This window comes from Burkholderia sp. LK4 (assembly GCF_001043615.1).
Taxonomy (GTDB): domain Bacteria; phylum Pseudomonadota; class Gammaproteobacteria; order Burkholderiales; family Burkholderiaceae; genus Burkholderia; species Burkholderia cepacia.
On record NZ_LDUL01000060.1, the window covers coordinates 1 to 57,671 of the forward strand.

The following is a 57,671-nucleotide window of genomic DNA, read 5'->3' on the forward strand; positions in this document are numbered from 1 at the left end:
ATTCTCGTGTGTGATACACACAACCTAAATTACTGCTTCTTCCAAGATTGGTTGTGCTGCGAAGCCAGCGCAACAACCCTCTTTGCCTGATGACCATAGCGAGTCGGTCCCACCCCTTCCCATCCCGAACAGGACCGTGAAACGACTCTACGCCGATGATAGTGCGGATTCCCGTGTGAAAGTAGGTAATCGTCAGGCTCCCTAAGCCAAGAACCCCCGCCCGAAAGGCGGGGGTTTTTGCATTTCCGGCGATGGAAATGCGTGCGGAGTACTCGGCATGGATGCTTGTCGCGCTGCATGCACTGATGCTTGCGATGCCGTCGAATGCGAGCGAGCAGAGCGCAACTTTTCGTCTGTTGTGACGGTTGTTGAAGTTACTTGCAGCGCCGCCGCGGACCATTTGCATCAAGGCGTGTGCCGAGATACTTCACGCCGAGCCATTACCAGACAACGGAGCGACGCAAAGGGGCCAGCGCTGCGTATTCCAGCTCCTTGTCCTCTTCTTGGGCAGCTGCACCATAGGGCTGCTCTCGCCAGTTCAGCGCGTTGTAGTCGGGCGTGATGATGACCCTTCGGGAATCAAAGTTGAACCGAAGATAGACGCGATCACCCGGCTTGAATCCGAACATCTCGAAGTGCGCGTCGATGGCGCGCATCCATGGCATGTACGGTTGGCCTTCCTGGGGAAGGTCAGGCTTGTTGCCGAGGGTCAGCTCAACCTTTGGATACTGTTTGAGCTTCTTGGGACGTGACTTACTATAGGCGTTAGCCATCTTCCGACTCCTTGTGCGAGTTGGTGGTGGTCAGCGGGTCGTATGGGTGGCAGCCCATGCGACCCGCGCTTTTACTGCTTTGCTCTCTCTTCAGCCTTCCTTCGAATTCGTGATAGCGACGCGGTCTTCTTTGTCGCGCGCTACAAGCAGTCTAGTTCGTGGCGCATCTCATAAGTCGGTGCATTCGTTAGATAGCCGATCGATAGATGCATGGGGTGGCCTTCTTGACGTGTGATCGGACAGCGCTGGTGCTTGCACCAGCAATCACTCGTGCTTATTACCCCATATGGCGGAACCCTTCATCCTCCGCCGATTTTTTGAGAGCCATCAGCTTTCGCCAGTCTTTTTCGTGTTTAATCGCCAGGAACCCTTGAGGTGTGCTCGCCTTTAGGACGAGACCCATATCCATTTGGGACAGGTGGTTTGTTTTTCGCGACCACGCATGAAGTGCGCTCCAGTAACCTGCAACGGTAAGGTCGAGCAGCTTTTTTTGAAGCTCGATACCATCGTCGACCTGCCCTTGTTTCTTGGCTTCGGCTTTTCTTTCTTGGAATGCTCCTTTTGCAATTGCGATCTTTCGGACGCTTTCGTCCCAAGGAAAATGTAATGCAGTAACGCTTTCCCAACAGGCTTCCTTCTTGCACCATTCTCCGACGTTCTTCACGCCAGGGGGGGGGAGAAGAAGTGACGCTTGAATGCTCGGCGCCAGTTGCTCAAGGCGGTTGGCAATTTCAGGACCAGCATCCTGATTGCTCCATATGCGTTCAAGATCGATTTCGCCACCGATCCTCCTTACGTCACGAAACAACTTGGCAATTGTGTAGGTGACGATGTTTGCACGGTAACCGCCCTCGTACCAATTTCCCCGGCCCGAATCGACGATGTCCTCCATCTTTTTCCAGATCAGGGCTACTGCAACCATCGATTTGAAATAGTTATCCCCGTAGTCTGGACTGATTCGCTCCCAATTTTCTGCTTCGCTCACGTCAGGACTCTTGGCCGAGAATCTGCCAGCAAACTTCGAGAAATTCTTCTGTGCGCCAAGACTTACCCAATATGGCTTTTCATCCCAAGTGTTGGCATATTTAGCAAGATCAGTTTTGCTAATTAGTTGATTTGGTGGGTATTCGTTCCCAAAAGCTGATTTTTCAGATTTGCTAAGGTATAGTCGCTCATTCTGGTATTGGCCGCGCGAGCGCTCGTAAAACCATTTGCTTTGAATTCGCTGGCCGACCTTTGCGCGCGTAAGCAGTCGTCGGGAAATTTCTTCCATTTTCCGATGGAAAGGATGATTCGCAAAGAAGTCAGCTGCTGCCACCTTGTTTTGAGTATTCGCAAATTCCGCTATAGAGGGTATCAGCTGTTGAGCTTTCGTCGGCCGTACTCGCGTGAGCTTCATTTGTACGGAAACTCCGTCCAAGCTGAGCTTGTCCTTCTTGCGCGCATTTAAAATGCTGGCAGTCGTTTGCCCTCCATTGACAATTTGAAGATCTGTGAGTCGAGTGATCATTGACTGTCCATGCATTGGCTCCACCCGTACGTCAGACGCTGTTGCCGAAATTCCGTTGTTGTATGCGAAAAAAAGATCTGGCTCGTCTTGAATAGTCGAACGAATTCCCTTATTAACACCGCCCTTCATGCCAAGAAAAGAGCGAACGTTACCTTCGAGAAGACGACTTCCATAGCGGTCGAAGAGATCTGCTAGCTGATCGCCCTTGATTATGCAAAGATACGAGTTTAAATCGTCCGTATGTGCCGCCTCAAGACAAGGGATTCCCGTTCCTCCGAGCTCTTCGAGATCGATCTCAACTGCTTCCCGTTCGCGGCTGGACTGATAGATAGCAGAAAGTCGCTGAAGATCCCAGATGTGACGTTCAAGCGGAATCCCGGCGACTTCACCTTGAAGCTCCTCTTTAAACCGACTGCTGAGCACCAGATTCGTAAAGATGTGAAGACGGATTCGGTTAATCCTGCGGGCGTCGTTGTTCAGTTGCAGAGCAAATTCATAGGCTGGATTGGCTTCTGCGATGCGCCTGTAGAGATCATTTTCGATTGCCTCGCGCACGAAATTCTCCATCCATCCGGATAGCTGCTCTACCGTGCTCTTGGACAGAGTGGATGGGGTAAATGTGTCTTCCCACTTGCCAATAACGATGCCGATGCTGCCGTCAGACTCATCGAAGTGAGTGAACCCATGAAGCTTCAGTGTTTTATTTTTGGGGCCGCTACCCTGGTAATCAGTCTGCTCGAATTCGCCGAATGCTGGATCCTCTTCGAGCCGTTCAGCCACCTCATTGACGAAGGCCAACGTATCGACAAGGTGATTTGCCTTACTTCGGCGCGCCACCAACTGACTCAACTCGTTGAGAAAATATTCAGGCTGCATCGCGTGTCTCCGGAATCTGAAACTGCGCAATTGAGGAAAGCAATATCGAATAGGTCAGGTCGACAATCGCGTCAGGCACGTCTGATCTAATGAGGCGGGGAAAGTCATCGCGAACCGCGTAGCGACTGCTTGCCATCAGAGTAAATGACACGCCTAGGTAATGATCGTGCTCGACGTATCCGGCCTCGATCAGCTTGGATCGAAAGGTGTTTAGCGCGTCCGACTGTTCCGCGAGTCGCTGTTCGATGCGGTTGGCTAGAACGGGTAGGCTGATTGCCCCGACCTCGGTCGGCGAACTCTCACGAAGCACATACACATGAAGCTCTAGAGGAACTTCCGCATACAACTGCTCTGTCGACGTGATGCACACCTTGTCCGCGGTAGGTGAAACAGCCTTAATTTCCACCGCACGATTGGCAAACAGGAAATCTTGGTCTGTGCCCGACGGGCCCACCCAAGACATCAAGGGCATGGCTGGGTCTTCAGGATGGTGGATCATGAACGTTTCGAGCGCCAAGAGCTCCGCAATCAGGCCCTTAACCTGGAAGTTTTGGAGGAGACCGGATGTGCCGTCCCGAAGAAGTCGCTTCCACAGTAGCAGGCGTTCCCTGAAGAGCGAGACAAGAGCCGTTTCGGTGGCCACATGCGTCGCGGCATCAATCAAGTCTTGGCAAAGTCGACCGAATACCTGCTCCAGTTCCGATGCTGATAGGCGCAATGCCATCACCCAGCTGCCACCGGCACGGAGGACGCGAATGTAGTTGAGCGCACCTGTGTCGGCATCGATGGCCGGCGGCCGCATGCTTACGCCCACAGCGAGCATCACCGATCCAGTTGCATCAACGCCAGCATAGATTTCAAAGGGATGGTGCGGATCAATTCGAACTAGCCTGAATTCTCCTTCGGAGATTCGGTTTCCGGTTTCTTCCTGCCTGATCGCGCGCCAGAGCGCTTCAATCCGTGTCAAGATCATCCTCCTCTTCATCACCAAAGAGATCACGCAGCGCAACCTGGTTCAGCCGATATACGACTTTCTCGCCTTTGGACATCGGGTCGAAGTCTGGAAAGCTGAGGCTAATTGCGACCATTGGGGCGGAGCCCACTTCGTCGACGGTCAGCATCTTGTCCGAATTTTTTCCGCTTGGTGCCTCGCACTGAATGAAGTGAACCGTGAGCAATGGCGTGGCGCGATAGCGCCGGTACATGTACCCAGGCGTACTCTCACCCTTCTTCGAGTCCTTGGTACGCTCCTCTTGCCAAGCGCGGTCGGCATCTTCGCGCTGCGAATCCTCCATTTCCACACGCTCATCGCTTGTATCACCGACCCGCTGCTTGTTGAGCCTCAGGTAGGGGACGCCCTTCGCTGTTCGTTCGAACTGGCGCTTCCGGCATCGCACGCCACCTGTGGGCCCGCCGGAAATTGGCACTTCGATGCCTGGGACGACATCCCCCCGCCCTTGAGGTATGCAGACGTCCCAGTGATCCAGCTGGTCGTAGCTGTTCTTCTCAATGAAACGAAATAGCGGTCGGTCCCCTTTGTCGACATCAGGCAGGAAGGGCATGTTCATGTTGCTGATATTGAGCTCGGAAAGGAGAGCGGCGACTCGCTTCTTCGGAACGTTCTTCCATATGTACCGATTGCCCTTCAGATCGGCCTCGCCTTCGTCGCGAACAAACACTGCAACCCGGTTTATGTTCTGCTCATTGAGGAGAGAGGCCTTCGGAATGAAGGGCGTTTCCGCGCCGAATGCGCTGAAAGATATCGAGTGCGCGACATCGCGGGCGCTCCGCATCTTGTTCTGGGCCGTCACGATCAGCGTATCCGGATGGGACTTGACGCGAATGCCGAATTGCGAGGGCGGGAGCCGGTTGGCGCTCATACGCTTGAAGTCTGTACGAAGCTCAGCTACTGCTCCTGCAATGTGTGCGTACCAATCTTGCGCCTCAGGATCCATCCAGATCCGGAAGAGGTCTTCGTATCCCTGTCGGTAGCCGAACCATCGACCCATCTGAAGAAGGGTGTCGTAGGCCTTAGAATTTCGATAGAAGTAGCTTACGCAAAGCCCCTCAAGTGTTAGTCCTCGCGATAGCGTCAGCCCGCCAACGGCAATTACACGTCGGCCCTTTTCGGTACTCTTAAATTTGGAATAGTCGAGTTTTTCATCCTGTGCGGATTTCTGATTGATCGTGACGACCTTGATCGATGCAACGGCCTCGTACAATTTTTTCCGGACGTCGTCCCAAGTCACTCCGGCATCGGAGAACTCGCTCTGCCAAAGGCATTCCAGCTGTACTAGATCGGGATGCTTGCGCCATGACATGCTGAGTACGAACTGGCGTATCTCTTCTTGGAGGCTCCAGAGATAGTTGCGCACAATCGTCGCCACTCGAGCCTGTACATCGGTAAAACGGCTGACGTTGATTAACATGGAGCGGTGGCGTAGCTCCTCTTCTCGAATGTCACGAATTGCACAGCTCAGCAGGAAGACTCGTACGGCATTCTTGAGACTGTCCGGAAGTTCGTTGACCGGATAATCCTTCCGGTGGATATAGGGGAAGCTGGCTTCGGCATCATCGATGTCACGTAGCTGATGATAGTGCTTACCATCTTCGAGAAAGATGCTGCTGGCACCGATGTAGTGCGACGGCGTGTTCAGGCTGTAAATGAAATTAGAGGGAAAGAGGTCCGTTTCATTGTCTGGATTGATAAAGACGTTCGCAAACGGCGTCGCCGTATATGCGACATACGAAGAACAGGAAAACTTGCCGATAATGCACCGGATGAGGGCATTGATTGTGGCAGGTTCCTCTCCTTCCTTGCGTACATTCACAGACGCGTTATCTGCTTCGTCGTCGATGACCAGCAGTGGCAGCGGATGCTTTGAGTGACCCGACAGTCTCAGTTGCGCTTCGAGCCACCCTGCAAGATTTTCAAGGGGGGACTTGTTCTTCTTCATTACGAACAGAATCGGTTCACTGATATTGGAAAGCGGTATCCCCCCAAGGATCCTGGCGTTGTTTGTCAGAAAATCGAAATCCACTGATGTAAGAACATTCGCCGATTTACTTCGATAGATGCCAGCGCCAATAGCCTGCATATCTCGGCTGTTTCCAAAGATGTCGCGGCTGTCCCGACCCACAAACCCGGAGTCCAGTCTTTCCTGCGTCTGGCGGCGTAGATCCTCAATCATGCCTGTCAACAGGACGATTACGCGATACCCTGCATCGGCAGCCTTCGCTATCAGGCCGCTGTAGCTTGCTGTCTTTCCCGACTGGACATCGCCCATGACAAGCCCGCGGATGTCCCAAGATCCGGACCACGCGGGATTTCCGCATTCGGTCAGAATGTTGTCTGTGTCCTCATCAAGAACTTGGACTACGTTCGGACTCCACCCTTGCGAAGCAAGCAACCGCTTGTAGCTGTCCCAATAGTGCCATTCGATCGTACCTTTTGCGTCGGAAACCCATGGCGCATGGGCGCTTTGTCGGATGACCTCGCCGACGGCCATTCGAATGCCAATCGTCGACTCCAGCTTGTTGCGTACGCGCTTGAGTCCCTCTTGGCCAAGGTTGGCGTCCACCTTGGATAGCATGCTCAAGACCTCCTCAAGCAGTACGTCGGTCAACGGACGTCCGTTGATGATGCTCATCGCCATGCCAACATGGTCAATCGAATAGTCATTCATCAGCCAAGTTCCTTGCGAAGGATGTCGTGGTATTGCGGGAACCTTCCAATGGGATCGAGTGCCATCACTGTCTCGATATTCAACTTCGTTACTTCCATTATCCTGCTCGCCAACGTAAGAATTTCGGCCTGCTGGTCGGCCGTGTCGGTGGACCGCTTGTCCGAGCACATATCCGAATAGATGGATTCGAACGGCAGCGCAACGGCAATCAACTCGAAAATCTGCTGCAATGCCTTCTGCGAGGCCATATCTAGGTTATCGGACAGCTTCCTGATAACTGGATGGTCGGAATTTAGCTGGTAGCGGAAGGTGCCGTGTGACGGTTCCACTCTTTCCCAAAGGGGATGAAAGCCGCTCTGCAGCTTTTGTTTTCTCCCTGGGTATGTGATGGTCGTTCGGCTCGTGTTGGCGAAGTGGGGGATTAGGTCGCGTAGCCGGTTCCGGATGATGTCAGGTGGGTACGCGGCCGACTTCTTGATGTCGAGCGACCAGAGGTGGTCGAGGGAATTCGGAATATCTACTTGCACTCGAGTTAGTTTGAAGAACTCCTCCTTCGGTGCCAGCCTGAACCAAGTACCCCAGATTACTAATCGTCTATTCCGGTAGACGTAAAAGCCTTGGTTGCTGCGAAGCCCTTCTCGCCCTCCTGCAACGTTGATCTGATCAGCGGTCAAATGGCTCATGTGCGGGAGAACATATGGCTGCACTGTGATCAGTTCGCGCTCGATCCGAATTTCTTGTCCCTCCAGCGGTTGCGTGAAGCTATTGTCCTTAAGAAAGGGGTCCAAGGACTTCAGTTTCAGACCGTTTACGGTAATGTCGATGGCTTGGGATGGCCCTTCCTTTCGTGTGAACCGATGGAATACAAATGAGAGATGATTATAGAGATCCGACATGCGGCTTTTCATCTCTTCTGCAGGATTGGTCGACCCTGACATGAGCCTGTCGAGAGATTGCCAGACCACGAGCGTTCCACTCTTCGAGGATATAAGGTGCTCGTACATCGGGAGCCGCTCCTGTTCGTTTCTCGAAGGAACGACCACTACCCACCGGTTCTCAGCTTGCACGAAATCGAGATCCCAGCATCGAGCATGTATATTGTCGCCCTGCTTGCTGACGACAGTCAGCTTGCGACACTGTGCCAGCGACGCAGTTTTTAGACCTAGTCCAAATCGACCAAGGTCCTGCGAGGATCTGATCTCCGCAGGATTGCGGCTTCCATGTCGCATGGCATTTGTCAGCTCTGTCGCATCCATGCCATGACCATCGTCAAGAATGGCGACGAACGGCTCTTGCGATGCGTCGTATTCGATACGAACCGTCGACGCGTTGGCAGAAATGCTGTTGTCGACAAGATCCGCAACGGCAGTTTCCGCTGTATATCCGATCGCACGCATTGATTCGATGAGACTGGCTGGATCCGGGAGTACCTCTAGTGTTTCAGTCAAGATTGGTAACCTCGAGTAAACAAATACGAACAGCAACCGGAATAGCGAGGGCTCGCTACTTCACACCCCCAATAAATTGGGGCATGCGGAGCCGCACCAGGCCATGAGCGATACTGACAACTCACATGGACAGATCGGATCATCGAGACAGCGTACCGACTAAGGAGCACGGAAACCGAGTCGAATCTGACGGCCGGCGAGCAAGCGAGGTTTCATCGTAGACGCCCAGAGGCATTCCGGTGGCGCTGGCCGTGACAGGTGCCAAGCGGCATGAACTAGTGGCGTTCTAGCGGACGATTTATGCAATCGCGGCTGTGGCGAGTTGGAATAACGACGATATGATTTCGACCATAGCGCATGAGCGCACGCATCGCTCGACGAGGCGCTAAAAGCAGGGGAAGATTGTACGATTCCCGATGAGTGACCGAACGTGTCTATGCACAGCTTGCCTGCTTGGGCAAATTGCGTGCTTGTTTCAAACGTTGGTCCGATATTCATTTTTCTGGGCATTCGCTCGGGGCTGCCATCGACTGCCCTCGCTTCCTCGACGAATTGTTTTAGCGACGCTAATTCAGGAGCTGGTCAAACTCCTGCTTGCAGCGAGATTTGGTGGCCCACTAGCCAGACACAATCGGCAATATATACCGAGTAGATATGTCCGTGAAATTTTTTCGAACGAAAGAGCGAAAATTTTCAGAGATATTGACGCATCTTTACACAAAAGTAAGGCGTTGCTGTACGTGCAACAGCACGCAGCTCGGCTACGCCATCCGAATGAACTGGGCGACTAGAGACGCAACCTTGCTTGCCAGCAGCGGAGGAACAGCGTTGCCGACTTGGTGATACTGCTGAGTACGGTTGCCCTCGAAAAAGTAATTGTCGGGAAACGTTTGCAGCCTCGCGGCCTCGCGCACAGTCAAGCTACGGCACTGCAGAGCGTCATAATGGATGAAGTAGTGGCCATCCTTAGATATGTGGCTGGTGATGGTGGTCGAAGGCCGCCCGGCCATTTGAACGCGAAATCGGTCAGCAAAACTGCCGGTCTCCCAGTTTTTGTGCTCGGGCCGCAGCATGTCAAGATCGAAGTCGGCATGCCCCTTGGGAGACGTCCCCAGCACCTCGGCAAACGCTGCGGCATACAGATAACGCCCGAGGTCGCTACGCATGTGCCCCCGTGCTTCATGATTGAGCCATAAGCCGGCCAGCCGCTCGTCCCGCAACCATTCATCCAAGGCTCGCACACCGGTACGTCCATCGTATCCGACAGCATCGTCGACATATCGTAACCCCCCGGTGTGTTCGGACCGCAGGTCGGAATTGGCAATCCCGTTCAGGATTGGCTGGAGTGTACTACGCGCCTGCCTAGCCAGATTGGCGGCATACCAATGAACAGCCGCTTGCCAGTTTTTCGGGCTGTCCGCTTCCTTACTAAGCCGGCTGCGCAGTGGTGGCAGGGTACCTATCACTTGGCCAACGCTCACCTCTTCGGCCACCGGTGTCAGGGTCGGATGCGGTACATCGCGATGAAAGTCCTCGCGAATGCCCAGCAGGATGACGCGGTGGCGCGCCTGCGGGATACCAAACTGTTCGGCGCGGATAATGTAGTCAGCCGGGTTGATGGCCGCAAGATCATCGCCGGAGTGAAACTCGGTATCACAGACCAGCGAGCAGATGCGATAGCGCAAATCATGCTCGTCCAAGCCGAGTGCCTCACCGGGAGCGGACAGATCGCGCAGGATCGAATGAAAAATTTGCTCGTTGCCGACCTTGGCGGACAGGATGCCCTTCACGTTCTCCATCACGAACACCGCCGGCTGGTAGCGCCCAATAATATTCAAGTATTCACGATACAAGAAGTGGCGATGATCATTCTCAGGACGGTATTCCTGAATACCTTTGTTGCGTGCGCGCCCAACTAACGAGTAGGCTTGGCAGGGCGGCCCGCCGATCAGCACCCACGGCTGCGCCGGGCCCAACCGCTTCCCATCCAGTATTTTGTAAAGCTGGCTGTTGCCAGCGCTGCTGCCCAACTCGATGATTTGAGCCTCGGCGTTGGCGTAATCCCACGCATGTTTGCTATCCTCGCTTACGGGCGAGTTACTTTGCCCGCGACAATAGGCAAAGTAGTCGTGCAGTTGTTCTGGCTGATTGCGCCTTAGGTAACGGTAAAAAGCGCGTAGACGAAGCGTCTCTCGAGCTACCGGGTCCTTTTCGGCAGATACAACGATGTCGAAATCATCATCGTGACTGGCAAAGCCCTCGCCCAAGCCTCCGGGGCCCGCAAACAGATCTACAACAAGGGTCATTGGATTACGGTAAAGTTTTCGAGATCGCCAGGATACCAGGATCGACAGCGCAATGACAGACGTGGTCGACGAGCAAACCCGCTCTCGTATGATGGGTAACATCCGGGGCACAAATACACGACCGGAAATAGCGGTGCGGCGTGTGCTTCATACAGCCGGACTGCGCTACCGGCTGCATGTTCCCAACCTTCCGGGCAAGCCGGACATTGTGTTGCGGCGGCACAACCTGTGCATCTTCGTTCACGGATGCTACTGGCATCGCCATGCGGGCTGCAAATTCACCACGACACCTGCCACGCGCGCAGAGTTTTGGCAGGAAAAATTCAAGCAGAATGTCTTGAGAGATCAGGCTGCTATAGAGTCGCTGCAACAACAGGGATGGCGTGTGTTCATCCTGTGGGAGTGTGGCATCAGAAAACAGTCGCTTGACTGGCTACCAGCCGCAGTCATCAGTGGAGTTGAGTGGCTTGAATGGCCGCCTCTCATCAAGCTTGAGGTAGCAGGGGAAGCACAGTCTAACTGTTGACTGCCCGCAGGAAATCGTCTCCACAACGACGGATATGCGATCCATAGTTGGAGCTCGACTTCGAGAATCAGAGCGCGAGTGCGACGGGACACGCACCGAACACCTTGGGTAAGTTCCCTTGTCGTGATGTTCGGCGCTAGGCCAGTCGCACCTACCCTAGCGCCCGACGGACGTGCAGGGAGACGGAATTAGTTAGACTGCGCCCCCTTGAGAATCAAGCACTTGCTAACGAATTCGGTCCGTCTCTTTGACCGCCCGAACCGAAATAGTTGAACTGGCCGGGTTTGTGACACGAATTCGTTAGACTGGGATGCTCGTCCCAACATGACGACCTTTCCGGGGATGTCCGGCAACTTTGTGCTGGTGGACGCACGACCGGCCACAACGCCCTTCAAGCCATGCTCCGGGTTGTTCCGAATGAGGAGCACGCCACGGGCACTGCCCACTGCTGTTTAGCATGTGGCACTATTTTATACCCCGCGTTTACACATTTCGAAGCAACGCTATTGCTCCGCTCCAACATGCAGGCGGGAGCGTCGGCGCCGTTGGCAGCGTCGGCATATGTGCGGCGGCCCGACTATCGAGAAAACGACGCGCGCGTGCAGGCGACGTGGCGTGCACGGCATCCGGACTATTGGCGTCAGTATCACGCAACGCACCCGGCCTATCGGAAGCGAAATTGCACCCTGCAGCGAACCTCGTCGACCTGTTGCACGCGGAAGTGGTGTCGACGTTACCTGCCTCGCTCGAGCAGCAGCAATTCAGCGTTGCAACGTAAGCGCCGCATTTTGCCGCGTCCCAGACAGTTGTGCCGAATACCTCCGTGAGGAAGACTCGCTGCCTGAGATAAAGCTCCTAATTTTTCTGGAAAACGTGCCGATAAATGAAGTGTGGTCGGTGCGGCGCATTAGGCTGTTGGCTATACTGATGACGTAAATGCGGATACCTCTTCAAAACAAGGGGCAATACTTGAATAATGACTTGATCTTATTGCTTCGCCGTACGGCGGAACACAAAAAACCAGAGCATACATGGGCTGCTAAGAGATTTGTTAATCTGGTATTTGTCGGTGCAGCGGTTTATATATGGCTAACTACGGCAATTCTGTATATAACCGCTATAGTGGCGGCACTCGGATCTTCCGCTGCTAACCCAAAAATGCCAATGGAAATTGAGGACTTCGCTGTTGTTGGCGTAAGTGCGGGGATGTTCATCATGACGTCCGCTGTATGGCACAGGGTTCCAGAAATGCTAGCCGATTTCGGTCACCATCTTGAAGATTTTGTGGGGAGGCCGGTTGTTATTGTTCAGGCAATTTGCTATGCCTTAGTTTCGGATCGCTTCTGGTACATCCGAAAAGCTGTTGGTTGGCTGGCGGTCTTTGGCGTATTTTTGCTAATCCTATGGGGCGTTAGAATAACGGCACAATTTTCCCCGGCGATCCCCCACCGATTCAACGCCGGAACTGCGCTGTCGCATTTCATGACACCTGAAATGCTTGTTTTTACATTTGGCGTGCTCGTAAATGCAACAATTTCCGTGCTCGCGATTCGATTTGGATTTTCTAGAAAGTGGAGAGTAATTTTCGCCAAGCCAAAGTACGATGACGCTAAAGAGATAAAGCTTGCTAGTAATGCGACCGTGCCCGCCTACCGACTGGTTCATGCATCGGACCTACATATAACAGCATGTGAGCGCACCGGCATGATTGAAACCGGAGAGTCGATTTCAGATGAGTCGCTGCGTGCAGTGTTCGGAGCCATCGAAAACGATGCTATGGATTGCGAAGCCGTATTGCTTACGGGTGATATTACCGATGATGGTGCGGCGGAATCGTGGCATCGCTTTCTACGATTCTTACCTGAAAGTCTGCGCAATAAGGTAATCCTGTTGCCAGGAAACCACGATCTCAATCTTCAGCAAGGTGGTGCGAAGAAAGGCAACTATGTTGAGCGATGCCTAAACTGGTTGAAGCTTGTGGTATTTCTAAAGGCGGAGCGACTCGATAGCTTCGGACGTCGAATGCGCCAAATTCGCGCAATGTGCGTGATGACAGAGCTGATGGGAGAGCGCGCGTATCTTATCGATAAACGAACAAAAAAATTAACAAAGCTTAAGGATTATTTTGAGAGTCATTCTGCAGCGATCCATGCTCACATTGGCAGCAGCGTGGGGCCGCGAACCGCGATGAATCAGATTTGGGACGATATGTTTCCAATGGTGGTGCAATCCGGTAATCCAAAAGTTGGTTTGATTCTTCTCGATAGTATTAAGGCGGCCTCGGTTAATATGACCAACGCGATCGGAGCAATGCCGTCAAGTGCGATTTCGACGTGCGAATCCCTTATGGCAGAGACAGCCGATAAGTTTGAGTGCTTCGCGATAGCATTACATCACCATCTTGCGATTCCATCGGGCAACAACTGGCGAGACAGATTCAAGAGTGCATTTTTGGTGTTCGAAAATGCGATCGAGCTAGTGGAGATGCTCACAAGGCGAGGAGAGCCGTCGGTAGTGTTTCATGGGCATCGCCATCGAGAATATATGGGTGTCGTCGAGAATAGCGAAGTTTCTGTAATTGCTACTGCATCGGCGACAGTCGGGTCCCACGGACGAGTTGGCCACGGAAGCTGGCGGGTTGTCGAACTAGCTACCGATAGAGGGGCGTGTCGCCTGAATACATTGCCTTCGAGTCGCAGAGTTACGCCCTAGACCTCACTTCCACAAGCCCGGGGTGAGAACGGCGGACGTGTTAATGCTCGAGTTCCAATGGGACGCTTGCGCTGCGAATGAGGCCGCATTTCGTCTGATATAGTTGGCTAAACTCATCCGTGACGGAGGAGACCAGATGCATCAGGGGCGAAGTGGATGGCGAAGGCACAAAACATCATCGGCTGGGTTCTTGTCTCTAAGCATGACGTCGCCGAAGCGGAGCGCGCGCTACTCGATGAGAGCAAGGGTGTCCGGGACGAACTGGGGATCCTGCAACTGCACCAAGTAATCTCTGACACGCTCTTTCCCGGAACCTCAGTTCTTCACACAAGACTGCGCTACGCGCTCTTCGTCCCGTGGATGATGATGCGGGCAGCCGAAGATTCGCCGCGCTCGCCGGGCAAAGCGCTTGAACAGCTGGAAGTACGACTGACTAAGAAGCTAGTCGACGGGCTGAAGGACGCCCCCAACGCTGACGGCGTGATCGGACGGAGGAAGTACCCCAACCCGGCCTCGCAACCACCGTCTTTTTCGTATTGGACAGCACTGTCGGCGTGGGGGCTTCTTTCCCCGCGTTTCCGAGGGCTGACCAGGGATCAAGTCCTTCGCCATCTCATTGATGCGAAATCTACACTCCGCAGTGGTGTAAAAGACGAGCAAGGACGCCCCCTCTCGGATGCCCCCTTGCCGTTCGCGAGTCTTCCTCGTGAACCCGACAGTTTTTGGGACGAATCTCCTGACACATTCGATCTGCGGCCCGACGAGTCGACATTTCTCAAAAAGCACCTCGGAGCGGTGGTCGATACACGGGCCCAGCAAAGTCTCCTCTCGAATCTCGCGATAACCGACAAAGCGCCGACCGCCGATCGGCCGTGGCTCGATCTGATCGTGCACAGCGTAGCAACGGATCAGCACAAACAGATGCTTGAGTTTGCACGTAGATGTTCGTCCCTGGGTGGCGTTTGTCGAGCGCTGTACCTAGCGATGGTGGAACGCCATGCTGCCGACATTGGTTTCGGATCCGTCGGCCCACATCGCGATCGCCTGAGAGCGCTGCTCGAAGAGCACGCGGACACGGCCATCTCACTGGATCTCAACGAACTTTCGCAAAGGGGGATCAAGTTTCTACCAGACGATCCATTGCCCCAACTCTTCACCGAAACACAAGAGTGGATTAGGGGGAGGAAGAAGTCGGTGGACGCGCTTCTGCCCTGCTACCGGAGTACGGAGCGGTATCGAAAAAAGGGAAGAGCGCGTCTTGGTGAGACCGATGTCGCAAGGGCCAGGCTCGCACTCTGGGCAGAAAAGGAAGCGGGGGCACAGGCCGAGCCACTGCATTTCCGATGGAACAACGTTCGCCAATTACTCGTTGACTTGCATGCAGCCCCGGAAAAACAGAACCGCGCAAAAGCCGGATCCACTTGATAAGTCCGATCTGGAAATACGTAAGCACCTGCCATCGGTGCCACTGTTGAATCACCTTTCACCCCCGGAAGGTTGGCGACTGGATCGCGCTTTGTGCGCATCGTATTCGGCAAACCCCTCGGTGCTTTGTGCGATGCTGCTTGCGATGATCAATAGGAGCAAGGACAACGCCAAGGGCTCGCGCGTAGCTTTGGTGCGAGCCATGCGCGCACTTAAAGGCCGTGTCCATTTCCTGCTCCAGGAGGGGCGCATCTCCGCACCGCGGAGTTTAGAGGCGCTTCCGGGCATGCTTGACCGGTTCGTGGTCCCGATGCGTTACGACGAAGCGGGACAGTTCGGTAGATCTTGGCACCCGAAGGTTTGTTTGCTGCGCTATCGGCCGGCGGACAACAACATACTGAAAAGAGGAGAGCCCGCTTTCCTATGGAGGCTTTGGCTCGGGAGCCGGAACTTTACGAAGGACGACAGTTGGGACCTTGCCCTTTTCCTGACTAGCGCGGGCACAACTGGTAATACTGTCTCCGGCGTTCGCCAACTGGGGGAGAGCCTCGCGCAGGCCGCGGAGCTGCTTGCCACATGGGCGCCGTTGCTGGGTGAGTTGGATGGTTTAACTTGGGACGTCCCGCGCGGCATTAAGATCAAGGAAATCGGTCTTCATGTGGAGCGCAGCGCATCGCGGCAGTTTCCTGTACTACCGGCCTTCCCCGATTGCCTGATTGCGACCGCGCCTTTTCTGGACGTTACCACGTTAAAGAAGTTAGCAACTTCCACAGGCACAGCGGATCGGGCGTTAGTTTCGACTCGCCCGTCGCTGGAGACCATCGCAAAGAAAAACAGCGACGCGCTGGCAGATTACTCGCAACTCTATTCGCTCTCGCCAGTCAGCGAGGACGCGTTAGACATTGAAGGAGTAGATTCCGGGGAGCATGATCAAGATCCCGAGGCAAGAGGCCTTCACGCCAAGTTCATATGGGCCCAGTACAAGGACCGCAACATCCTCTATCTGGGGAGTCCGAATCTTACACAGCGAGGTTGGCGGTCGAACGCCGAGATCTACGCCCACATCGAGACTTCACGCGATGCGGCCGCTGCGGTGGCGCTCGCCGAAGGATTTCACGCTTTTAAGCAGCGGTGTCATCGGATCGAGTTGGCTTCACTGAAGCCCGTACCAACGACGTCGACCGTGCAGGATACTCTGGAGGAAACGAGAAAAGAGGTCGCAGCAAGACTGGAGCTTCGTCAGTACCGGGAAGCGAGCGGAGAAGTTATCGTACGCGCCGAAGTGCCGCCACAACTACCACTTAACGCGTGTCTTTACGTTGGGCGAATGTGCGAACCGCGAACACTATGGCCGAATGGCGCTTCGGAGGCGCGACTGCCCAGTGCAAAGCTCGAGAAGGAAAGCGAACTCTTGCATCTCGAGTTGACGTGCGATGGACACTCATTGCATTGGCTGCAGAGCGCAACTTTCGACGGAGGGCTCCCAGACGAGCGCGACGATGCGATGGCTTCTTCGTACTTGGGCCTTTCGGGCCTGCTCGACCTGTTTGCGGACGAACTCGAGACACATGGTTTGTCAGATATTGATCGCCACCAATGGGATCACAATCCGACCCAGAAGGAGCGGCAACGCGAGAAGTCTCGCCTGTTGGGATTTTCGTTGGAATCGGTATTGGCAGCTTGGCGGCGAGCCGGCGCGTCGGGGCCGGATGTCGTGCAGCGTGCTTCGAAGGTACTTGAATTAGCCAGCGCGCACATCGCTTCGACATCGTCCGATCGCGCGGAGCTTCGGCAACTGCAATCACTTTTACTAAGTTGGGGGGCCGTCCAGGTCGCACTCGGCGGAGGTGAGAGGTGAAGCGTCAACCGAAGGCTTTCCAGCGAGCCACGATCCGGCATGTTGTTGCTGCTTTGAATCGTGGATCGGCACGCAGATTCCTCGTGGCGGATGAGGCTGGATTGGGCAAGACGATGGTGGCCCGCGGCGTCATCGAGGCCTTGACGGACGAGAAACGCAGCTGCCTCACGGTCTTCTATGTCTGCAGCAGCCAACCAATCGCGTCGCAAAACGCAGATTCACTACTGTCGTTCCTCGACGAGGACGAGATCGCCGCAGCGCGCACAAAGATCGACCGACCGAGCTTGCTGCCTCTCAGCGACTTGCCTCGGCATAGAAAAGTAAGGCTTTTCACTTTGACGCCATCGACCGCGTATTCCGGCGGTCGCCAAGGGCTGCAGCGCGGCCATGCTCTCGAACGTGCATTAGGCTGCGCCTTCCTGCAACATCTCCGAGGAAGGCGGAGCAAGCGCATGCAGGAGCACCTTTCAATGGGTGTCGCAAAGTTTGACGAGTATGTGAGGAAGTACCGGGCGAGCCTCACCGCAAAGGTCCGGGAAAATGATTTAGAGACTCGGCGCATTCTGAGAGCTTTTCGCAGCGAATTGATGATTGCTGTCGCTGCCAGCCGCACGCACTTTTGGAACGCATTCGACAAGCTTCTGAATGAAAATGCGGCCCTGATGGCATCCATCGTGCGGAACGCCATGGCAGCGGCAGTCCTACGCGCGCTAAAACCCGACCTAATCATTTTCGATGAGTTCCAGAGGTTCCGAGAACTCATGTCCCGCAGCGAAAAGGATCTTTCGAAGGATCCCCGCGTGCGTGGGGCTCAGAAGAATATCATTGACATTCTATTGGCTCGCACGGAGCCGGCACGTCTTCTGATGTTGTCTGCGACGCCATACGAGGCGCTTGCGTCCGGTATCAACGCACGCCACCGCCACGAAGACGGCGACAGCGATTTCTTCGAAATCGTCAGGTTTCTCTTCGAACACGACGCACGAGGAGTACATCACTTTCAGCGGGTCCGGGATCAGTTCGGTATTGTCGAGAATGAGCTCAGAAGAAACTCGCCGGATTCGACCGCCGCTTGTCAGGCGCGGGAGGAACTCACCCGGTTGCTGCTGAAAGTGATGTGCAGGACAGAGAGGCCGCGACAAAAGCGCCAAGGGATGCTGCTCGACGCTCCGCCTCTGTCGCTCGCCGATCTGCGAGTGTTTGAGGACTTTGCTACACCTATGGACAACCATGTGCAACCGTGGGCGGTTCCACTCTGGGCCTCGGTACCAGCGCCGATTCAGACGCTTGGTTCGAAATATCAGTGCTGGAAGGGCACGCGATTCACCGGATCGAAGCCGATTCTTCGTCGAAAGGAAATCGCCGACGGGGTTATCCCGCGAAGCTGGCCGCACCCGAAGCTGCGGGGGCTATTCGCGGCGCTGCCTGCGAGCTCTTTGTCGCTTCCGTGGTTGCGGCCATCGCTGCCATGGTGGACGTTGAAAGGGCCATGGTCTTCGTCGAATGCGTCGAGAGTCGATGGAAAGGTGCTGGTATTCAGCCGCTTCGCGGCCACGCCCGCCGCTGTTTCAGGTCTTGTGAGCTATGACGTAGAAACTCGCATGCTCGGCTCGGCACGCGAGGCTAGGAAGGGGTATGAAGCCGTCGCGAGAGCTTCCCACTTTAAGGTGACTGCCGACGCGCCTGCGATCTTCACTCTTTTCTTCGCGAGTTCGTTTTTGGCTTCAGCGAACCCGCTCTTGCGAGGTGTACCCAAAACGGTCGCAGCAGCGAAGGCGGTAATTCGTCGACAACTCCGCGACCGTTTGAAGATAAAAGTACTGAAGCAAGTGAAGCGCAAGCTGATGAAACCGCATGTGCTTCTCATTTCACTCGAAATGCGGCAAGGGAGCTGGAATGCAGGACGCGACGCCTGGGTGAAGGCGCTCGTGTCAGGTGGCTCGGTCGCTCGACAGGCCGCAGAATCGGCACTGAGCGACTGGGAGGCGAAGGCCGATCCGGCGTTCAATGTTCTCGCCGAATCAGAATTTGATCTCCTTGTGAACCTTACCCTCGATTCACCAGGAGTAGTCGTCGAGCGAGCACTTCGCCGTCATTGGACGCAAGTTCCAACTGACAAGCCGGAACCATCGCGCGGTGCCATGCAACGCGAAGCGGTGCAGGCCTTGCTGCTTGGAGGCTTCCGAAAGTATTTCGATAAGCCGTGGTTCGCAACTACTCTCCGTAGAGCCGGTCTTCGATCTGAAGGCAAAACAAGGGGAAGATCCAAGGACTATCCCTCGGCTCTGCGAGCAGCCGTTGTCGCCGGCAATCTCGAGTCAGTGCTGGACGAGCATTTCTGGACCATGGCGAAATCGGGCAAGCCTTGGGATGAGGGACTGAAAGAGCTCACAGATGCACTAAATGTCTCCGGTGGCCGAGCGCTGTTCCGAGAGCGCGGAAAGAACACGAGTCGCTTTGACTTGCGTTGCCACGTCGCCATGCCTTTGCACCCAGGAAAGACCGAGTCCAATCAGTTGTCCGGCGAGCGCCCCGCGCGTCCCGACCAGGTGCGGCACGCGTTCAACAGCCCTTTCTGGCCGTATGTCGTATCGACGACCAGCGTCGGCCAGGAAGGCCTCGATTTCCATTTATGGTGCAGATCCGTCTGCCATTGGGATCCTGCTCGCGGCCCTGTGGAATTGGAGCAGCGTGAGGGTCGCGTCGCGCGGTTCGCAGGGCTGGCAATACGGCGTGCTTTGGCAAGCCACAAGGAGCGCCCAATGTTGCCAGCGAACGCAAGCCCGTGGGCGTCTATTTCGGAATGGGCCACAACCATCGAAGATCCAGCAACACAGATGCAGCCGTGGTGGTGCCTTGACGAGGCCGAAACAGTCCAATGCTATTTCGCACCAGCTGGCAGTCGCGAGCATCAACAACGCGAACTACTGGAGCGCGCTCGCGCACTTTACCGTCTCGTGCTGGGAACGACCAATCCGGAGCCCCTGCTTGAAGAACTTGAAGTCGACTCGACTGTAACCCCGGAGTGGGCTGCGTCTGCCTCACTCAACTTGGTTCCGCCGCGGTGAATGATGACAAGCTCACGTCTGTCTGCGACGAGCAGCCTGTGCCCCACAGGGGCACAGGCTGACGTAGGTCGGCGTGTTCCCTCGAACTCGGAGTGTTCCAGGCAGTCCAGTCAACTCCGTGCTCTCGAGTCCAGCTAACCGTGCACTAATCCAGCCAATTCCGTTTCCCTGCAGTCGGGCGGTGTTAAACGTCAATATTCCCCGCCCGCAACGCATTCGACTCAATAAACGCCCGCCGCGGCTCCACATCATCCCCCATGAGGGTAGTAAAGATCCCATCCGCAGCGATCGCGTCTTCGATCTGCACACGCAGCAGACGCCGCACCGCCGGATCCATCGTCGTTTCCCACAGCTGCTCGGGGTTCATCTCGCCGAGCCCCTTATAGCGTTGTTTGGAGACGTTCCGCTCGGCATCCGCCAGCAGCCACTTCATCGCGCTCTTGAAGTCCGCGACAGCCATGCTGCGCTCACCGCGCTTGATGACCGCACCTTCCCCAATAAGCCCCTTGAACGTATTCGCGGTGGTCACGAGCTGCTGATAATCCGCGGTGTGCTGGAATTCCTGGTCGATGACCGAAACGCGCACGTTGCCGTGATGCGTCCGCTCGACATGCAGCGCCCGCTGTTCGCGAACCGCGTCATACGAAGGCACAACCCGCACTTCGTTCTTCAGCGCTTCATCATGCAAAGCAGCGTGCAGCGCCTTAGCCGAAGCCTCGGTCGAAGCCTCGTTGGAGAGGTCGATCACCACCCCATCCATAACGGCTTCCAGCGCGGCCGGGTCATACAACCGGCTCAACCGCTCGATGACGCTCTGCGACAGCAGATACGACCGTGCCAGCTCCCCAAGCGCATCGCCCGAAATCGCCGCCGCATTTTCACCCGGCACCAGCTCCGACCCTTGCAGCGCCAACCGCAGCATATGCGCGTTGAGCTCCACGTCGTCCTTCAGATACCGCTCGTCCTTGCCCGCCTTGATCTTGTAAAGCGGCGGCTGCGCGATATACACGTACCCGCGCTCGATCATGTCCGGCATCTGCCGATAAAGGAACGTGAGCAGCAGCGTCCGGATGTGCGCACCGTCGACGTCCGCGTCGGTCATGATGATGATGCGGTGATAGCGGAGCTTGTCGAGGTTGTAGTCTTCCTTGCCGATGCCGCAGCCGAGCGCGGTCACAAGCGTGACGATCTGTTCCGACGACAGCAGCTTGTCGTAGCGCGCCTTCTCGACGTTCAGCACCTTGCCGCGCAGCGGCAGGATCGCCTGGAACTTCCGGTCACGCCCTTGCTTCGCCGAGCCACCTGCCGAGTCACCCTCGACGATGTAGATTTCGCACTTAGCCGGATCCTTCTCCTGACAGTCCGCGAGCTTGCCCGGCAGGCCGACGCCGTCGAGCACGCCCTTGCGACGCGTCATTTCACGCGCCTTCCGCGCAGCATCCCGCGCCCGAGCAGCTTCAACGATCTTCCCGCAAATGATCTTCGCGTCGATCGGCGTTTCCAGCAGGAACTCCTCCAGCGCCTTCGCCACAACTTCCTCAACCGGCGCACGAACCTCGGAAGAAACCAGCTTGTCCTTCGTCTGCGAGCTGAACTTCGGCTCCGGCACCTTCACGGACAGCACGCACGACAGCCCTTCGCGCATGTCGTCGCCGGTCGTCTCGACCTTCGCCTTCTTCGCGATTTCGTTGTCGGTGATGTACTTGTTGATGACGCGCGTCATCGCGGCCCGCAGGCCGGTCAGGTGCGTGCCGCCGTCGCGCTGCGGGATGTTGTTCGTGAAGCACAGCACGTTTTCGTTGTAGCTGTCGTTCCACTGCATCGCGACTTCGACGCCCACGCCGTCCTTCTCGCCGTTGGCGAAGAACACGGTCGGGTGCAGGTTGGTCTTCGTCTTGTTGATGTACTCGACGAAGCCCTTCACCCCGCCGGCGAAGGCGAAATCGTCTTCCTTGCCCGAGCGCAGATCGGTGAGGCGAATCCGCACACCGTTGTTCAGGAACGAAAGCTCGCGCATCCGCTTCGCGAGGATGTCGTAGTGATACTCGACCGTGCCGAAAATCGTCGGATCGGCCATGAAGTGCACTTCGGTGCCGCGGTTCTCGGTGTCGCCGGTCACAAGCATCGGCGACACTTCCACGCCGTCCACCACCTCGAGCACGCGATCCTGCGCGACGCCGCGGTGGAACTCCATGAACCGCTTCTTGCCGTCGCGGCGCACGGTGAGGCGCAGCCAGCTCGACAGCGCGTTCACGCACGACACACCCACGCCGTGCAGACCACCGGACACCTTGTAGCTGTTCTGGTCGAACTTGCCGCCGGCGTGCAGCTCGGTCATCACGATTTCCGCAGCACTGCGCTTCGGCTCGTGCTTGTCGTTCATCTTCACGTCGGTCGGGATCCCGCGGCCGTTGTCGGTCACGGAAATCGAGTTGTCGGCGTGAATCGTCACGTGGATGTCGTTGCAGTACCCGGCCAACGCTTCGTCGATCGAGTTGTCGAGCACCTCGAACACGAGGTGGTGCAGACCGGTGCCGTCAGACGTGTCGCCGATGTACATCCCGGGGCGCTTGCGCACCGCTTCCAGACCTTCGAGGATCTGGATCGACGAGGCGCCGTAGCTGCTGTTATCGGGTTGCGAATTGTGCTGTTCACTCATGGATATCTTCCGGTTCTGCGAGGCCACTCAGGTGGCGGCGCGGTGCGTTTCAGCGAAGGAAATCGCCGGGCCGCTCCAGTTTCCTGGCCCGCCCAAGTGCCGAAAAGGCACTAAAAGGGCGGGTTGTCGGTTCGCCATAAAAACGCCAAAGGGGCTTGCCGCCCCCTGGTGTGTGTCTTGATGTCGTGCGCGTCAGATGCGCATCGGCATCACGACATACTTGAACTCGTCGTTCTCGGGCACGGTAATCAGCGCGCTCGAGCTGGCGTCGCCGAGGCTCACCTGCACGGTGTCGACCTTCAGGTTCGCGAGCACGTCGAGCAGATACGTGACGTTGAAGCCGATGTCGACGGTATCGCCCTGGTAGGCGATTTCGAGTTCTTCCTGCGCCTCTTCCTGATCGGCGTTGGTCGACATGATCTTCAGCTGGCCCGGCGCGATGATGCAGCGCACGCCCTTGAACTTGTCCGAGGTCAGGATGGCCGCGCGCTGCAGCGAGCGCTGCAGTTCTTCACGGCCGATCTCGAACGTGTTCTTGTGCGCCTTCGGGATCACGCGCTGGAAGTCGGGGAACTTGCCCTCGACGAGTTTCGACACGAGCTCGACCTGGCCGAACGTGAACTTGGCCTGGGTTTGCGCGATGTCGATGGTGACGGTGTCGTCGATGTCTTCGAGCAGGCGCTGCAGCTCGAGAATCGTCTTGCGCGGCACGATGACTTCCTGGCGGCCGAACGTGCCGCCTTCGAGCTTCATCGACGAGAACGCGAGGCGGTGGCCGTCGGTGGCCACGGCCATCAGCTGGTCGCCGTCGACGACGAGCAGCATGCCGTTCAGGTAGTAGCGGATGTCCTGCTGCGCCATCGCGAAGTGGACCATGCCGAGCAGCTGGCGGAACGACTTCTGCGGGACGGTGAGCGTGGCGCCGAAATCCTTCGCCTGCGCGACGGTCGGGAACTCGTCGGCCGCCAGCGTCTGGAGTGCGAAGCGGCTCTTGCCCGATTGAACGGTGAGGCGCTTGTCGGCGAGCGACAGCGTGACCTGGCCGTCAGGCATCGCGCGCAGGATGTCGAGCAGCTTGCGCGCCGCGACGGTGGTCGCGACCTGGTCGCCGCCGACGCCGAAATCGGCGCGCGTGGTGATCTGCAGCTCCAGGTCGGTCGACAGGAATGAAACGTCCGGGCCGTTCTTGGTGATCAGCAGGTTGGCGAGGATCGGCAACGTATGGCGGCGTTCGACGATGCCGCTGACCGTTTGCAGCGGCCTGAGGAGGGTGTCTCGTTCGGTCTTGACCAGTTGCATAGAGTTCCTTCGTTGAGTAACGGCCTGCAGCGCAGCAGCCTCGCAGCGCCCCGCCGGCCGGGCTCTTGGCCCGCCACCACCGGGGCGGTCAAACCAGTATTGTGCCTCAAAACCGAACCGCCCCCCTTAAATTGGGGCGGAGGCCGAATTATCAAGCGCGCCGCGCGCTCAGCCCTTCAGCGTTTGTTCCAGCACGTGCAGCTCGTGGTTGAGCTGCGCGTCCTTGCTGCGCTCGTCGGCGATCTTGCGCACCGCGTGCAGCACGGTGGTGTGATCGCGCCCGCCGAACAGCTCGCCGATTTCCGGCAGGCTCTTCTGCGTGAGTTCCTTCGCGAGATACATCGCAATCTGTCGCGGCCGCGCGATGTTCGCGGGGCGCTTCTTCGAATACATGTCGGCGACCTTGATGTTGTAGAAGTCGGCGACGGTCTTCTGGATGTTTTCGACCGAAATCTGCCGGTTCTGCACGGTCAGCAGGTCCTTCAGCGCTTCCTTGGTCAGCTCGATCGAGATCTCGCGGCCGTGGAACTTCGAATACGCGAGGATCTTGCGCAGCGCGCCTTCGAGTTCGCGCACGTTCGAGCGCAGGTGCTTCGCGACGAAGAACGCGACGTCTTCCGAGAGATTCACGCCTTCCGACTGCGCCTTGCGCATCAGGATCGCGACGCGCATTTCCAGCTCGGGCGGCTCGATCGCGACGGTGAGGCCCGAGTCGAAGCGCGAGATCAGGCGATCGTCGATGCCCGAGATTTCCTTCGGATACGTGTCGCTGGTGATGATCACCTGCGCCTTGTTCGCGACCAGCGCCTCGAACGCGTAGAAGAATTCCTCTTGCGTGCGCGACTTGCCGGAGAAGAATTGAATATCGTCGATCAGCAGCAGGTCGAGCGAATGGTAGTAGCGCTTGAAGTCGTCGAACGCCTTGCGCTGGTATGCCTTCACCACGTCGGACACGTACTGTTCCGCGTGGATGTAGCGGATCCGCGCGCCGGCCTTGTCGAGCAGCAGCTGGTTGCCGATCGCGTGGATCAGGTGGGTCTTGCCGAGGCCGACGCCGCCGTACAGGAACAGCGGGTTGTACGAGATGCCCGGGTTGTCCGCGACCTGGATCGCGGCGGCGCGCGCGAGCTGGTTCGCCTTGCCGGTCACGAAGTTGTCGAACGTGAGCACGGGGTTCAGCTTCGAACGCTCGTACATCGAATCGGCTTCGCCGCCGTTCGCGGGTGCGGCACCCGGGCCCGGGCGCCACGTGCGGCGGCCGGCCGCGGCTTCGTGCGCGGGCAGGCTCGGCAGGTCGATGTCGGCGTCGTCGGCGTTCAGGTGGTGCGCGGCGGCTGCCGACGGCGTCATCGGCACGTCGGCCGGCGCTGTGGGCGCAGCGCCGGCGTTCGCGGCCAGGTTGGCGGCGATCGCGGCCACCGCGGCGGCCGGGCCGCTCGGTGCGAGCGGCGCGCGCGGGGCGGCTGCGCCCGATGCGGCGCCGGCCGCGGCACTGCGCATGCCTGCCTTGGGATCGAGGACGAACTGGACTTCGATCGGCGTGTTCCAGAATTCGCGGGCCAGATCGGAGATCCGTCCCGAAAACTGGCTCTTGACCCAGTCCAGCTTGAAGCGGTTCGGCGCGGCGATGGACAGCGTGTTCGCCGACGCATCGAAGGCCACCGGGGCCAAGGGTTTGATCCACGTCACGTACTGCTGGGGCGTCAGCTCGCGCTCCAGCAGTGCGGAACAGTGTTGCCAGAAATCGTTCATCAAGTAACTGTCGTTTTTTGCGTGCACAGCGCGGCTCGCCGGCGCCCTTGTCGCGGTTGCGCAACAAGGCCCGAAGCGGTCGTGCGAGCGTGCCTCGGACGCCTGCGTCACAGTGCTGGAGGGGCAGGCGCGGGCCGAGGCGGCGTGCGGGATTCTTGGAGATAAGGCGAGATTCTACCGCCAAACGCGACCACAGCGCGAGTTATCCACAGGCCGGGATGGTGGGTCGCGGGGCCGGATCGGCGCGGGCCGGCACAGGCGAGCGACTCCTAAAGTATTGACCGTCAAGAGAAAAACGGTTTAAATAGCGGGTTCCGCGAAAACCAATCCTGTATTCCCGGCGATTGCGTTCGCCCGAATGCCTCCGGTTAAGGGCACGCGGTCCCCTGAATTTCGACATTCTCGAACAAGTGAGAACATCATGAAACGTACTTACCAACCGTCCGTGACGCGCCGCAAGCGCACCCATGGCTTCCGTGTCCGCATGAAGACGGCAGGTGGCCGCAAGGTCATCAACGCTCGCCGCGCGAAGGGCCGCAAGCGCCTCGCCATCTAAGGCAGGTTGCGCGCTGTGTCCGCCGTCCGCAGTCCTGCGGAAGGTGCCGTCGAGCCGGGTGCGAATCCGTCGCAGACGAAAGCCGCCTTCCCGAAAGCTGCGCGACTTCTGAAAACGGATGAATTTTCATCCGTTTTTCGTTTGCGCCCCTGGCGGCGCTCCGCGCACTTCGTGATTTACGGCAAGCCGACCGGTCAGCCCGCGCGTCTGGGGCTCGTCGTCGGCAAGAAGTATGCGCCGCGTGCGGTAACACGTAACCTCGTGAAGCGGCTGGCGCGCGATGCGTTTCGCTTGCGCCGGGCCGAGTTCGCCGGTTACGACCTGCTGCTGCGGCAGCACACGCGCTTCGACAAGAAAGCGCTGCCGAGCGCGGCTTCCGCCCCGCTCGCGGCGATGTGCGCGGCCGAGATCCGCGAGCTGCTCGACAGGGCAGTCCGGGAAATCGCCCGCCGTGCGTCGAAGCCCGCGTCCGAGTGACGCATCCGTGCCCGGTGCGGCGTTCGCGCCTGCCCGGCCGGTTTTGACGCGGCGTCGTACGGCGCCGCCCAAGGTATGGAAACGGTATTGATCGCCTTGCTGCGCTTCTACAAGGTTGCCGTGAGCCCGATGCTCGGCAACCGTTGCCGTTTTTATCCTTCCTGTTCGGATTACGCGCGCGAGGCAATCCAGTATCATGGCGCCGCGCGCGGCACGTATCTCGCCGTCAGGCGCGTGTGCCGATGCCATCCGTTTTCCGCGGGCGGCATCGACCTCGTCCCGCCGCCCAACTCCGACACTCGCGCTCGCGGCGAAGCCGACGCGCGGTCCCATCGACTCTGAGACAACGCATGGATATCAAACGCACCGTCCTATGGGTGATCTTCTTCATGTCAGCTGTCATGCTGTACGACAACTGGCAGCGGTCCCATGGACGCCCGTCGATGTTCTTCCCGAGCGCCACGCAGACGGCCCCCGCGGCCGCTGCCGGCGGTGCATCGGGCACGGGCGCGACGACGACCGCAGGTGAAGTGCCTGCCGCCGCAGCCGGCGCCGCCCCGTCGACCACTGCTCCGGCCGCGCAGGCGCAGCTCGTGAAGTTCTCGACCGACGTCTACGACGGCGAAATCGACACGCGCGGCGGCACGCTTGCCAAGCTGACGCTGAAGAAGCAGGGCGACGGCAAGCAGCCCGACCTGTACATCACGCTGTTCGACCACACGGCCGGCCATACGTATCTCGCACGCTCGGGCCTGCTCGGCGGCGATTTCCCGAACCACAACGACGTCTACACGCAGCTGAACCCCGGCTCGACGTCGCTGACGGGCGACCAGAACGCGCTGAAGCTGTCGTTCGAATCGCCGGTGAAGGGCGGCGTGAAGGTCGTGAAGACCTACACGTTCACGCGCGGCAGCTACGTGATCGGCGTCGACACCAAGATCGACAACGTCGGCACGGCACCTGTCACGCCGACGGTCTACATGGAACTGGTGCGCGACAACACGGCGGTCGAAACGCCGATGTTCTCGCATACGTTCCTCGGGCCGGCGGTCTACACGGACGCGAAGCACTTCCAGAAGATCAACTTCAGCGACCTCGACAAGAACAAGGCCGACTACGTGACCTCCGCCGACAACGGCTGGGTCGCGATGGTGCAGCACTACTTCGCGTCGGCCTGGATTCCGCAGCAGGGCGTGAAGCGCGACATCTACGCTGAAAAGATCGATCCGACGCTGTACCGCGTCGGCGTGAAGCAGCCGGTCGCCGCGATCGCGCCGGGCCAGTCGGCCGACGTGCAGGCACGCCTGTTCGCCGGTCCGGAAGAGGAGCGCATGCTCGAAGGCATCGCGCCGGGCCTGGAACTCGTGAAGGACTACGGCTGGGTGACGATCATCGCGAAGCCGCTGTTCTGGCTGCTCGAGAAGATCCACGGCTACATCGGCAACTGGGGCTGGTCGATCGTGCTGCTCACGATCCTGATCAAGGCGGTGTTCTTCCCGCTGTCGGCTGCGAGCTACAAGTCGATGGCGCGCATGAAGGAAATCACGCCGCGCATGCAGGCGCTGCGCGAACGCTTCAAGAGCGATCCGCAGAAGATGAACGCCGCGCTGATGGAGCTGTACAAGACCGAGAAGGTCAATCCGTTCGGCGGCTGCCTGCCGGTCGTGATCCAGATCCCGGTGTTCATCTCGCTGTACTGGGTGCTGCTCGCGTCGGTCGAAATGCGCGGCGCGCCGTGGGTTCTGTGGATTCACGACCTGTCGCAGCGCGATCCGTTCTTCATCCTGCCGGTGCTGATGGCCGTGTCGATGTATGTGCAGACGAGCCTGAACCCGACTCCGCCGGACCCGGTCCAGGCGAAGATGATGAAGTTCATGCCGATCGCGTTCTCGGTGATGTTCTTCTTCTTCCCGGCCGGCCTCGTGCTGTACTACGTCGTGAACAACGTGCTGTCGATCGCACAGCAGTACTACATCACGCGCAAGCTCGGCGGGGCCAAGAAGAAACCGGCCTGACGCCCGTTGCATACGCGGGCGGCGAGCCGCCCGCGATGCACGCAAAAAAAGCCGCATGGTTCGCGCCATGCGGCTTTTTGCTTTTGCGGTGCCGGTGCGGGTTCAGCCTTTCTTCGATTCGCCCGAGTCGCCGTAGAACTGCTCGACCAGTTCCTGCACGAGGTAGCGATGATGCGGCGACAGCGCTTCGATCTTCGACGCGAGTTCGATCGTCTCGGGCGTCGGCGGATAGCGCTCGTCGCGCGGCAGCGGTTGCGGCGTCGGATGTTCGATCACGCTCGGCGACGGGCCGTAATGCAACCAGTGGAGTTCGACGCGCAGCCATTCGGCGAGCGTGGCGAGTTTGTCCGACGTCGGAATCGTGCGACCCGTCAGCCACTTATGCGCGGTTTGCGGCGAAACGGGTTGCGCTCCGCGGTGGCGCAGATTGAATCGGTTCGCCAGTTCGGTCGCACCGGTGATCTTCTCCGGGCTGCGCCGCAGGGCGAATTTCAGGCGTTCCGAGAACGCGGCTTTTTCTTCGGATGTCGGCATGGGGGAGATTGTGCAATTCCACCACCACGTTTCAGACAACCATTCGGGCTAAACGTATCTCGTTCAGACGAATCCCGATCTCGATCGGAGTGGGGGGCAAAATTGAGGGCCACAGTGTTGGGCCGCTCCAGCAGGCATACTCGTCCGAAACCGTCGTTGTGACATGGCGCCGGACTGATACTTGGCTTATCCCCGGCGGGATAAATTCGGGCGCGTCCGAATCCAGCGTGGCGACCGATGGCGTGTGAGCCGGCACGCTACAATGCCGGCGTTCCGATGCCCGAACTGTTGCGCGGGCGCACCATATTCACTGATCACCCGACTCATCCGATTCCCATGCTCGCTACCGATTCCGATCCGATCGTCGCCATTGCCACTGCTGCCGGCCGGGGTGGCATCGGGGTCGTCCGTGTATCGTTCGGGCGCGGCGGCGAGGCGGCCGCGTTGCCGCTGATCGACGCGTTGTGCGGGCAGAAGCTCGCGCCGCGCCATGCGAGTTACGTGCCGTTCCTCGACGAGCACGGCGCGCCGCTCGACCGCGGGATCGCGCTGTACTTCCCGGCGCCGCATTCGTACACCGGCGAGCACGTGCTCGAGCTGCAGGGGCACGGCGGGCCGATCGTGATGCAGCTGCTGCTGCAGCGCTGCCTGGATGCGGGGCGCGGTTTCGGGCTGCGGCTCGCGGAGCCCGGCGAATTCACGCGACGCGCGTTTCTGAATGACAAGCTCGATCTCGCGCAGGCCGAGGCCGTCGCCGACCTGATCGAGGCGAGCACCGAGGCGGCCGCGCGTTCGGCCGGGCGCTCGCTCGACGGCGCGTTCTCGCGGCAGATCCATGCGCTCGTCGACGACGTGATCACGCTGCGGATGCTGGTCGAGGCGACGCTCGATTTTCCGGAAGAGGAGATCGATTTCCTGGAGGCGGCCGACGCGCGCGGCAAGCTCGCGAAGATTCGCGCGCAGCTCGCGCACGTGCTGGGTGATGCGCGGCAAGGCGCGCTGCTGCGCGAAGGATTGTCGGTCGTGCTCGCGGGGCAGCCGAACGTCGGCAAGTCGTCGCTGCTGAACGCGCTGGCCGGCGCGGAGCTGGCGATCGTCACGCCGATCGCGGGCACGACGCGCGACAAGGTCGCGCAGACGATCCAGGTCGAAGGGATTCCGCTGCACATCATCGATACGGCCGGGTTGCGCGAGACGGAGGACGAGGTCGAGCGGATCGGCATCGCACGCACGTGGAGCGAGATCGAGCGGGCGGACGTCGTGCTGCATCTGCTGGATTCGCGCACCGGGATGACGGCGGATGACGAGACGATTGCCGCGCGGTTTCCGGGCGGCGTGCCGGTGGTACGCGTGCTGAACAAGACGGACCTGACCGGCGTGGCGGCGTGCGTCGAGCATCCGGCGGCGGAGGGCGACCTGACCGAGGTGCATCTGTCGGCGAAGCGCGGCGACGGGATCGACATGCTGCGCGCGGAGCTGCTGCGGATCGCCGGGTGGCAGGCCGGGGCGGAGGGCGTGTATCTCGCGCGGGAGCGGCATCTGATCGCGCTGCGGGCTGCGCAGGAGCATCTCGCGCAGGCGGCGGATCATGCGGAGCAACGCGCTCAGTCGCTCGATCTGTTTGCCGAGGAACTGCGGCTCGCGCAGGAGCAACTCAATTCGATTACCGGGGAGTTCACTTCGGATGATCTGCTGGGGGTGATTTTCAGCAGGTTTTGTATCGGGAAGTGATGCCCGCGGATTCGACGTTCGAAAGCGCTTTACGGCTCGTCATTCGCTGTTGATCGGCCACCCCGATCGCGATCGATCCCCCGTGCACGTCACGCGGCCTGCCGTAAAATCGGCCGGCCGGGACATTTCGACACAACGACCCCCGGTCCAAAAAACAAAGAGAGGGCACGCATGGGATTCGGATTCGGAAAACGCGGCGAATCAACCGGCAACTCGACGACCGACATGGCGAAAAGCCAACGGTCGCGAGCGAACGACAACTTCACCGCGGAGCTCGAGCTGCGTCGGGCATTTGCGGTATTTGAATGCTGTGCATCGCACGGCACATACGTCGACCTCAACGATGTGGATACCGGCTGGCGCCATCTGCGGGAAGAAGGCCGGGTGTCATCCGATCTGGAAGCCGCATGGAAAGAGCTGGACGGCATCCTGCTGACCTATGCCAATGCCGGGGTGCTCGCCGAACCGGACAAGGCGCGCGCCCGAAACCTGACGGATGACATCGAAGCACAACTCGATGCCGTACAGGGCAAGGTGGACGGCATGGTCGATGCCGTTGTCGCAATCAACGTTGCGCGGCTCAAATACCCTTCGAAGAGCTGGATCGTCGATGGCATATTCGCGGCCATATTCGGCGTGATAGGCGGTGCGATCCTCGGTACCCTGGCCGGCGAGCTTGCCGACCATACGCCGGCCGTCGGGAACGTCGTCTTCGGTCTCGTGATAATCGGTTCGGTACTCGTGGCGCGTTATCGCCATCGGCGGAAAATCGTCGCAGCCGACGAGAAAATTGCGCAGGCGCAAGCCGAACTCGACCGCATGGTCATTCGAAACCTGTCGCCTTCCGCGTATCCGCCGCCGATGACGGCTACGGGCACGACCTGAGTTCGCGTTTCGGATACGGCGACGCCAGTCGCAAACCTCTGCCGAAGTTGAATCCCGTCGCGCTGCTGGTGTTTGCCGCGCGTCACACCGAGTGCTCCGATGCGTGACCATTCGATCGAACGTCACGCCATTCTTCGCGCCGTCTTTGCCGACGATGCGCCATATCCCGACCTGACGCCGCGTCATGTCGCGCTGATGAGGCGGCTTCAGGTCATGTGGCTTCCGATCGAATCCGGTGCGCCGGGCATTGTTCCCGAGCCGCCACTGACGGGAACCGGCACGACGATCGATCTCGCCAAGGCGATCCTCGAAACGGGCGACGACGTGCTGGCCATTCGCACGCTGGCAGAACTCGGCCACGTCGTGCCCGAATTCGTCACGGTCGCGGGCACGTTGTCACCGGGGCAATACGTGATCCCGGCGGAACTGCGCGAGGCGTTCGATTTTCCGGAAAGCGGCGTTGACGCATCGGGGCGTTTCGAATTTCGCGCCGAGCATCTCGCGATACTGCAAGGGACCGTCTGGAGAACGCTCGACGATTACTCGATCGATGCGGTGCTGAAGCGCGATGACTTCTGGCCGCTGTCCTACATCGACGGCAAGCGGCCCTATGGGGAGTGCACGTACTTCCAGATCGACATGGCCGAACTGCTGGGGGAGCCTTATCAGTTCGATGCCGAGCGCAATCTGATCGAAGACGCGGAGAAGGATGCGCGCCTCGAGCGTCTTCACTACGAAACGCTCGCTGCGCTACAGGTATTTCTGATGCATGCCGAACTGACTGCGCCGGCTTGATGGCGCGAAGGCCCGGATCGAAGCAGCCGGACCGTCATCCACGTCAATCCCAATGCCGGTGATGGTAATACCCGCCGCCACCGTAATACCCACCACCGTCAGGCACCACGATACAGCCGCTCAGCAACACGGCGACGCTGGCAATCAGCAAAAGGGTCTTCTTCATCGGGTTCACCTGCTCGGGTTCAATATGAAACCCAGCATAGCGAGCGCCCGCAACACCGGCTGTAAGCGATCGTTTCCCTGCTCCGCAATCCGTAACGGCGGATTATTCCGGTCACAATGACCGTAACAAATCCCCAAACAGCAGACGTTTTCAGGCAGTGACGACCCTGTTTCGCCCCGTATCCTTCGCACGATACAGCGCGGCATCGGCGGCTTCGATCAACGCGTCGGGTGTGGAGAGATCGTCGGCCGCCACGGTCGCGCAGCCGACGCTCACGCTCACGCGTCCGGCGGGTGATGTCGGCATCGCGAGATCGAGCCGCAATACCGCCTCGCGCGCTTCCTCGGCGACGACCCGCGCGCCGCGCGCGCCCGTGTTCGGCAGCACGATCGCGAACTCCTCGCCGCCGTAACGCGCGACCATGTCCGCGGGCCGCCTCACCGCGCCGGCCAACGCATTCGCGACGGCAATCAGGCATGCGTCGCCCTTCACGTGACCGAACGCGTCGTTGTACGCCTTGAAGTGGTCGACGTCGACCATCAGCAGCGACAGCGGTTCGCCTTGCCGTCGCGACTGCAGGAACAGCGTGTGGAAGTGATCGTTGAAGTGCATGCGGTTGAACGCACCCGTCAGGCCGTCGCGCGCGGACGAACGGATCAGCGTCGCGTGCGCCTCGAACAGCCGCTGGTACAGCATCGTCACTTCCCACGCGAGCACGCACACGAGCACGCCCGGCGTGAACATGCTGAACACGCGCGCGAGATACCAGCCGACCGTGAAGCGATTGGTGCTCATCAGGTTCAGCGTGGTGTCGGTGACGCACGCGAGCACCGCGATCGCGAGCCATAGGTCGAGGGTCGTGCGCAGCCGGCCGGTGGCCAGCACGGCAACGAGCGCCAGCGCATTGAGCAGCCACACGACCAGCGCGACGGCGTTGACGGGCAGCACGGCCGCATCGCCCGGCGGATGAAACGCGGGCGGCAGCGACACGTTCAGCGCGAACAGGCACAGCAATCCCGCGACGACAGCCGGCCCGCCGATCAGCGCGAGTGTCCACCACCGTGTCTGCCGTGCGCCGACCGGTGCGCGCGCCAGCCGCGCGCGCGCGAGCAGCGCGACCATCACGAAACTCGGGAAGCCGGCATGCCAGAAGATCCACATCCACGCGGCGCTTTGCGGTTGCGCACCGAACAGCCCGTGCGGCGCGAATACGCCGGGAAAGGTGAGCAGCTGCAGCGCGACGGCGAGCGCGGTGAACGCGTAGGCGCCGCCGAGCGCGCCGAGCATCGGCTGGCGGGTCACGGTGAACTGCGCGCCGAGAAAGAACGCCGCGATGCTCGCGGTGGTGAACACGGTGAGCGCGCACATCGGCATGAACGGCTCGACGGCCGGCAGCGCGACGTTCGCGTGCGGCGCGGCGATCCCGAGCGCGAGCACGATGACGAGCGCCGTCAGTGTGCCGAACCAGAGCTGACGGCGTGTCGTGTGCTGGATCAGGATGCCTTCCATGGAGTTCCCCGGGCACGTACGCGGAAACGCCCGGTCTTGCGCCGGGCGACAGGCAGCCGGCCGCTGCGCGACCGGTGCGGCCTGATCCTATCGCGTTATGGTTGCGCGCTCAAACCCCGAGGCCGGGACCGAAGTTGCCGGCAACCCAGTGCGTGACGGCGTCGACGTCCGCGTAGTCCTGTTCGGGCAGCCCGTCGAGCATCGACAGCACTTCGTTGCTGGCGCCCGCGTCGCGGGCGGCATCGACGATCGCATCCTTGTTGGCCGGGTAGCGGACGGCCGCCAGCACGTCGGCGATCTGCAGGTCGATCGTTTCGTTGGGAATGTCGTGCGGAGGCTGGGCGGGCTGGTCGTTCACGGCGGCGTCTCGCGGAGTGAGCGGGTTGAGCGGAATCGGATCGAGGCGGAATTCGGGCGTATAACTGCGGGTGCGTACCGGGGCGCGTCATGCGTTCACACGCCAGGGCGGCCAGGCCGGCGTGCCCCGCGGATGAACGCCAGTCGACTCAATGCCCGCGTCGTACGCGGCGCCACGGATGCTTCCAGTCGATGTGCGGTGCGTTTTCGTCACGCGGATGCTGGCGCCGATGTTCCTGCCACAGTTCGTCGGAAAACAGCGCCGCCACGATCACGAGCGGCAGCACGAGGAAAATTCCGAGTATCACTTGCTCGAACACGATAGCCTCCTTGCGGTGGCAGGAACCCTTGCTCCCATTCTAGGCTCTGAACTTCGCCCGCGTTCAACTTCTTACAGTGCGAAACAGGCCGCGGAAGCGGCCTTGCCGCACCTGCGCCGGCATCAAAAAGGACATGAACATGCAACTCCAGAACGATACCAACACGCTCGCGCTGCGGCCGCTGGAGCGCCAGGACCTGCGCTTTGTCCACGAACTGAACAACGACGCAAAGATCATGCGCTACTGGTTCGAGGAGCCGTACGAAACCTTCTCGGAACTGTCACAACTGTACGACCGCCACGTGCACGACCAGCGCGAGCGCCGTTTCGTCGCGGTCGACGCGCAGGGCGAACTGGTCGGCCTCGTCGAACTGATCGAGCTCGACTACATCCATCGCCGCGGCGAGTTCCAGATCATCATCGCGCCGCAATGCCAGGGGCGCGGTTACGCGGGCCAGGCGACGCGCCTCGCGATCGAGTACGCGTTCAAGGTGCTGAACATGCGCAAGCTGTACCTGATCGTCGATACGTCGAATGCGGCGGCGATTCACGTGTACGAAAAATGCGGATTCCAGCACGAGGCCGAGTTGAAGGAAGAATTTTTCGGAAACGGCGCGTATCACAACGCTTATCGCATGTGCATCTTTCAACGCGATTATTTCGACCGCCAGCAATCCAGTCCGAACAAGGCAGGGTAAACGCGCTGGCGAAAGGCGCTTGCAGCGGGGTTTTCGCGGGCGCCGAATACATTCGGGAAACTACGGATAAATACGGATTCGCTTATGCCTGGCATTTTTCTTGTATCAGGTATTTGCGATTCCGCACTGCGGTAAAGTGGATTCGTTTTCGAATGACTTTATGTGCGGCGCATCAAAATGATCCGGATGACGAAATGGATTATCCAAACCGTTCAATCGCTGCAATGTAACTTGGATGAAAGCCCTGTCGGATAACGCTTTCCGCCCGGCGTGACGGGCCTGTCCGCCGCGCAACGGGGGTTGCCCGCCGCGCGTGCCGCGCGAAAAACAGGCTGCGCACGGGGTGCGACAATCCGCCGCTATTGCGGTCGCACAACAAATGTGCTTGCTATCGCTTGCCGGTCTTCTAAAGTGAAAAACGCGGTTCACGATCACCTTTAAACACATAGCTAACCCAAGCCTGGTGTCCGCAAGCCTGGAGACAGAACATGATGAAGCGTACCGGTATCCTTTTTGCCCTCGTCGGCGCATTTTGCGCGGTGTCGATTGCCCAGGCGGGCGGCGATTCGGCCGTCAAGCCGGCGCAGGAAATCCAGTTGACGAAGAATGCATGGGGCTGCCTGTCGAAAGACAATCTGGACTCCGTACTGAGTCACGAACGTGACGGCAAGTCGCAGGCGAAGCAGCAATACTTCGACGACTACCGCTGCCTGTCGGTACCGGAAGGCCAGCGTTTCCGCGTCGTGTCGGTCGACCAGGGCGACGTGCAGTTCGTCAGCGCCGACAACAGCGACCAGCAGGGTCTCTGGACCGATTCGCGCTTCGTCAAGCAGTAACCGCCAGTAACCGCCCATCCACCGCGCAGTCGCACGACGCGCGAGCGCGCCGGCCCGATGAGCGGGCGGCGCGAACCGAACACGGCCCGGCACATGCCGGGCCGTTGCGCTGTGGGTGGCGCATGACACGCGCCGGACGGCGCGCATTCGGTATCATCACGGCCCGACCGAACCGAATGCCCGCCCGGGCCGTATCCGCATGGCGCTGAAATCCACGATCTACAAAGCCGAACTGCAAATCGCCGACATGGATCGGCATTACTACGCCGATCACGCGCTGACGGTGGCGCGTCATCCGTCGGAAACCGACGACCGGATGATGGTGCGCATCGTCGCGTTCGCGCTGTTCGCGCACGAGCGGCTCGAATTCTGCAAGGGGCTGTCGGACGTCGACGAGCCCGATCTGTGGCAGAAGGACCTGACGGGCGCGATCGACGTCTGGATCGAAGCCGGCCAGCCCGACGAGCGGCGCATCTCGAAGGCGGCCGGCCGCGCCGGGCAGGTCACCGTGATCGCGTACGGCGGCAAGACGTCGGATATCTGGTGGCAGGGCGTGCGTAGCAAGGTCGAGCGGTTGCGCAACGTGCAGGTGCTGTCGCTGGCCGACGGCGTCGCGGCCGCGCTCGGGCGGCTCGCGGAGCGCTCGATGCGCCTGCAGTGCACGGTGCAGGACGGCACCGCGTGGATCTCGAGCGCCGACCACGATCCGGTCGCGGTCGAATGGACGGTGCTGAAGGCGCGCGCAGACGCATGACGGCCCGCGCGCCGGCCGCGTTCAGCCGATCGCGGCCGGCGGCCCCTTGAATTCGAGCATGTTGCCTTCCGGGTCGAACAGGTAGATCGACGGCCCGTAGCCGCCGGCGCCGTAGCGTTCCGCCGGCGCGCCCGGCCGTGCGCCGTGTGCGGCGAAATGGGCGGTCAATGCGTCGGGATCGAACGGCTCGACGCGCAGGCACAGGTGATCGAGATTGCGCCCCGTGCCGGGCGGGCCGCTGTCAGGGCGGTCGATCGGGCCGCCGACCGACAGCAGGTCGATCAGTGCATCACCGGCGCGTAGCTGCACGAGGCCCAGGTCGGGCTGTTCCTTTTCCACATGGCAGCCGACGGCGTCGCAGTAAAAGCGCGTCATCGCGGCCATGTCGGTCACGCGCAGCACGATGTGATCGATCGCGCGGATGGTGGGTTTCATGGGCAGGCGCTCCTTCGCAGTCGACGAGCATCGAGTGTAGACGCATCGCGCCTGCGCCGCCCGCCGGAACGCGGCACAATCGACGGACGAAAAAAAGCCCGTTCACGCAAAGCGGAACGGGCTTAATCCATATCAGGAGGAGACATGGAGGAGACAGTTCCAACTATACACACGGCGATGGTGCGACGCAATATTCCGAATGCAAAAAAACGTCAGGACGGCGATTTGTCGCATCCGCAGTGCAGCAAAATAGTGACGGGACGATGACGAAAACCGCGCTGCAGCAGCCGGCGCGCGCGTTTCGCCGGACTTATTTCCGGGTGATGCGCCCCTGATTATCCGGGGCGAATCACAGAGCAAGATTCAGGGCGCGACGGCACGTGCCGATGTCTAGAGTAGGCACCATCTACACTAGAGAGTGCGAGGTTCAGATGAAAACCGCCTATCCGACCGATGATGCCCGCTGGGGCGCCGTGACCGAGCGCGATCCGCATGCGGACGGCGCGTTCTTCTACGCCGTGCGCACGACCGGCGTGTTCTGCCGTCCGACCTGTGCGTCGCGGCTGCCGCGCCGCGAAAATGTGTCCTTCTTCGCCGATCCGGCCGCCGCGCGCGCGGCCGGTTTCCGGCCCTGCAAGCGCTGCCAGCCGGAAGGGCTGCCGCGCGAGCTCGAGATCGTCAACCGCGCGTGCGCGGTGCTCGACGCGCATGCCGAGCGGCTCACGCTGCAGCAGCTGAGCGATGCCGTGCACGTGAGCCCGTTTCATCTGCAGCGGCTTTTCAAGCGCGTGGTCGGCGTGTCGCCGCGGCAGTACCAAGCCGCGCAGCGCGGCGCCGCGCTGCGGCAGGCGTTGCAAAGCGGGCAGCCGGTCACGCAGGCGGCCGTCGACGCGGGTTTCAACTCGCCGTCGCGACTCTATGCGTCGGTGCCGCGCGAGCTCGGGATGGCACCGTCGGCGTTCCGCCGCCAGGGTGCCGGCCTGCGGATCGACTTTGCGACCGCCTCGACGTCGCTCGGTACGGTGCTCGTCGCGGCGACCGGGCAGGGCATCTGCCGGATCGCGTTCGGCGACGAACCGGCCGCGCTCGTCGGCGAGCTGAAGGACGCGTTCGCGCGCGCCGAGCTGGTCGAAGCGTCGGCACGGCTCGCGCCGTTCGTCGCGCAGATCCGCGCGTACCTGGACGGCACGCGGCACGCGTTCGACCTGCCGCTCGACATCGCGCCGACCGCCTTCCAGCAGCGCGTGTGGGAAGCGCTGACGCATATTCCGTACGGCGAAACACGCAGCTACTCGGAGATCGCCGAGGCGCTGGGCGCGCCGCGCGCGGTGCGCGCCGTCGCGTCCGCGTGCGCGTCGAACCCGGTCGCGCTCGCGATCCCGTGCCACCGCGTCGTACAAAAGGGCGGCGCGCTGTCCGGGTATCGTTGGGGCGTGCGCCGCAAGGCGACGCTGCTTGCCGCCGAGGCGCGTCACGTGCACGACGATGAAACCGAATCCGTCGCGGAGGGCAGCGCAGCTTGAGCATCGCAAGAACGACGATTACGTCCATCGTGAACGGCGGCCGCGTGCCGCCGTCCGCGCAAATGGAACTGCGCTTCAATGCGCCTTACGACTGGGCGCGCGTCCTGCGCTTCTTCAGCGGGCGCGCGATTCCGGGCGTCGAGCAGGTGGCGGGCGGCGTGTATCGCCGCATCGTCGACCTGCACGGCGACGCCGGCCGGCTCACGGTCGCGAAACATCCGCGCAAGCATTGCCTGGTCGCGACGGTCGAAGGCGCGGTCGCGCGTCATGTCGATGATGCGTTCGCCGCGCGCGTCGCGACGATGTTCGACCTCGGCGCCGATCCGGCCGTCATCGGCAGCGGGCTGGCGCGCGATCCGTGGTTCGCGCCGCTCGTCGAGGCCGCGCCGGGGCTGCGCGTGCCGGGTGCGTGGTCGGGGTTCGAACTGGCCGTGCGCGCGATCGTCGGCCAGCAGGTGAGCGTGAAGGCCGCGACGACGATCGTCGGCCGGCTCGTCGAGCGGGCCGGCGAGCGCGTGGTTCACGAAGACGACGGTGCGCCCGCTTGGCGTTTTCCGACACCGGAGGCGCTGGCCGCCTGCGATCTCGACAAGATCGGGATGCCCGGCAAGCGGGTCGCGGCACTGACGGGCACGGCGCGCGCGGTGGCGGCCGGCGACGTGCCGGTCGATCGCGAGCACGCCGATCTCGCGACGCTGCGCGGTGCGTGGCTCGATCTGCCCGGCATCGGCCCGTGGACCGTCGAATACATCGCGATGCGCGCATGGCGCGATCCGGATGCGTGGCCGGCCTCCGATCTCGTGCTGATGCAATCGATCGCCGCACGCGATCCGGCGCTCGACCGGCTCGCGACCCAGAAGCGTCGCACCGAAGGCTGGCGGCCGTGGCGCGCGTACGCGGCGCTGCATTTGTGGAACGAAGTGGCCGACCGGGCGGGCGGCGCGCGCGGCGGGTGAGGGCAACTGCCGATCACTGAGTTGCGCGGCCGGGTGCGACCCGGCGAAGCCGCGATGCAACCCGTCGCGCAAGCCGCGCCGGTGTTCGTTGGCTACCGCCGGACTTCGACCGTCAAGGCTATTTCTCGAATCCGTCGTCCGCCCGATGCCGGGCGCACGACGCACACTTTCGCCTCTCTCCGCGGTCGATTCGGCGGCACGGTTGCACCTGCCGTCCCCCGTTCGCGCGTCACGTTCCGTCGGACGAATGCGCTCAACCGGCGTGCCCGTCGCCGCCGCCCGGAACCGGTGGGAGATGCGGCGATCGCCGCGACCGGCCCGTCCGGCGGCCCGCTCCGGCCCGTGCACCCTGCCCGGCGCCACCTCAAGCGCGGGTTTCGGCGAGATGTTAAAGTGCCCGCTACCAACGAAGCGACCAACAATCCAGCCGGCCGCGCGCGGCGTTCTGCGCGCGGCCGTCACGCACTTGCGTCTCCATGTCGAACACCATGACTCACCGCCAGTCCGAACTGCTGCTGAATCGCCTCGAAGCACTGAGCTCGGGCCCGACGCGGCAGCATCTGCCCGACGGCCTGCGCGGCATCGAAAAGGAAAGCCTGCGCGTGACGCGCGACGGGATGATCGCGTTCACGCCGCATCCGCGCGCGCTCGGTTCGGCGCTCACGCATCCGGCGCTGACGACCGACTATTCCGAAGCGCTGATCGAGCTGATCACGCCCGCGGAACGCGACGCCGCGATCACGCTCGAACGCCTCGACGATCTGCATCGCTACGTCTATGCATCGCTCGGCGACGAGATGCTGTGGAACGACTCGATGCCGGGCCTGCTGCCGGCCGACGACCAGATCCCGATCGCCGACTACGGCACGTCGAACATCGGCCGCCTGAAGACGGTGTACCGGCGCGGCCTCGCGTATCGCTACGGCCGCACGATGCAGTGCATCGCCGGCATCCACTACAACTACTCGCTGCACGAGGAAGTGTGGCGGCGCCTGCACGCGGAAGAAGGGTCGACGGCCACGCTCGTCGATTACCAGTCGGAGCGCTATCTCGCGCAGATCCGCAACTTCCGCCGCCGCAGCTGGCTGTTGATGTACCTGTTCGGCGCATCGCCCGCGCTCGACACGAAGTTCCTGCGCGGCAAGCCGCACAGGCTCGACACGTTCGACGCCGATACGCTGTACCTGCCGTATGCGACGAGCCTGCGGATGAGCGATCTCGGCTACTCGAACACGACCGCCCAGGCCGCGCTGCACGTCGACTACAACACGCTGCCCGGTTATCTCGACGCGCTGTCGAAGGCCGTGAGCGAGCCGTATCCGGCGTACGAAGCCATCGGCACGCATCGCGACGGCGAGTGGATTCAGATCAACACGAACGTGCTGCAGATCGAAAACGAGTTCTACTCGACGATCCGGCCGAAGCGCGTCACATATTCGGGCGAGCGTCCGCTGCATGCGCTCGCGTCGCGCGGCGTGCAGTACATCGAGGTGCGCTGTCTCGACATCGATCCGTTCGAGCCGACCGGCATCGCACTGGAAACCGCGCGCTTCATCGACGCCTTCCTGCTCGCGTGCGCGCTCGACGAGAGCCCGGTGCTCGACTGCCCCGCGTACCAGGAGGCGAACGCGAACTTCGGCAGCGTGACGATGGAAGGGCGCAAGCCCGGGCTCACGCTGCAGCGCGACGGTGCGCCGATCACGCTGCAGGCGTGGGCGGACGAACTGATGGGCGATATCGAAACCGTCGGCCGCCGTCTCGACGAAATCCGCGGCGGCGACGAACATGCGCGCGCGATCGCCGCGCAGCGCGAGAAGCTCGCCGATCCGGAGCGCACGCCGTCCGCACGCGTGCTGCGCACGATGCGCGAGCACGGGCAGTCGTTCCTCGGGTTCGCGCTGGCGCAGAGCGAAGCGCATGCCGCGCATTTCCGCGCGCACCCGCCGTCGGCGGAGACACTGCGCACCGAGCAGGCGCTCGCCGCGAAGTCGCTCGCCGAGCAGGCCGAGCTCGAAGCGAAGGAGGCCGGATCGTTCGACGCATTCGTCGCGGCCTATCGCGCGTATACGCTGAACCGCTTCAGCGTGTGATGCCTGGCGCACGCGCACCGCGTCGATCGGCGCGGTGCGCGCTGCGTCCTCCGTCGCCGGTCGGTGTGCGCCGTGGCGCCCCCGATCCGGGTCGATCCACCTTTAGTGGTGTGCGTACGTGCCGCGATCGATCGCGTGCGGCTGCGCCGGCTTGCCCGATTCCACGTTTGCGCCGCCGTCGCTGCCGTAGCCGGCGTCCGCGCCGCGTGCCTGCGCGGCACGGTGCATGATCGCCTGCATCTTTTCCGGAAAGTCGGGACTGCTTGCCAGGCTCGTCCGGTAGCCGGCGGCCTGCAGCTCCACGAGTTCCTGGCGGACCTCGGCGCGCGTCAGCGTCGATGCGGCCTGCGCGTGCGCGGCGAAGGCCGCGCCGATCAGCACGCATGCGCATACGGCTTGTTTCATCGTCTTCATCGTGTTCACTCCGTGAGGTTCCGGTGCCGTGCCGTGACCGGCGCGGGCGGAATCGATGCAGCCAGTCTAGGCTTCGGATGCCAAACGAAACATCCCGGCCGCCGTCAGGCACCTTTGCCGCATGTGCAACATTGCGCGGGTAAGCCGCGCGTGACGGGCATCCTGTCGAACGCGACAGCGGCCCGCCCGCTGCCTGTCAGCCTGCGGCGGCGGGCTCGTACCGGGTCGGCACGCATCGGGCTTGTCCTCCTTGTAGAAGCGCCCCGCGCCTCCTAACCTCTTTTAAGCGACCGATCGGTTGGCCGTGCGACGTCGTTGCGTGCACAAGCGCCTGAGCGCCGTCGCGATTGCGGAAGGACCGCTTTGCACCGAATCCGGGGCGCCGCCGCGCCAGCCCCGGGTCGACTTTGGAGACGCGATGAATCCCACCGACGCCCTGCCGCCCGGCATTGTCTTCGCGCAGCCGTTGACGCCGGTCGCCAACTCGCTGCTGCTGTCCTTCCTCGTCGCCGCGATCCCGATCGCCGTCGCGCTGATCGCGCTGGGCGTGCTGCGCCGCCCCGCGTGGCAGGCGTCGCTCGCCGGGCTGGTCGCCGGCCTCGCGGTCGCGATCGGCGCGTGGGGGATGCCGGCCGGGCTCGCGTTCAACGCGGTCGGCGCGGGCATGGCGCTCGCGGTCGTGCCGGTGATGTGGATCGTCTTCAACGCGCTGCTGCTGTACAACATCGCGGTGAAGTCGGGCCGTTTCGACCAGTTCCGGCAGTGGATGCTCGACAACCTGCCCGACGATCGGCGTCTCGTGCTGCTCGTCGTCGCGTTCTCGTTCGGCTGCCTGCTCGAAGGAATCTCGGGATTCGGCACGCCGGTCGCGATCACGAGCGCACTCCTGATCGCGCTCGGCTTCCCCGCGCTCGAAGCGCTCACCTATACGCTGCTGTTCAACACGGCGCCGGTCGCGTTCGGCGCGCTCGGCGTGCCGATCACCGTGCTCGGCGCGGTGACGTCGCTGCCGCCCGCGACACTCGCACAGATGGTCGGCCGCCAGTTGCCGTTCTTCGCGCTGCTGTTGCCGTTCTACGTGGTCGGCGCGTACGGCGGGCTGCGCTCGATCTCGAAGCTGTGGCCCGCGCTGCTCGTGTCGGGCGGCAGTTTCGCGATCGCGCAGTTCGTCACGTCGAACTTCCTCGGCTACCAGCTCACCGACGTGCTGTCGTCGCTCACGTCGCTGATCGTCACGATCGGTTTCCTCCAGGTGTGGAAGCCGCAACCCGATCCGCAATACGCGCTCGCGCGCAGCGTGCCCGCAACGGCCGGTGCCGCCCGCGCGGGTTTCGGCGGCTGGCTGCCGTGGCTCGTCGTGTCGGTGGTCGTGATCGTGTGGGTACACGCGAACGTCGCGGCGATCGGCGACGTGAAGATCAAGTGGCCGGGCCTGCACAACGCGGTGTTCGTGTCGCTGTACCACAAGCCGTATGCGGCGATCTGGGACTTCCAGCCGCTCGGCACGGGCACCGCGATCCTGCTCTCGGCGATCATCACGGCCGCGCTGACGCGCACCGGTATCGGTGCGTTCCTCGAATGCGTGGTCAAGACCTGGCGGCAGACGTGGATCGCGATCGTCACGGTGATGATGATCGTCGGGCTCGCGTACCTGCTGAACTACTCGGGAATCAGCTATACGCTCGGCACCGGCGTCGCGTCGACGGGGGCGCTGTTCCCGCTGGTGTCCGCGTCGCTCGGCTGGATCGCCGTGTTCCTGTCCGGCAGCGACACGTCGGGCAACGCGCTGTTCGGCAACCTGCAGGTCGTGGCCGCGCGGCAGCTCGGCCTCGATCCGGTGCTGATGGCCGCGACCAACTCGTCGGGCGGCGTGATGGGCAAGATGATCTCGCCGCAGAACATCGCGACGGGCGTGTCGACGACGGACCTGAAAGGGCAGGAAGGTGTCGTGTTTGCGCGCACCTTCTGGCACAGCGTGATTCTCACGCTGCTGCTCGGCGTGCTGGTGTTCCTGCAGCAGCACGTGCTGACGTGGATGATTCCGGCACTGCCGAAATGAGGTGAGCGCAACGACAGAAGGAAGGCACGAGGAAAAACGAGGGAAGGCGCGGGAAAAGCGCCGGCAAAGTGCGGAACCGGCGAACGCGCGGCAGTTCAGCGCGCGTTCGCCCGCCGCGCCGTTCGTCCTGCTTCATCCGCCCCGGCTGCCGAGGCCACCGCAGCCGTGTTGCCGTCGGCCGGCAGGATGCACGCGAGAAACGCGTCGATCGCGGGGCTCTGGCGGCGCGCCTTCAGGTAGTACACGTATTCGTCGATCGTCGTGTCGACGCCGCGCAGCGCGATCACGCGCAGGTCGGGATGGCGCTCGGCCTCGCCGAGCGGAAACAGGCTGCCGCCCACGCCGTGCAGGATCGCCTCGCGGATCGCTTCGCGGCTGCCGATCTCGGCCATCGATACGGCCGCGACGCCGGCCGCCGCGAGGATCGTCTCCGTGCAGCGGCGCGTCACCGAGCCTTCCTCGCGAATCAGCAGCCGCACGTCGGCGAGCTGCGCCGGATCGATCGCGTCGAAACGCGCGAGCGGATGCGTGCGATGCACGACGAGCACGAGCGGGTCGGTCGAGATCACCTTGCGTTCGAGGCCTTCGGCGTCGTTGCGCTGCGACGATACCGCGAGATCGATGCGGAATTCCTGCAGCGCCTGCAGGATTTCCTCGGAGTTGCCGATCCGGCACGTGAGCGCGATCGACGGATGCGCGTTCGAGAAGCGGCCGACCGCGTCCATGATGTAGTACGGCCCCGTCGCGCCGATCCGCAGGTGCCCTTCGAACAGGCCGCCGACGTTGCGCAGCATGATGTCGGCCTGCGCCTCGAGCGCGATCATCTTCTCGACGAGCGGCAGCAGCTCGATACCCGTCTCGGTGACCTCGAGCTTGCGGCCGCTGCGGTAGAACAGCTCGACGCCGTACAGCTGCTCGACCTGCCGGATCTGCGCGGCAATCGTCGGCTGGCTCACGCCCAGGTGGCGCGCGGCGCGCGTGATGCTGCCCTGCCGGACGGTCGCGTGGAACGCCTTCAGCTGATCGAACACGACTCGGCTTCTCCCCTCTTCATCGCGCGTCAGCGTAGCGCATGCGTGTGTCGGCCGCATGAAAGGCGCGTCGTGCGCCGCTTCGAAAAAAAGCTGGGGGTGAGCGCAAGAAACCTGCTGGAACCGGTCACGGCCGGGACATGCCGGTGCGGGGTAATAGCGCGTAACACATCGACCGCCGGCCCCGCTCGACCGGCGCCCCACTCCTACCGACAACAGGGTTCCCTTCATGTCTTCGAACAATCGACGCGATTTCCTGCGCCTCGCCGCGCAGTCGGCCGGTGCGATGGCCGCCTACGCGGGCTTCCCGCCCGCGATCCGCAATGCGCTGGCGATGCCGGCCGCCTACCGCACGGGCACGATCCGCGACGTCGAGCACGTCGTGATCTTCATGCAGGAAAACCGTTCGTTCGACCATTACTTCGGCGGGCTGCGCGGCGTGCGCGGCTTCAACGACCCGCGCCCGCACCTGCTGCCGAGCGGCGCACCGGTGTGGCAGCAGCCACCGGCATCGGTGTTCACGAAGAACTACCATTCGCGCGGCCTCGATCCGTCGGCGCCGTACGTGCTGCCGTTCTACCTCGATCCGAAGCAGACGACCGAGTTCCAGCCGGGCACCAACCACGGCTGGAGCAGCGGCCACCTGTCCTGGAACAACGGCCAGTGGGACCAGTGGGTGAACCAGAAGCAGGACGTGCTGACGATGGGCTACCTGAAGCGCCAGGACCTCACGTACCACTACGCACTGGCCGACGCGTTCACGATCTGCGATTCGTACTTCTGTTCCGCGCACGCCGACACCGCGCCGAACCGCATCTACCTGTGGACCGGCACGGTCGACCCGCGCAACATCTACGGCACCCCGCCGAACGGCCCGGGCATCGGCGAGCGCGACGACGTGAACGGCTACACGTGGACGACCTACGCCGAGCGCCTCGAGAACGCGAAGATCAGCTGGAAGGTGTACCAGGGCGGCACGGGCATCCCGGGCGACCCGACCGACAACTACACCGACAACTCGCTGATGTTCTTCAAGAAGTTCCAGGTGAAGGAAGGCGCGAGCGGCCCGCTGGTCGACAAGGGCGCGTCGGACCACACGCTCGCCGAGCTGAAGGCCGACGTGCAGGCGAACCGGCTGCCGCAGGTGTCGTGGATCGTCGCGCCGTACAAGTACAGCGAGCACCCGCAGGCGTCGCCGACCGACGGCGCGTTCTACATCAACATGGTGCTCGAGGCGCTGACGTCGAACCCGGAGGTGTGGGCGAAGACGGTGTTCATCCTCAACTACGACGAGAACGACGGGCTGTTCGATCACGTCGTGCCGCCGGTGCCGCCGGTCACGAGCGGCGTGGGCGGCCAGGGCATCGTGTCGTCGAACCTGCTGTCGAACCTAGGCGACGAGCTGCTCGACCTGAACAGGTACCCGGGCGAAATGAGCCCGCTCGTGCCGGGCGCGGACCCGGGCGGCATCCAGCCGATCGGCCTCGGGCCGCGCGTGCCGCTGATCATCATCTCGCCGTGGACGAAGGGCGGCTGGGTCTGCTCGGAGACGTTCGACCATACGTCGGTGCTGCGTTTCCTCGAAGCGCGCTTCGGCGTGAAGGAACCGAACATCAGCGCATGGCGCCGCTCGATCTGCGGCGACCTCACGTCGGCGTTCGACTTCTCCGCGCGCCCCGACACGCGCACGGTGAGCTTCACGGTGCCGCAGCACATCGCGACGGCCGGCCAGGCGTACCAGGTGCCCGCGCAGCAGGCGATGCCGGCGCAGGAACCCGGCACGCGGCCGGCGCGGGCGCTGCCGTACGAGCTGTTCGTACACAGCCGCGTGAGCGGCCATGACGACAGCGTGTCGCTCGACTTCGCGAACACCGGCGACGCGGGTGCGGCGTTCTACGTGTACGACCGCCGCAATCCGGCGACGCCGCCGCGTCGTTATGCGGTGTCCGCGCGCGATCGCTTCGTCGACACGTGGAACACGTCTGCCGCGCGCGGCGATTACCATCTCGCGGCATACGGCCCGAACGGCTATCTGTGCGAGTTCCAGGGCAACACGCGGCTCGCGGCCGACGGGCGGCACGCGAACCCCGAAGCGCGGATCGGCTACGACGTGCGCAACTGTCACGTGTACCTGCAACTGCGCAACAGCGGCCGCGCGACCTGCCGCGTGACGGTCGACAATGCGTACAGCCATGCGCATGCGCGCACCTACACGCTGGAGCCGGGCGAACGCGTCGAGGATCACTTCGCGCTGTCGTCGAGTCACGGCTGGTACGATCTGACGATTACCGCGACGACGCTGCGCGGCGGCGACGACAAGGTCGTGCGCCGCTTCGCGGGCCACGTCGAGACGGGCCGGCCGAGCCACAGCGATCCGGGGCCGGTGAAGCACACGACGGCCTGACGACCGTCACGCGTCGCGCGATGCGGGCGAGGTCGGCCCGCCGCGCGAGCACCGCCTGCCGCCTGCATCCCGGTACGTGGAATTGGCTTTTGGAAACTGAAAACTGTTGACAATGTGGCGGGCCGAGGGTATACAAGGATCATTCGCCGATATGGCGCCCTCGTTCCCTACCGCAGCCTTGCTGCCTGCCCGACCATGACAGCCCCGAACGCGCTCAGCGCCATCGAACTCCTGCAAAGCCAGTCGCTCGCGATGATCGTCCAGGACATGCTCGAGCGCGCGATCGTCTCCGGCGAATACGCACCCGGCGAGAAGCTCAACGAAGTCGAGATCGCGACCAGGCTGAACGTGTCGCGCGGCCCCGTGCGCGAAGCGTTCCGGGCGCTCGAGCAGGCCGGCCTGCTGCGTAACGAGAAGAACCGCGGCGTGACGGTGCGCGTCGTGCCGCTGCGCGAGGCCGAGGAGATCTATGAAGTGCGCGCGATGCTCGACGAGTCGGTCGCGCGCGCGCTCGCGAAGCGCATCTCGCCCGACACGCTGAAGGTGCTGAAGGGCATCATCCAGTCGATGAAGGACGCCGCGAAGACCCACGACGTCACGCGCTATACGGAGCTGAACGTGCAGTTCCACGACGCGATGGTCGTCGGCGTCGGCAATACGCACCTCACCGATACCTACCGCCGGCTGGTGCGCCAGCTCGGGCTGCTGCGCCAGGCCGCGATCGAGGCCGAGGAAGACGCGATCGCGGTGTCCGCCGCCGAGCACGACAAGATCGTGCAGGCGCTCGCACGGGGCGACGAGGAGCAGGCGGTCGCGCTGGTGCGCGAGCACGTTTCGCATGGCCTTGCGCGGATGCGCCGAACGCACGAGCAGGGGCTGCCCGCGACGGGCAAGGCGGCGCGGGAGAAGGCTGGCGCGTGAGTGGGGGCGGCGGGCGTCATCGCACATTGATGACGAAAGAGCGTTGACCGGGCGCTCACCGCCTTCCGTTCTTGCATTGCGAGTTTCGGCTGGCTTGCTGGTCGCATCGGACAGGCGTAGCCCCGGTCGAAATCGAAGGCGCCCGGGCTGAATGCAAGGATCGCCGGCAGGCGATCATTTGCCGCGTCGTTTATCAAAGGCATCGTCCAGAACCCAGCCCGTGCCGGATTCGCAGTGCACTTCCGTGTACGCGTAAATTTTGGCAACACGATCCGTCAATGGAACACAGGATTCACCTTTCCTGACCGTAAAGATCGGCTGGGTCCTATCGTCGTTGGGCTCGGCAAACGCAGGCATGTTCTGAAGCGCTGTCCACTTCTCGTCTTTATATTTCGAGCACGCACCGATCGTCATGGTGAGTGCGGCGAATAGCAGAAGGCGCATCATTTTTTGGGATATCGTCGGATTCCAATCAGGCGTTTCGAGTGGCGCAGACCGGTCATCAAATCCGCAGGGGCTATGATGCCCGGCAGTTGCCACCTTGGGTCATAAGCCAGAATTCCCGCCTTGCCCAGTAATTCGGCTATGTTCGACGAGCAATTGTTGTCGACGAGCGAGTATGGCTTGTTTTCATGTCGACGGCGTTTAATCTCGGAAACAATGATCTTCTTCTCGTCCTCGGAGCTGTTGAGGAGATAGCCGATCGTATCGCGTTGCATCCTGGTTTGCTGGCGATTCAGATAGCTCCGGATGTTATCGACGTCCCACCCCGGATGCGCCCTGCCATATACGATTCCGTCGATTGCGATCGCGGCATGTCCGAACTGGGATCCTCTCGAGATGGATCGAGAGTCGCTAATCAGGATTTCGACGGTTGCTGACGAATGCATGAAGGATGAATTGAATTGATTATCTATCGAATTAACGAAATCCTATCATGATGATCTTGATTGCAAAATCGAGACATTTAATCGAAAAATAAATATTCGATAGATGGTAAATCCATTTGTTAATTATGTCTGTATTGGGACATGTCTCATCGATGCGCAGTAAATTGGATGACGGGTTGCCTGTTTTGCGGGAATCACGATGGGGGAGATTGGACTTGCTCCATGGACGGGATTTCCTCGCTTGCCAATCGGGCGAGGCGAGGGCTCAAAAAAGCCGGCGGCGGGATAGCGCTTGGCGTGTCGCCCGGGTTTTCCTGATCCCCCGCGCATGGTGCCCTCCCGTCACGCCTTGTCCGCCTTCCCCGCCGCGCTCGCAAACTTCGCGAGCCACGTATCGACGGCCGCCGGCTGCCGGCTCTCGTCCTCCGCGCGCTCCTTGCGGCGGATCGCATTGCGCACGACATGCGCGCCGACATAGCGGATCGGCTCCGGCGGGAAATGGCCGAGCGGGCCGCGCACGATCGGGCTGCGCGTCCATGCGTTGTCGAGGCCGAGCACCAGCGACGACAAAATCTGCCCGCCCATGTAGGTCGGCCCCACGCCGTTGCCCGAATAGCCGAAGCCGTAGAACACGTTCGGCGCATCGTCCAGGCGGCCGAAGAAGGGGAAGCCGGTGACCGATCGATCCGACGGCCCGTTCCAGCTCGCCGTGACCGGCACGCCCGCGAGCGACGGGAAGAATTCGCGCAGGCTTTGCGTGAGCTGCGCCTCGTATGGCGAACGCCGGTCGAACACCGGTGCGATGCGGCTGCGCCACGAGAACGTGTTGCCGCCCTTGCCGAGCATCAGCCGCCCGTCGGCGGTGGTGCGGTAGTAGTAGACGAAGATCCGCGAATCGAGCACCGACACGCCGTCCACGAGCCCGGTCTTCTCGAGCAGTTCCGGGCATTTCTCGGTGATGACCATGTCGCTCGACACGACCGCGATCGTGCGTTCGAACTGCGGGAAGCGGCTCGCCATCCATGCGTTGATCGCGAACACGAGCTTGCCCGCGCTCACGCTGCCCGACGGCGTGCGCACGACGGCCGGCTGGCCGGGCGTGAAGTCGAGCATCGGCGTGCGCTCGTGGATCCGGATGCCCATCGCAAGCGCGACGCGGCGCAGCCCGCGCACGAGCTTGCCGGGATGCACGGTCGCGGCGATCGGCGAGTAGACGCCGTCGAGGTTGCGTGCGGAACCCGAGCGGCGCGCGACTTCGGCGGGCGGCAGCGGCTCGTAGCTGTGGATGCCGCACGCGGCGAGCGCATCGAGTACCGGCGCGAGCGTGCCGACCTGCGCGCGCGACGTCGCGGTGTACAGCGTGCCGTCGAGCCGCAGCTCGGCATCGATGTCGTGCGCGCGGCAGAAATCGGCGATGTGCTGCACGGCCGCTTCGGAGGCCTTCACGAGCCGGATCGCCTCGGCTTCGCCGAACAGCCGCCGCAGCGTCAGGAATTTCGCGGACCACGTGAGCAGGCAGCCGCCGTTGCGGCCGCTCGCGCCCGCGCCGCACAGGTCGGCCTCGACGATCGCGATGTCGAGCGCGGGGTTCTGCTGCTTGGCCTGGATCGCGGTCCAGAGCCCGGTGAAGCCGCCGCCGACGATGCAGACGTCGGCCCGCGTCGCACCTTGCAGCGCCGGGGCGAGATCGCCGTCGTTGAACAGCGCTTGTTCGATCCAGAAGGGTCGCATGGGAGGGTTCGCCGAAAAGGGGCCGTGCCGTGCACGGCACGGGAAAAGCGGCCGCCGCATGCGAACGTGCACGCGGCGGGGTACGTCACATCACGTCACGTCGTATTGCGTCACGTCAGGCCGCCGCTTCGGCCGATACGCGGCGCACGCCCATCGCTTTCAGCGTGTCGGCGATCGCGGCGACGGCGCCCGGGATGCCGGCTTCGCCGAAGTGGCCGATGCAGCCGACCCGGAACGTCTCGACCTCGGTGAGCTTGCCCGGATACAGGATGTAGCCGCGTTTCTTGACCTCCTGGTAGAACCGCTTGAAGTCGTAGTTCGGATCGTCCGGCGCATGGAACGTGACGATGATCGGCGCCTGGATCGCCGGATCGAGGAATGGCCGGAAGCCGAGCGCGAGCATCCCGTCGATCAGCGCGCGCGTGTTGCGCTGGTAGCGGCCGCCGCGCGCGGCGAGCCCGCCTTCGTCGACGTATTGCGCGACGGCCGCGTCGAGCGCCGCGACCACGTGGGTCGGCGGCGTGAAGCGCCACTGCGTCGTGCGCTGCATGTAGACCCACTGGTCGTACAGGTCCATCGCGAGCGAATGGCTGTTGCCTTCGCAGCGTTCGAGCGTGCTGCGCTTCGCGATCACGAAGCCGAGCCCCGGCACGCCTTCGAGGCATTTGCCGGACGCGGCGATCACCGCATCGAACGGCGTCGTGCGCGCGTCGATGTCGATCGCGCCGAACGAGCTCATCGCATCGACGATCAACGCGCGGCCGTGCTTCGCGACGACCTGCGCGATCTCGTGCAGCGGGTTCAGCACGCCGGCGCCCGTCTCGCAGTGCACGAGTGCGACGTGCGTGATGGACGGATCGGCGGCGAGCGTGCGCTCGACGTCGGCCGGATCGACGCGGCGATCCTCGCTGTAGTCGATCGTCGTGAGCTTGCGGCCGAGCACGCGGCAGATCTTCGCGATGCGCTGACAGTACGCGCCGTTGTTCGGCACGAGCACGTGGCCGTCGCGCGGCACGAGCGTGCCGATGGCCGCCTCGACGGAGAACGTGCCGCTGCCTTGCAGCGGCACGCATTCGTGCGTGCCTTCGCCGTGCACGATCTGCAGCAGGCGTTCGCGCAGCCGCGCGGTGATCGTGTTGAAGTCGCTGTCCCACGATCCCCAGTCGCGCAGCATCGCGTCGCGCGTGCGGTCGGAGGTGGTCAGGGGGCCGGGGGTGAGCAGGATGGGCTGGGCAGCGAGCGTCATGGTGTCTCCTCGATGAAGTCGGGACGTCACGTGAATGCGGCGAAAGAATCAGTGGCGATGCGGGTTGCGCCAGGCCTGCGTACGGCGCAGCAGTCGATGCGAGATGCACGCGAACAGCACGCAGGCGAACGACGACGTCGCGAGCACGAGCGTGGCCATCGCGGCGGCCGGGCCCATCTGGCCCGCGTCGTCGAGGTTCAGGATCGCGACCGACGCGGGCTGCGTGTCGGGCGAGTAGAGGAACGCGACGGCCGACACGGTCGTCATCCCGTTGACGAACAGGTAGCGCGCGATCAGCAGGATCGCGGGCAGGCACACGGGCACGGTCACGCGCAGGAAGGTCTTGTAGAAAGGCACCTTCAGCGACGCGGACACGGCCTCGAACTCGCTGTCGATCTGCCTGAGCGCGGTGACGGCCGTCAGGTGGCTCGACGCGTAGTAGTGCACCACCGTGACGATCGCGAGCAGCCACAGCGAGCCGTACAGCCCGTTCAGCGGATTGCCGGGCGCGTTGAACAGGAAGATGTAGCTGATGCCCAGCACGAGCCCCGGCACGCCCATCGGCAGGATCGCGCACAGCGCGATGAAGCCGCGCAGCCAGCGCGCGCCGCGCGTCTTCTCGATCAGGTAGGCCCCGCCGAACACGACGATCGTGCCGCCGATCGCCACCGTCGCGGCCATCCGCAGGCTGTTCCTGTACGCGTCGAAGATGCCGGCGCCGATCAGCCCCATCTCGTAGTGCTGCAGCCCGAGGGTCATCTGGTACGGCCAGAATTTCACGAACGACGCGAACACCGAGATGCCGACCACCGCGATGAAGAATGCACACACGAGCGTGCAGTACGCGAGCATCGCCGCGTCGAAGCCGCGCGACGGTTTCGGCTGGTACGGCGTCGAGCGCGCGCCGAGCTGCGACTGCTGGCGGCGGCGGATGAAGAAGTCGACGCCGAACGCGACGAGGGCGGGGCACAGCAGCATCAGGCTCACGACGGCGCTGCGGTTGAAGTCCTGCAGGCCGATGATCAGCTTGTAGATGTCGGTCGACAGCACGTTGTACGAGCCGCCGATCACGACCGGCACGCCGAAGTCGTTGATACACATCGTGAACGCGACCATCGTCGCGCTGATCAGCCCGTACTTCGCGCCCGGCAGCGTGATCGTGAAGAACTTGCGCAGGCGGCCCGTGCCCATCGCGTCGGCGGCCTCGTAGAGCCGGCCGTCCGCGAGCGACAGCGCGGTGACGAGGATCATCAGCACGTGCGGGAACGACGCGTACACCATGCTCAGCACGATGCCCGGCAGTCCGTAGATCGAATGGCCGTGCAGCAGCGGCTTCAGCAGCCCCGCGTTGCCGAACCAGTAGATGAACGACACCGCGGACAACAGCGTCGGCGCGAGCAGCGGCAACAGCGCGATCGTGCGCGCCGCGTTCTTCAGCGGCATGCACGAGCGCGTCAGCGCATACGCGAACGTGAACGCCATCGGCACGACGATCATCGTGACCAGCGCGCCGACCGTCAGCGAATGCAGCATCGAGCGCAGCACGCCGCTGTCCTCGAGGTAATCGACGAAGTTGTGCGCGCCGACGAATCGCCCGTCGGCATCGACGAAGCATTTCTGCACGACGAGCGCGAGCGGCAGCAGCAGGAACAGCGACATCAGCGCGGCCATCGCGACGAGCGCGAACTGCGCGATGCGGTCGTGCCAGTGCGTGAGCTGCCGCACGTCGGCGGGGGCGGAGGCGCCACGGCGGCGCTCGGTCAGGACGGTGCTCATTGCAGTCGCTCCTTCGCGCACGGGAACACGCGGACATGCTCGCGATCGAGCGCGAGATCGATGCGCGCGCCGGCCGCCACGCCGGTGCGGTCGACGTCGTGATACGACAGGTCGGCGACGATTTCCTGGCCGTCGAGCCCGTCGATGCGGAAGCTCACGCGGCAGAACGCGCCGAGGAATTCGAGCTTCTCGACGCGGCCGGCCAGCACGTTGTCGGCCGTTTCGCCGGGCACGCGGATGCGCAGGTCTTCCGGCCGCACGTAGACCGATACCGCCGCGCCTTGCGCGGGGCGTGCCGTGCCGTGGCGGCAGTCGAGGCCGACCGCGCCCGCGCGCAGCGTGCCGTCCTGCGCGACTTCGGCGGGAATCGTGTTGACGCGGCCGATGAAATCCGCGACGAACGGCGACGCCGGCTGCCGGTAGATTTCGAGCGGCGTGCCGATCTGCTCGATCACGCCGTGGTTCATCACGACGATGCGGTCGGCCATCGACAGCGCTTCTTCCTGGTCGTGCGTGACCATGATCGTCGTCACGCCGAGCCGCTGCTGCAGCGCGCGGATTTCCTGGCGCAGCCGCACGCGCACGCGCGCGTCGAGCGCCGACAGCGGTTCGTCGAGCAGCAGCAGGCCGGGGGAAGTCGCGAGCGCGCGCGCCAGCGCGATGCGCTGCTGCTGGCCGCCGGACAACTGGCCCGGGTGCTTGCGATGGCTGTCGGGCAGGCCCACCAGCGCGAGCAGCGTGTGCACGCGCTCGTGGATCGCGTCGCGCTTCATCTTCCGGTTCACGAGCCCGTACGCGACGTTGTCGTACACGGTGAGGTTCGGGAACAGCGCATACGACTGGAACACGATGCCGTAGTCGCGCAGTTGCGGCGGCAGCCGCGAGATGTCGCGGCCGTCCTGCATGATGTGGCCGGCGTTCTGCGTTTCGAGTCCCGCGATGATTCGCAGCAGCGTGGTCTTCCCGCAGCCGGACGGCCCGAGGAAGCAGATCATTTCGCCCTTCATCACGCTCAGGTTGATGTCGGTCAGGACCTGCGTGTCGTTGTACCGCTTCTCGATGCGTTCTACGCTCAGATAAGGTGCCATGCGCGCCTCCATGCTGGGGCGGCCCGGGGGCCGGATTCGACGATGGAAAGGGTGACGCGGGGCGGCGCGCGGCGCGGCCCCGCTGCCGGTCGCGGCGTTACTGCTGCGTTTTCGACCCGTAGCGCTTCTGCCACGTATCGAGGATCGACTGGCGGTTCTTCGCCGACCACACGAAGTCGTTCTTCACGAGCAGGTCCGAGTAGTTGTCGGGGATGCCGGCGAGCTTGCGGGCGACACCCGGGTACGCGACGATCGCCCACCAGCGCGCGGTGATCTGGTTCGCGTCCTTGCTCGCCATGAAGTCGGCCAGCTTCTTCGCGGCGTCGGGCTGCTTCGTCGTCTTCATGATCGCCGTGCCTTCCATGTCCCAGCCGAGCCCTTCCTTCGGGAACACGAGATCGATCGGTGCGCCCTGCGACTGCAGTTCGTGGCCGCGGAACTCGAACGAGATGCCGATCGGGAATTCGCCGGTGCCGGCAAGCGTGCACGGCTTCGAGCCCGAGTGCACGTATTGCGCGACATTCCTGTCGAGCGCGTCCATGAATTTCCAGCCTTTGTCGTCGCCGAAGGTCTGCAGCCACGCGGTCACGTCGAGGTAGCCGGTGCCGGAGGAAACCGGGCTCGGCATCACGATCGCGCCTTTGTAGACGGGCTTCGTCAGGTCTTCCCACGACGTCGGCTTCGGGATGTTCTTCGCCTGCGCGGCGACGCGGTTGTAGCAGATCGTCGCGCCCCACACGTCCATGCCGACCCAGTGCGGCGGCGTGTTCGCGTCGCTGTACTTGCGCGTGAGCTGGTCGAAGCCCTTCGGCGTGTACGGCATCAGCATGCCCTGCAGGTCGAGCAGCGTGAGGCTCGACGCGGCGAGGCCGAGCACGACGTCCGCGCGCGGATTGTTCTTCTCCGCGAGCAGCTTCGCGGTGACCGAGCCGGTCGAGTCGCGCACCCAGCGGATCTCGATGTCGGGGTTCGCTTTCTCGAACGCGTCCTTGTACGGCTTCATCGCCTCGTCTTCCAGCGCGGTGTAGACGAGCAGCGACGTCTTTGCGTGCGCCGCCTGCGCGGCGCCGAGCGCGACCGCCGCGGCCAGCGCGAGACGGGCCGCGCCCGCCGCCCATGCATTCAAACGCTTGTTTACCGGCACTTCGTTCATCTTCAGACCCCTTGACTGTGGCGCCGCGGCACACGGCGGATGAGTGGAGACCAGCCCTCTTGCTGCTGCGTTGTTTTGCTTTCTGTTCTCTGCATGTTGTTGACAATCTACAAATCATCAATTTTAATGTCAAGCATGGAAAACACCTCCCTTCGGCGCGGCGCGGGCGCCGACGGCTCTACCCTTCGAACTGAAAGGAATGAACGTCATGACTGAAACGCCTGTATCCGTGGAAGTGAACGGCCGCCGCTACAACTGGATGCGCCGGCCTGTGGTGGTCGTGTGCGTCGACGGCTGCGCATACGAATACCTGGAGGAAGCCGCCGGGGCCGGCGTCGCGCCGTTCCTGCGCACGCTGCTGAAACCGGGCACGGCGCTCAAGGGCGAGTGCGTGGTGCCGAGCTTCACGAACCCGAACAACCTG

General features: G+C 62.0%; 46 protein-coding genes and 1 rRNA gene (1 of these 47 running past the window's edge). 23 read left to right on the plus strand and 24 right to left on the minus strand.

Translation table 11 applies throughout. The features are described 5' to 3' along the window. Positions 1-85: 85 nt before the first annotated feature. Positions 86-198, plus strand: a 5S ribosomal RNA gene (gene rrf, locus VK92_RS27545). A 242-nt stretch (positions 199-440) separates the two neighbouring features. On the opposite strand, the gene VK92_RS27550 is transcribed toward rrf, so the two are convergent. The 6 genes from VK92_RS27550 to VK92_RS27575 form a co-directional block, all read right to left on the minus strand. Beyond that, positions 441-773 (minus strand): hypothetical protein, encoded by a 333-nt coding sequence (locus VK92_RS27550; RefSeq protein ID WP_048025593.1) that lies wholly within the window; start codon positions 771-773, stop codon positions 441-443. Between the two features lie 277 nt (positions 774-1,050). Then, positions 1,051-3,159 carry an AIPR family protein gene (locus tag VK92_RS40745; RefSeq protein WP_082160903.1) on the minus strand — a complete coding sequence of 703 codons (2,109 nt, stop codon included), beginning with the start codon at positions 3,157-3,159 and terminating at the stop codon, positions 1,051-1,053. Then, positions 3,149-4,126, minus strand: a complete 978-nt coding sequence (locus VK92_RS27560; RefSeq protein ID WP_165589105.1) for a PD-(D/E)XK motif protein — start codon at positions 4,124-4,126, stop codon at positions 3,149-3,151. The genes VK92_RS40745 and VK92_RS27560 overlap by 11 nt, the downstream gene beginning before the upstream one ends. Next, positions 4,113-6,845, minus strand: coding sequence for a Z1 domain-containing protein (locus VK92_RS27565; RefSeq protein ID WP_053076306.1), 2,733 nt, complete (start codon positions 6,843-6,845; stop codon positions 4,113-4,115). Before VK92_RS27565 ends, VK92_RS27560 begins: the two co-directional genes overlap by 14 nt. Then, a complete protein-coding gene (locus VK92_RS27570) occupies positions 6,845-8,293 on the minus strand; it encodes an ATP-binding protein (RefSeq protein WP_231600706.1) in 1,449 nt (482 codons plus the stop codon). The genes VK92_RS27565 and VK92_RS27570 overlap by 1 nt, the downstream gene beginning before the upstream one ends. Before the next feature lie 761 nt (positions 8,294-9,054). Next, a complete protein-coding gene (locus VK92_RS27575) occupies positions 9,055-10,599 on the minus strand; it encodes a DNA cytosine methyltransferase (RefSeq protein WP_048025597.1) in 1,545 nt (514 codons plus the stop codon). 52 nt (positions 10,600-10,651) lie between these two features. Here VK92_RS27575 and VK92_RS40750 point away from each other — a divergent pair, with 52 nt between their 5' ends. The 5 genes from VK92_RS40750 to VK92_RS27590 all read left to right on the plus strand — a co-directional run bounded on the left by VK92_RS40750 (position 10,652) and on the right by VK92_RS27590 (position 20,188). Further along, positions 10,652-11,125: a very short patch repair endonuclease gene (locus VK92_RS40750; RefSeq protein ID WP_082160905.1), complete on the plus strand. Its 474-nt coding sequence runs from the start codon at positions 10,652-10,654 to the stop codon at positions 11,123-11,125. A gap of 969 nt (positions 11,126-12,094) precedes the next feature. Beyond that, complete coding sequence (locus tag VK92_RS40755; RefSeq protein WP_165589106.1) at positions 12,095-13,837, plus strand: metallophosphoesterase family protein; 1,743 nt, start codon at positions 12,095-12,097, stop codon at positions 13,835-13,837. A gap of 156 nt (positions 13,838-13,993) precedes the next feature. Then, positions 13,994-15,262, plus strand: a complete 1,269-nt coding sequence (locus tag VK92_RS27580) for a DUF6361 family protein (RefSeq protein ID WP_048027956.1) — start codon at positions 13,994-13,996, stop codon at positions 15,260-15,262. Between the two features lie 133 nt (positions 15,263-15,395). Continuing rightward, positions 15,396-17,120 (plus strand): phospholipase D-like domain-containing protein, encoded by a 1,725-nt coding sequence (locus VK92_RS27585; protein ID WP_048025598.1) that lies wholly within the window; start codon positions 15,396-15,398, stop codon positions 17,118-17,120. Further along, the gene (locus VK92_RS27590) at positions 17,117-20,188 is read left to right on the plus strand and encodes a hypothetical protein (protein WP_131723235.1); all 3,072 of its coding nucleotides are present in this window, start codon (positions 17,117-17,119) and stop codon (positions 20,186-20,188) included. Before VK92_RS27585 ends, VK92_RS27590 begins: the two co-directional genes overlap by 4 nt. A gap of 184 nt (positions 20,189-20,372) precedes the next feature. On the opposite strand, the gene gyrB is transcribed toward VK92_RS27590, so the two are convergent. From gyrB to dnaA, 3 genes are all read right to left on the minus strand, one after another. Further along, positions 20,373-22,847: a DNA topoisomerase (ATP-hydrolyzing) subunit B gene (gyrB, locus tag VK92_RS27595; RefSeq protein WP_021163999.1), complete on the minus strand. Its 2,475-nt coding sequence runs from the start codon at positions 22,845-22,847 to the stop codon at positions 20,373-20,375. A 192-nt stretch (positions 22,848-23,039) separates the two neighbouring features. Continuing rightward, positions 23,040-24,146, minus strand: coding sequence for a DNA polymerase III subunit beta (gene dnaN / locus VK92_RS27600; protein ID WP_006756934.1), 1,107 nt, complete (start codon positions 24,144-24,146; stop codon positions 23,040-23,042). 168 nt (positions 24,147-24,314) lie between these two features. Further along, entirely contained in the window at positions 24,315-25,898 is a 1,584-nt protein-coding gene (dnaA, locus tag VK92_RS27605) for a chromosomal replication initiator protein DnaA (protein WP_048025599.1), read from the minus strand. A 421-nt stretch (positions 25,899-26,319) separates the two neighbouring features. Between dnaA and rpmH the strand changes: the two genes are divergently transcribed. From rpmH to yidC, 4 genes are all read left to right on the plus strand, one after another. After that, positions 26,320-26,454 (plus strand): 50S ribosomal protein L34, encoded by a 135-nt coding sequence (gene rpmH, locus VK92_RS27610; protein WP_004198824.1) that lies wholly within the window; start codon positions 26,320-26,322, stop codon positions 26,452-26,454. Between the two features lie 15 nt (positions 26,455-26,469). Next, positions 26,470-26,931, plus strand: coding sequence for a ribonuclease P protein component (gene rnpA / locus VK92_RS27615; RefSeq protein ID WP_021157986.1), 462 nt, complete (start codon positions 26,470-26,472; stop codon positions 26,929-26,931). Positions 26,932-27,006: 75 nt separating this feature from the next. Then, positions 27,007-27,273 carry a membrane protein insertion efficiency factor YidD gene (gene yidD / locus VK92_RS27620; RefSeq protein ID WP_006750110.1) on the plus strand — a complete coding sequence of 89 codons (267 nt, stop codon included), beginning with the start codon at positions 27,007-27,009 and terminating at the stop codon, positions 27,271-27,273. Between the two features lie 8 nt (positions 27,274-27,281). Beyond that, entirely contained in the window at positions 27,282-28,946 is a 1,665-nt protein-coding gene (gene yidC / locus VK92_RS27625) for a membrane protein insertase YidC (RefSeq protein WP_027788804.1), read from the plus strand. A gap of 102 nt (positions 28,947-29,048) precedes the next feature. On the opposite strand, the gene VK92_RS27630 is transcribed toward yidC, so the two are convergent. Further along, positions 29,049-29,480 (minus strand): helix-turn-helix domain-containing protein, encoded by a 432-nt coding sequence (locus tag VK92_RS27630; RefSeq protein WP_021157984.1) that lies wholly within the window; start codon positions 29,478-29,480, stop codon positions 29,049-29,051. 336 nt (positions 29,481-29,816) lie between these two features. On the opposite strand from VK92_RS27630, the gene mnmE reads away from it, so the two are divergent. From mnmE to VK92_RS27645, 3 genes are all read left to right on the plus strand, one after another. Next, positions 29,817-31,211, plus strand: coding sequence for a tRNA uridine-5-carboxymethylaminomethyl(34) synthesis GTPase MnmE (mnmE, locus tag VK92_RS27635; protein WP_027788805.1), 1,395 nt, complete (start codon positions 29,817-29,819; stop codon positions 31,209-31,211). Between the two features lie 171 nt (positions 31,212-31,382). Continuing rightward, positions 31,383-32,096: a hypothetical protein gene (locus VK92_RS27640; protein WP_048468211.1), complete on the plus strand. Its 714-nt coding sequence runs from the start codon at positions 31,383-31,385 to the stop codon at positions 32,094-32,096. 99 nt (positions 32,097-32,195) lie between these two features. Then, positions 32,196-32,891: a hypothetical protein gene (locus VK92_RS27645; protein WP_053076308.1), complete on the plus strand. Its 696-nt coding sequence runs from the start codon at positions 32,196-32,198 to the stop codon at positions 32,889-32,891. Positions 32,892-32,934: 43 nt separating this feature from the next. Here VK92_RS27645 and VK92_RS43330 read toward each other — a convergent pair whose 3' ends face one another. The 4 genes from VK92_RS43330 to VK92_RS42600 all read right to left on the minus strand — a co-directional run bounded on the left by VK92_RS43330 (position 32,935) and on the right by VK92_RS42600 (position 35,243). After that, complete coding sequence (locus tag VK92_RS43330; protein ID WP_269431974.1) at positions 32,935-33,057, minus strand: hypothetical protein; 123 nt, start codon at positions 33,055-33,057, stop codon at positions 32,935-32,937. Positions 33,058-33,207: 150 nt separating this feature from the next. Further along, a complete protein-coding gene (locus VK92_RS27650; protein ID WP_048025602.1) occupies positions 33,208-34,566 on the minus strand; it encodes a sensor domain-containing diguanylate cyclase in 1,359 nt (452 codons plus the stop codon). A gap of 109 nt (positions 34,567-34,675) precedes the next feature. After that, positions 34,676-34,924: a DUF2795 domain-containing protein gene (locus VK92_RS27655; protein ID WP_027788809.1), complete on the minus strand. Its 249-nt coding sequence runs from the start codon at positions 34,922-34,924 to the stop codon at positions 34,676-34,678. A 148-nt stretch (positions 34,925-35,072) separates the two neighbouring features. Further along, a complete protein-coding gene (locus VK92_RS42600) occupies positions 35,073-35,243 on the minus strand; it encodes a hypothetical protein (protein WP_039364617.1) in 171 nt (56 codons plus the stop codon). Positions 35,244-35,382: 139 nt separating this feature from the next. Between VK92_RS42600 and speG the strand changes: the two genes are divergently transcribed. The 3 genes from speG (at position 35,383) to VK92_RS27675 (ending at position 37,530) form a co-directional block, all read left to right on the plus strand. Then, positions 35,383-35,940, plus strand: coding sequence for a spermidine N1-acetyltransferase (gene speG / locus VK92_RS27665; protein WP_042973815.1), 558 nt, complete (start codon positions 35,383-35,385; stop codon positions 35,938-35,940). Positions 35,941-36,428: 488 nt separating this feature from the next. Then, positions 36,429-36,776, plus strand: a complete 348-nt coding sequence (gene sap1, locus VK92_RS27670; RefSeq protein WP_021157977.1) for a surface attachment protein Sap1 — start codon at positions 36,429-36,431, stop codon at positions 36,774-36,776. A gap of 199 nt (positions 36,777-36,975) precedes the next feature. Then, positions 36,976-37,530 (plus strand): YaeQ family protein, encoded by a 555-nt coding sequence (locus VK92_RS27675; RefSeq protein WP_021157976.1) that lies wholly within the window; start codon positions 36,976-36,978, stop codon positions 37,528-37,530. Between the two features lie 21 nt (positions 37,531-37,551). Here the strand turns inward: VK92_RS27675 and VK92_RS27680 are convergent, their stop codons facing one another. After that, the gene (locus VK92_RS27680; protein ID WP_011353604.1) at positions 37,552-37,965 is read right to left on the minus strand and encodes a VOC family protein; all 414 of its coding nucleotides are present in this window, start codon (positions 37,963-37,965) and stop codon (positions 37,552-37,554) included. Between the two features lie 431 nt (positions 37,966-38,396). Here VK92_RS27680 and ada point away from each other — a divergent pair, with 431 nt between their 5' ends. The 3 genes from ada to gshA all read left to right on the plus strand — a co-directional run bounded on the left by ada (position 38,397) and on the right by gshA (position 42,534). Further along, positions 38,397-39,488 (plus strand): bifunctional DNA-binding transcriptional regulator/O6-methylguanine-DNA methyltransferase Ada, encoded by a 1,092-nt coding sequence (gene ada, locus VK92_RS27685; protein ID WP_048025603.1) that lies wholly within the window; start codon positions 38,397-38,399, stop codon positions 39,486-39,488. Then, positions 39,485-40,444: a DNA-3-methyladenine glycosylase family protein gene (locus VK92_RS27690; RefSeq protein WP_021157974.1), complete on the plus strand. Its 960-nt coding sequence runs from the start codon at positions 39,485-39,487 to the stop codon at positions 40,442-40,444. Before ada ends, VK92_RS27690 begins: the two co-directional genes overlap by 4 nt. A 476-nt stretch (positions 40,445-40,920) precedes the next feature. Further along, complete coding sequence (gene gshA, locus VK92_RS27695; RefSeq protein ID WP_048025604.1) at positions 40,921-42,534, plus strand: glutamate--cysteine ligase; 1,614 nt, start codon at positions 40,921-40,923, stop codon at positions 42,532-42,534. A 102-nt stretch (positions 42,535-42,636) separates the two neighbouring features. Here the strand turns inward: gshA and VK92_RS27700 are convergent, their stop codons facing one another. Then, positions 42,637-42,948, minus strand: coding sequence for a DUF4148 domain-containing protein (locus VK92_RS27700; protein ID WP_048025607.1), 312 nt, complete (start codon positions 42,946-42,948; stop codon positions 42,637-42,639). Positions 42,949-43,366: 418 nt separating this feature from the next. Here VK92_RS27700 and VK92_RS27705 point away from each other — a divergent pair, with 418 nt between their 5' ends. Beyond that, complete coding sequence (locus VK92_RS27705; RefSeq protein WP_021157971.1) at positions 43,367-45,007, plus strand: L-lactate permease; 1,641 nt, start codon at positions 43,367-43,369, stop codon at positions 45,005-45,007. Between the two features lie 95 nt (positions 45,008-45,102). Here VK92_RS27705 and VK92_RS27710 read toward each other — a convergent pair whose 3' ends face one another. Further along, positions 45,103-46,038, minus strand: a complete 936-nt coding sequence (locus VK92_RS27710) for a LysR family transcriptional regulator (RefSeq protein WP_048025605.1) — start codon at positions 46,036-46,038, stop codon at positions 45,103-45,105. 229 nt (positions 46,039-46,267) lie between these two features. Between VK92_RS27710 and VK92_RS27715 the strand changes: the two genes are divergently transcribed. Both VK92_RS27715 and VK92_RS27720 read left to right on the plus strand, forming a co-directional pair. Next, positions 46,268-48,442, plus strand: a complete 2,175-nt coding sequence (locus VK92_RS27715) for a phosphocholine-specific phospholipase C (protein ID WP_048027960.1) — start codon at positions 46,268-46,270, stop codon at positions 48,440-48,442. A 195-nt stretch (positions 48,443-48,637) separates the two neighbouring features. After that, a complete protein-coding gene (locus tag VK92_RS27720) occupies positions 48,638-49,363 on the plus strand; it encodes a phosphonate utilization associated transcriptional regulator (RefSeq protein WP_048025648.1) in 726 nt (241 codons plus the stop codon). Between the two features lie 174 nt (positions 49,364-49,537). Here the strand turns inward: VK92_RS27720 and VK92_RS27725 are convergent, their stop codons facing one another. From VK92_RS27725 to VK92_RS27755, 7 genes are all read right to left on the minus strand, one after another. After that, positions 49,538-49,810, minus strand: coding sequence for a hypothetical protein (locus VK92_RS27725; protein ID WP_048025647.1), 273 nt, complete (start codon positions 49,808-49,810; stop codon positions 49,538-49,540). Then, positions 49,807-50,253, minus strand: a complete 447-nt coding sequence (locus VK92_RS43335; RefSeq protein ID WP_053076309.1) for a lipoprotein N-acyltransferase Lnb domain-containing protein — start codon at positions 50,251-50,253, stop codon at positions 49,807-49,809. Before VK92_RS43335 ends, VK92_RS27725 begins: the two co-directional genes overlap by 4 nt. Before the next feature lie 342 nt (positions 50,254-50,595). Then, positions 50,596-51,984 carry an FAD-dependent oxidoreductase gene (locus VK92_RS27735; RefSeq protein WP_048025646.1) on the minus strand — a complete coding sequence of 463 codons (1,389 nt, stop codon included), beginning with the start codon at positions 51,982-51,984 and terminating at the stop codon, positions 50,596-50,598. A gap of 115 nt (positions 51,985-52,099) precedes the next feature. Further along, positions 52,100-53,230 carry a 2-aminoethylphosphonate--pyruvate transaminase gene (locus tag VK92_RS27740; RefSeq protein ID WP_048025645.1) on the minus strand — a complete coding sequence of 377 codons (1,131 nt, stop codon included), beginning with the start codon at positions 53,228-53,230 and terminating at the stop codon, positions 52,100-52,102. A gap of 48 nt (positions 53,231-53,278) precedes the next feature. Further along, positions 53,279-55,006 carry a putative 2-aminoethylphosphonate ABC transporter permease subunit gene (locus VK92_RS27745; RefSeq protein WP_048025644.1) on the minus strand — a complete coding sequence of 576 codons (1,728 nt, stop codon included), beginning with the start codon at positions 55,004-55,006 and terminating at the stop codon, positions 53,279-53,281. Continuing rightward, positions 55,003-56,094: a putative 2-aminoethylphosphonate ABC transporter ATP-binding protein gene (locus VK92_RS27750; protein WP_048025652.1), complete on the minus strand. Its 1,092-nt coding sequence runs from the start codon at positions 56,092-56,094 to the stop codon at positions 55,003-55,005. The genes VK92_RS27745 and VK92_RS27750 overlap by 4 nt, the downstream gene beginning before the upstream one ends. A gap of 97 nt (positions 56,095-56,191) precedes the next feature. Beyond that, positions 56,192-57,247 (minus strand): putative 2-aminoethylphosphonate ABC transporter substrate-binding protein, encoded by a 1,056-nt coding sequence (locus tag VK92_RS27755; RefSeq protein ID WP_048025643.1) that lies wholly within the window; start codon positions 57,245-57,247, stop codon positions 56,192-56,194. Between the two features lie 208 nt (positions 57,248-57,455). Between VK92_RS27755 and phnA the strand changes: the two genes are divergently transcribed. Continuing rightward, positions 57,456-57,671: the 5' end (the start) of a phosphonoacetate hydrolase gene (phnA, locus tag VK92_RS27760; protein ID WP_048025651.1), read on the plus strand. 1,023 nt of this gene lie beyond the right edge of the window; 216 of the gene's 1,239 nt are visible here — the first part of the coding sequence; its start codon is at positions 57,456-57,458; its stop codon lies beyond the right edge, outside the window.

What these genes read in the sequence shown, in the direction of transcription:
- VK92_RS27550 (WP_048025593.1), bottom strand. Translation starts at nt 773, where the DNA reads ATGGCTAACGCCTATAGTAAGTCACGTCCCAAGAAGCTCAAACAGTAT.
- VK92_RS40745 (WP_082160903.1), bottom strand. Translation starts at nt 3,159, where the DNA reads ATGCAGCCTGAATATTTTCTCAACGAGTTGAGTCAGTTGGTGGCGCGC.
- VK92_RS27565 (WP_053076306.1), bottom strand. Translation starts at nt 6,845, where the DNA reads ATGAATGACTATTCGATTGACCATGTTGGCATGGCGATGAGCATCATC.
- VK92_RS27575 (WP_048025597.1), bottom strand. Translation starts at nt 10,599, where the DNA reads ATGACCCTTGTTGTAGATCTGTTTGCGGGCCCCGGAGGCTTGGGCGAG.
- VK92_RS40750 (WP_082160905.1), top strand. Translation starts at nt 10,652, where the DNA reads ATGACAGACGTGGTCGACGAGCAAACCCGCTCTCGTATGATGGGTAAC.
- VK92_RS27580 (WP_048027956.1), top strand. Translation starts at nt 13,994, where the DNA reads ATGGCGAAGGCACAAAACATCATCGGCTGGGTTCTTGTCTCTAAGCAT.
- VK92_RS27585 (WP_048025598.1), top strand. Translation starts at nt 15,396, where the DNA reads ATGCTGCTTGCGATGATCAATAGGAGCAAGGACAACGCCAAGGGCTCG.
- gyrB (WP_021163999.1), bottom strand. Translation starts at nt 22,847, where the DNA reads ATGAGTGAACAGCACAATTCGCAACCCGATAACAGCAGCTACGGCGCC.
- dnaN (WP_006756934.1), bottom strand. Translation starts at nt 24,146, where the DNA reads ATGCAACTGGTCAAGACCGAACGAGACACCCTCCTCAGGCCGCTGCAA.
- dnaA (WP_048025599.1), bottom strand. Translation starts at nt 25,898, where the DNA reads ATGAACGATTTCTGGCAACACTGTTCCGCACTGCTGGAGCGCGAGCTG.
- rpmH (WP_004198824.1), top strand. Translation starts at nt 26,320, where the DNA reads ATGAAACGTACTTACCAACCGTCCGTGACGCGCCGCAAGCGCACCCAT.
- yidD (WP_006750110.1), top strand. Translation starts at nt 27,007, where the DNA reads ATGGAAACGGTATTGATCGCCTTGCTGCGCTTCTACAAGGTTGCCGTG.
- yidC (WP_027788804.1), top strand. Translation starts at nt 27,282, where the DNA reads ATGGATATCAAACGCACCGTCCTATGGGTGATCTTCTTCATGTCAGCT.
- VK92_RS27630 (WP_021157984.1), bottom strand. Translation starts at nt 29,480, where the DNA reads ATGCCGACATCCGAAGAAAAAGCCGCGTTCTCGGAACGCCTGAAATTC.
- mnmE (WP_027788805.1), top strand. Translation starts at nt 29,817, where the DNA reads ATGCTCGCTACCGATTCCGATCCGATCGTCGCCATTGCCACTGCTGCC.
- VK92_RS27640 (WP_048468211.1), top strand. Translation starts at nt 31,383, where the DNA reads ATGGGATTCGGATTCGGAAAACGCGGCGAATCAACCGGCAACTCGACG.
- VK92_RS27645 (WP_053076308.1), top strand. Translation starts at nt 32,196, where the DNA reads ATGCGTGACCATTCGATCGAACGTCACGCCATTCTTCGCGCCGTCTTT.
- VK92_RS43330 (WP_269431974.1), bottom strand. Translation starts at nt 33,057, where the DNA reads ATGAAGAAGACCCTTTTGCTGATTGCCAGCGTCGCCGTGTTGCTGAGC.
- VK92_RS27650 (WP_048025602.1), bottom strand. Translation starts at nt 34,566, where the DNA reads ATGGAAGGCATCCTGATCCAGCACACGACACGCCGTCAGCTCTGGTTC.
- speG (WP_042973815.1), top strand. Translation starts at nt 35,383, where the DNA reads ATGCAACTCCAGAACGATACCAACACGCTCGCGCTGCGGCCGCTGGAG.
- sap1 (WP_021157977.1), top strand. Translation starts at nt 36,429, where the DNA reads ATGATGAAGCGTACCGGTATCCTTTTTGCCCTCGTCGGCGCATTTTGC.
- VK92_RS27675 (WP_021157976.1), top strand. Translation starts at nt 36,976, where the DNA reads ATGGCGCTGAAATCCACGATCTACAAAGCCGAACTGCAAATCGCCGAC.
- VK92_RS27680 (WP_011353604.1), bottom strand. Translation starts at nt 37,965, where the DNA reads ATGAAACCCACCATCCGCGCGATCGATCACATCGTGCTGCGCGTGACC.
- ada (WP_048025603.1), top strand. Translation starts at nt 38,397, where the DNA reads ATGAAAACCGCCTATCCGACCGATGATGCCCGCTGGGGCGCCGTGACC.
- gshA (WP_048025604.1), top strand. Translation starts at nt 40,921, where the DNA reads ATGTCGAACACCATGACTCACCGCCAGTCCGAACTGCTGCTGAATCGC.
- VK92_RS27700 (WP_048025607.1), bottom strand. Translation starts at nt 42,948, where the DNA reads ATGAAGACGATGAAACAAGCCGTATGCGCATGCGTGCTGATCGGCGCG.
- VK92_RS27705 (WP_021157971.1), top strand. Translation starts at nt 43,367, where the DNA reads ATGAATCCCACCGACGCCCTGCCGCCCGGCATTGTCTTCGCGCAGCCG.
- VK92_RS27715 (WP_048027960.1), top strand. Translation starts at nt 46,268, where the DNA reads ATGTCTTCGAACAATCGACGCGATTTCCTGCGCCTCGCCGCGCAGTCG.
- VK92_RS27720 (WP_048025648.1), top strand. Translation starts at nt 48,638, where the DNA reads ATGACAGCCCCGAACGCGCTCAGCGCCATCGAACTCCTGCAAAGCCAG.
- VK92_RS27725 (WP_048025647.1), bottom strand. Translation starts at nt 49,810, where the DNA reads ATGATGCGCCTTCTGCTATTCGCCGCACTCACCATGACGATCGGTGCG.
- VK92_RS43335 (WP_053076309.1), bottom strand. Translation starts at nt 50,253, where the DNA reads ATGCATTCGTCAGCAACCGTCGAAATCCTGATTAGCGACTCTCGATCC.
- VK92_RS27735 (WP_048025646.1), bottom strand. Translation starts at nt 51,984, where the DNA reads ATGCGACCCTTCTGGATCGAACAAGCGCTGTTCAACGACGGCGATCTC.
- VK92_RS27740 (WP_048025645.1), bottom strand. Translation starts at nt 53,230, where the DNA reads ATGACGCTCGCTGCCCAGCCCATCCTGCTCACCCCCGGCCCCCTGACC.
- VK92_RS27745 (WP_048025644.1), bottom strand. Translation starts at nt 55,006, where the DNA reads ATGAGCACCGTCCTGACCGAGCGCCGCCGTGGCGCCTCCGCCCCCGCC.
- VK92_RS27750 (WP_048025652.1), bottom strand. Translation starts at nt 56,094, where the DNA reads ATGGCACCTTATCTGAGCGTAGAACGCATCGAGAAGCGGTACAACGAC.
- VK92_RS27755 (WP_048025643.1), bottom strand. Translation starts at nt 57,247, where the DNA reads ATGAACGAAGTGCCGGTAAACAAGCGTTTGAATGCATGGGCGGCGGGC.